At 67.4% G+C, this 55,076-nt stretch carries 56 protein-coding genes (2 of these 56 running past the window's edge); 26 read left to right on the forward strand and 30 right to left on the reverse strand.

What is annotated here, in order from left to right; genetic code table 11:
* Positions 1 to 108, reverse strand: the beginning of a protein-coding gene (locus QMG28_RS14760) for a LysM peptidoglycan-binding domain-containing protein (protein WP_281843084.1). 1,365 nt of this gene lie to the left of the window's left edge; only the first 108 of its 1,473 coding nucleotides appear in the window; the start codon lies at positions 106 to 108; its stop codon lies beyond the left edge, outside the window.
* 105 nt (positions 109 to 213) lie between these two features.
* Between QMG28_RS14760 and QMG28_RS14765 the strand changes: the two genes are divergently transcribed.
* The gene (locus QMG28_RS14765) at positions 214 to 771 is read left to right on the forward strand and encodes an LOG family protein (protein WP_281843085.1); all 558 of its coding nucleotides are present in this window, start codon (positions 214 to 216) and stop codon (positions 769 to 771) included.
* Here QMG28_RS14765 and rarD read toward each other — a convergent pair.
* The gene (rarD, locus tag QMG28_RS14770) at positions 708 to 1,652 is read right to left on the reverse strand and encodes an EamA family transporter RarD (RefSeq protein ID WP_281843086.1); all 945 of its coding nucleotides are present in this window, start codon (positions 1,650 to 1,652) and stop codon (positions 708 to 710) included. The genes QMG28_RS14765 and rarD overlap by 64 nt on opposite strands.
* 188 nt (positions 1,653 to 1,840) lie before the next feature.
* Here rarD and QMG28_RS14775 point away from each other — a divergent pair, with 188 nt between their 5' ends.
* Positions 1,841 to 3,205: a tryptophanase gene (locus QMG28_RS14775; RefSeq protein WP_281843087.1), complete on the forward strand. Its 1,365-nt coding sequence runs from the start codon at positions 1,841 to 1,843 to the stop codon at positions 3,203 to 3,205.
* A gap of 119 nt (positions 3,206 to 3,324) precedes the next feature.
* Here the strand turns inward: QMG28_RS14775 and QMG28_RS14780 are convergent, their stop codons facing one another.
* The 7 genes from QMG28_RS14780 to QMG28_RS14810 form a co-directional block, all read right to left on the reverse strand.
* The gene (locus tag QMG28_RS14780; protein ID WP_281843088.1) at positions 3,325 to 3,924 is read right to left on the reverse strand and encodes a superoxide dismutase; all 600 of its coding nucleotides are present in this window, start codon (positions 3,922 to 3,924) and stop codon (positions 3,325 to 3,327) included.
* 63 nt (positions 3,925 to 3,987) lie between these two features.
* On the reverse strand, positions 3,988 to 4,800 hold the full coding sequence (locus QMG28_RS14785; protein ID WP_281843089.1) for a CPBP family intramembrane glutamic endopeptidase: 813 nt from the start codon (positions 4,798 to 4,800) through the stop codon (positions 3,988 to 3,990).
* Positions 4,793 to 5,332 carry a PadR family transcriptional regulator gene (locus QMG28_RS14790; RefSeq protein ID WP_281843090.1) on the reverse strand — a complete coding sequence of 180 codons (540 nt, stop codon included), beginning with the start codon at positions 5,330 to 5,332 and terminating at the stop codon, positions 4,793 to 4,795. Before QMG28_RS14790 ends, QMG28_RS14785 begins: the two co-directional genes overlap by 8 nt.
* Positions 5,333 to 5,374: 42 nt before the next feature.
* Positions 5,375 to 5,947, reverse strand: coding sequence for a sarcosine oxidase subunit gamma (locus QMG28_RS14795; RefSeq protein WP_281843091.1), 573 nt, complete (start codon positions 5,945 to 5,947; stop codon positions 5,375 to 5,377).
* Positions 5,940 to 8,951 carry a sarcosine oxidase subunit alpha family protein gene (locus QMG28_RS14800; RefSeq protein ID WP_281843092.1) on the reverse strand — a complete coding sequence of 1,004 codons (3,012 nt, stop codon included), beginning with the start codon at positions 8,949 to 8,951 and terminating at the stop codon, positions 5,940 to 5,942. Before QMG28_RS14800 ends, QMG28_RS14795 begins: the two co-directional genes overlap by 8 nt.
* Complete coding sequence (locus QMG28_RS14805) at positions 8,948 to 9,271, reverse strand: sarcosine oxidase subunit delta (RefSeq protein ID WP_281843093.1); 324 nt, start codon at positions 9,269 to 9,271, stop codon at positions 8,948 to 8,950. The genes QMG28_RS14800 and QMG28_RS14805 overlap by 4 nt, the downstream gene beginning before the upstream one ends.
* 154 nt (positions 9,272 to 9,425) lie before the next feature.
* Entirely contained in the window at positions 9,426 to 10,673 is a 1,248-nt protein-coding gene (locus QMG28_RS14810) for a sarcosine oxidase subunit beta family protein (RefSeq protein ID WP_281843094.1), read from the reverse strand.
* A 188-nt stretch (positions 10,674 to 10,861) separates the two neighbouring features.
* On the opposite strand from QMG28_RS14810, the gene ccmI reads away from it, so the two are divergent.
* From ccmI to QMG28_RS14825, 3 genes are read left to right on the forward strand one after another with little or no spacing between them, the layout of a single operon-like run.
* Positions 10,862 to 12,421 (forward strand): c-type cytochrome biogenesis protein CcmI, encoded by a 1,560-nt coding sequence (ccmI, locus tag QMG28_RS14815; protein ID WP_307726353.1) that lies wholly within the window; start codon positions 10,862 to 10,864, stop codon positions 12,419 to 12,421.
* The gene (gene ruvX / locus QMG28_RS14820; RefSeq protein WP_281843095.1) at positions 12,418 to 12,882 is read left to right on the forward strand and encodes a Holliday junction resolvase RuvX; all 465 of its coding nucleotides are present in this window, start codon (positions 12,418 to 12,420) and stop codon (positions 12,880 to 12,882) included. The genes ccmI and ruvX overlap by 4 nt, the downstream gene beginning before the upstream one ends.
* On the forward strand, positions 12,879 to 13,112 hold the full coding sequence (locus QMG28_RS14825) for a DUF1289 domain-containing protein (RefSeq protein ID WP_281843096.1): 234 nt from the start codon (positions 12,879 to 12,881) through the stop codon (positions 13,110 to 13,112). The genes ruvX and QMG28_RS14825 overlap by 4 nt, the downstream gene beginning before the upstream one ends.
* Positions 13,113 to 13,311: 199 nt before the next feature.
* On the opposite strand, the gene QMG28_RS14830 is transcribed toward QMG28_RS14825, so the two are convergent.
* The 3 genes from QMG28_RS14830 to QMG28_RS14840 all read right to left on the reverse strand — a co-directional run bounded on the left by QMG28_RS14830 (position 13,312) and on the right by QMG28_RS14840 (position 16,444).
* On the reverse strand, positions 13,312 to 15,081 hold the full coding sequence (locus QMG28_RS14830; protein ID WP_281843097.1) for a SulP family inorganic anion transporter: 1,770 nt from the start codon (positions 15,079 to 15,081) through the stop codon (positions 13,312 to 13,314).
* Between the two features lie 93 nt (positions 15,082 to 15,174).
* Positions 15,175 to 15,531, reverse strand: coding sequence for a protein tyrosine phosphatase family protein (locus QMG28_RS14835; protein WP_281843098.1), 357 nt, complete (start codon positions 15,529 to 15,531; stop codon positions 15,175 to 15,177).
* Between the two features lie 13 nt (positions 15,532 to 15,544).
* Positions 15,545 to 16,444: an MBL fold metallo-hydrolase gene (locus QMG28_RS14840; protein ID WP_434784446.1), complete on the reverse strand. Its 900-nt coding sequence runs from the start codon at positions 16,442 to 16,444 to the stop codon at positions 15,545 to 15,547.
* A 325-nt stretch (positions 16,445 to 16,769) separates the two neighbouring features.
* Here QMG28_RS14840 and QMG28_RS14845 point away from each other — a divergent pair, with 325 nt between their 5' ends.
* Positions 16,770 to 17,144: an ArsR/SmtB family transcription factor gene (locus QMG28_RS14845; protein WP_281843099.1), complete on the forward strand. Its 375-nt coding sequence runs from the start codon at positions 16,770 to 16,772 to the stop codon at positions 17,142 to 17,144.
* Between the two features lie 67 nt (positions 17,145 to 17,211).
* A complete protein-coding gene (locus tag QMG28_RS14850) occupies positions 17,212 to 17,709 on the forward strand; it encodes a flavin reductase family protein (protein ID WP_281843100.1) in 498 nt (165 codons plus the stop codon).
* Positions 17,710 to 17,717: 8 nt separating this feature from the next.
* Here QMG28_RS14850 and QMG28_RS14855 read toward each other — a convergent pair whose 3' ends face one another.
* A complete protein-coding gene (locus QMG28_RS14855) occupies positions 17,718 to 18,146 on the reverse strand; it encodes a hypothetical protein (protein ID WP_281843101.1) in 429 nt (142 codons plus the stop codon).
* 92 nt (positions 18,147 to 18,238) lie between these two features.
* On the opposite strand from QMG28_RS14855, the gene QMG28_RS14860 reads away from it, so the two are divergent.
* Complete coding sequence (locus QMG28_RS14860) at positions 18,239 to 19,240, forward strand: GT-B fold glycosyltransferase domain-containing protein (protein ID WP_281843102.1); 1,002 nt, start codon at positions 18,239 to 18,241, stop codon at positions 19,238 to 19,240.
* Positions 19,241 to 19,249: 9 nt separating this feature from the next.
* Here QMG28_RS14860 and QMG28_RS14865 read toward each other — a convergent pair whose 3' ends face one another.
* Entirely contained in the window at positions 19,250 to 19,579 is a 330-nt protein-coding gene (locus QMG28_RS14865) for a GIY-YIG nuclease family protein (RefSeq protein ID WP_281843103.1), read from the reverse strand.
* Positions 19,580 to 19,644: 65 nt separating this feature from the next.
* Between QMG28_RS14865 and QMG28_RS14870 the strand changes: the two genes are divergently transcribed.
* Together QMG28_RS14870 and QMG28_RS14875 are read left to right on the forward strand one after the other, a co-directional pair.
* Positions 19,645 to 20,136: a DUF2239 family protein gene (locus QMG28_RS14870; protein WP_281843104.1), complete on the forward strand. Its 492-nt coding sequence runs from the start codon at positions 19,645 to 19,647 to the stop codon at positions 20,134 to 20,136.
* Positions 20,133 to 20,543 carry a DUF1330 domain-containing protein gene (locus QMG28_RS14875; protein WP_281843105.1) on the forward strand — a complete coding sequence of 137 codons (411 nt, stop codon included), beginning with the start codon at positions 20,133 to 20,135 and terminating at the stop codon, positions 20,541 to 20,543. The genes QMG28_RS14870 and QMG28_RS14875 overlap by 4 nt, the downstream gene beginning before the upstream one ends.
* Here QMG28_RS14875 and QMG28_RS14880 read toward each other — a convergent pair whose 3' ends face one another.
* Complete coding sequence (locus QMG28_RS14880; RefSeq protein ID WP_281843106.1) at positions 20,544 to 20,957, reverse strand: hypothetical protein; 414 nt, start codon at positions 20,955 to 20,957, stop codon at positions 20,544 to 20,546.
* A 234-nt stretch (positions 20,958 to 21,191) separates the two neighbouring features.
* Between QMG28_RS14880 and QMG28_RS14885 the strand changes: the two genes are divergently transcribed.
* Complete coding sequence (locus QMG28_RS14885; RefSeq protein ID WP_281843107.1) at positions 21,192 to 22,478, forward strand: O-acetylhomoserine aminocarboxypropyltransferase/cysteine synthase family protein; 1,287 nt, start codon at positions 21,192 to 21,194, stop codon at positions 22,476 to 22,478.
* Positions 22,479 to 22,530: 52 nt separating this feature from the next.
* Here QMG28_RS14885 and QMG28_RS14890 read toward each other — a convergent pair whose 3' ends face one another.
* The 5 genes from QMG28_RS14890 to QMG28_RS14910 all read right to left on the reverse strand — a co-directional run bounded on the left by QMG28_RS14890 (position 22,531) and on the right by QMG28_RS14910 (position 28,890).
* Positions 22,531 to 23,421 (reverse strand): hypothetical protein, encoded by an 891-nt coding sequence (locus tag QMG28_RS14890; RefSeq protein WP_281843108.1) that lies wholly within the window; start codon positions 23,419 to 23,421, stop codon positions 22,531 to 22,533.
* A 1-nt stretch (position 23,422) separates the two neighbouring features.
* Positions 23,423 to 24,580, reverse strand: a complete 1,158-nt coding sequence (locus tag QMG28_RS14895; protein WP_281843109.1) for a hypothetical protein — start codon at positions 24,578 to 24,580, stop codon at positions 23,423 to 23,425.
* Positions 24,581 to 24,733: 153 nt separating this feature from the next.
* Positions 24,734 to 25,996: an NAD(P)/FAD-dependent oxidoreductase gene (locus QMG28_RS14900; RefSeq protein WP_281843110.1), complete on the reverse strand. Its 1,263-nt coding sequence runs from the start codon at positions 25,994 to 25,996 to the stop codon at positions 24,734 to 24,736.
* 31 nt (positions 25,997 to 26,027) lie between these two features.
* Positions 26,028 to 26,708 carry a c-type cytochrome gene (locus QMG28_RS14905; protein WP_281843111.1) on the reverse strand — a complete coding sequence of 227 codons (681 nt, stop codon included), beginning with the start codon at positions 26,706 to 26,708 and terminating at the stop codon, positions 26,028 to 26,030.
* Positions 26,709 to 27,072: 364 nt separating this feature from the next.
* Positions 27,073 to 28,890, reverse strand: a complete 1,818-nt coding sequence (locus QMG28_RS14910) for a divergent polysaccharide deacetylase family protein (protein WP_281843112.1) — start codon at positions 28,888 to 28,890, stop codon at positions 27,073 to 27,075.
* A gap of 108 nt (positions 28,891 to 28,998) precedes the next feature.
* Here QMG28_RS14910 and QMG28_RS14915 point away from each other — a divergent pair, with 108 nt between their 5' ends.
* From QMG28_RS14915 to trpE, 5 genes are all read left to right on the forward strand, one after another.
* Positions 28,999 to 29,592, forward strand: a complete 594-nt coding sequence (locus tag QMG28_RS14915) for an anthranilate synthase component II (protein WP_281843113.1) — start codon at positions 28,999 to 29,001, stop codon at positions 29,590 to 29,592.
* Positions 29,589 to 30,605, forward strand: coding sequence for an anthranilate phosphoribosyltransferase (gene trpD / locus QMG28_RS14920; protein ID WP_281843114.1), 1,017 nt, complete (start codon positions 29,589 to 29,591; stop codon positions 30,603 to 30,605). Before QMG28_RS14915 ends, trpD begins: the two co-directional genes overlap by 4 nt.
* A 68-nt stretch (positions 30,606 to 30,673) precedes the next feature.
* Positions 30,674 to 31,858, forward strand: a complete 1,185-nt coding sequence (locus QMG28_RS14925; protein WP_281843115.1) for an aminotransferase — start codon at positions 30,674 to 30,676, stop codon at positions 31,856 to 31,858.
* A 528-nt stretch (positions 31,859 to 32,386) separates the two neighbouring features.
* Positions 32,387 to 34,237 carry a peptidylprolyl isomerase gene (locus QMG28_RS14930; protein ID WP_281843116.1) on the forward strand — a complete coding sequence of 617 codons (1,851 nt, stop codon included), beginning with the start codon at positions 32,387 to 32,389 and terminating at the stop codon, positions 34,235 to 34,237.
* Positions 34,238 to 34,245: 8 nt separating this feature from the next.
* Positions 34,246 to 35,754 (forward strand): anthranilate synthase component I, encoded by a 1,509-nt coding sequence (gene trpE / locus QMG28_RS14935; RefSeq protein ID WP_281843117.1) that lies wholly within the window; start codon positions 34,246 to 34,248, stop codon positions 35,752 to 35,754.
* A 63-nt stretch (positions 35,755 to 35,817) separates the two neighbouring features.
* Here the strand turns inward: trpE and QMG28_RS14940 are convergent, their stop codons facing one another.
* Complete coding sequence (locus tag QMG28_RS14940) at positions 35,818 to 36,162, reverse strand: DUF2794 domain-containing protein (RefSeq protein ID WP_281843118.1); 345 nt, start codon at positions 36,160 to 36,162, stop codon at positions 35,818 to 35,820.
* Positions 36,163 to 36,484: 322 nt separating this feature from the next.
* Here QMG28_RS14940 and paaI point away from each other — a divergent pair, with 322 nt between their 5' ends.
* Genes paaI through QMG28_RS14955 form a run of 3 tightly spaced genes read left to right on the forward strand, consistent with a single transcriptional unit; the run spans position 36,485 to position 38,828 of the window.
* Positions 36,485 to 36,922: a hydroxyphenylacetyl-CoA thioesterase PaaI gene (gene paaI, locus QMG28_RS14945; RefSeq protein ID WP_281843119.1), complete on the forward strand. Its 438-nt coding sequence runs from the start codon at positions 36,485 to 36,487 to the stop codon at positions 36,920 to 36,922.
* Positions 36,923 to 36,944: 22 nt separating this feature from the next.
* A complete protein-coding gene (gene paaK / locus QMG28_RS14950; protein ID WP_281843120.1) occupies positions 36,945 to 38,249 on the forward strand; it encodes a phenylacetate--CoA ligase PaaK in 1,305 nt (434 codons plus the stop codon).
* Between the two features lie 3 nt (positions 38,250 to 38,252).
* Entirely contained in the window at positions 38,253 to 38,828 is a 576-nt protein-coding gene (locus QMG28_RS14955; RefSeq protein WP_281843121.1) for a TetR/AcrR family transcriptional regulator, read from the forward strand.
* On the opposite strand, the gene amrB is transcribed toward QMG28_RS14955, so the two are convergent.
* Positions 38,825 to 40,288: an AmmeMemoRadiSam system protein B gene (gene amrB, locus QMG28_RS14960; protein ID WP_307726354.1), complete on the reverse strand. Its 1,464-nt coding sequence runs from the start codon at positions 40,286 to 40,288 to the stop codon at positions 38,825 to 38,827. The two genes, QMG28_RS14955 and amrB, sit on opposite strands and share 4 nt — an antisense overlap.
* Here amrB and amrS point away from each other — a divergent pair.
* On the forward strand, positions 40,259 to 41,335 hold the full coding sequence (gene amrS, locus QMG28_RS14965; protein ID WP_281843123.1) for an AmmeMemoRadiSam system radical SAM enzyme: 1,077 nt from the start codon (positions 40,259 to 40,261) through the stop codon (positions 41,333 to 41,335). The genes amrB and amrS overlap by 30 nt on opposite strands.
* A 30-nt stretch (positions 41,336 to 41,365) precedes the next feature.
* Here the strand turns inward: amrS and QMG28_RS14970 are convergent, their stop codons facing one another.
* The 8 genes from QMG28_RS14970 to QMG28_RS15005 form a co-directional block, all read right to left on the reverse strand.
* Complete coding sequence (locus QMG28_RS14970) at positions 41,366 to 42,265, reverse strand: c-type cytochrome domain-containing protein (RefSeq protein WP_281843124.1); 900 nt, start codon at positions 42,263 to 42,265, stop codon at positions 41,366 to 41,368.
* A gap of 56 nt (positions 42,266 to 42,321) precedes the next feature.
* Positions 42,322 to 43,428, reverse strand: coding sequence for a molybdenum ABC transporter ATP-binding protein (gene modC / locus QMG28_RS14975; protein ID WP_281843125.1), 1,107 nt, complete (start codon positions 43,426 to 43,428; stop codon positions 42,322 to 42,324).
* A complete protein-coding gene (modB, locus tag QMG28_RS14980) occupies positions 43,425 to 44,117 on the reverse strand; it encodes a molybdate ABC transporter permease subunit (RefSeq protein WP_281843126.1) in 693 nt (230 codons plus the stop codon). Before modB ends, modC begins: the two co-directional genes overlap by 4 nt.
* Positions 44,118 to 44,120: 3 nt before the next feature.
* Positions 44,121 to 44,891, reverse strand: coding sequence for a molybdate ABC transporter substrate-binding protein (gene modA / locus QMG28_RS14985; protein ID WP_281843127.1), 771 nt, complete (start codon positions 44,889 to 44,891; stop codon positions 44,121 to 44,123).
* Positions 44,892 to 44,952: 61 nt separating this feature from the next.
* Positions 44,953 to 45,324 (reverse strand): winged helix-turn-helix domain-containing protein, encoded by a 372-nt coding sequence (locus QMG28_RS14990; RefSeq protein ID WP_281843128.1) that lies wholly within the window; start codon positions 45,322 to 45,324, stop codon positions 44,953 to 44,955.
* 46 nt (positions 45,325 to 45,370) lie between these two features.
* Positions 45,371 to 45,826 carry a DUF6173 family protein gene (locus QMG28_RS14995; RefSeq protein WP_281843129.1) on the reverse strand — a complete coding sequence of 152 codons (456 nt, stop codon included), beginning with the start codon at positions 45,824 to 45,826 and terminating at the stop codon, positions 45,371 to 45,373.
* On the reverse strand, positions 45,819 to 46,859 hold the full coding sequence (locus QMG28_RS15000) for an MBL fold metallo-hydrolase (RefSeq protein ID WP_281843130.1): 1,041 nt from the start codon (positions 46,857 to 46,859) through the stop codon (positions 45,819 to 45,821). The genes QMG28_RS14995 and QMG28_RS15000 overlap by 8 nt, the downstream gene beginning before the upstream one ends.
* Positions 46,856 to 48,571, reverse strand: coding sequence for an acyl-CoA dehydrogenase (locus QMG28_RS15005; protein WP_281843131.1), 1,716 nt, complete (start codon positions 48,569 to 48,571; stop codon positions 46,856 to 46,858). The genes QMG28_RS15000 and QMG28_RS15005 overlap by 4 nt, the downstream gene beginning before the upstream one ends.
* 101 nt (positions 48,572 to 48,672) lie before the next feature.
* Between QMG28_RS15005 and QMG28_RS15010 the strand changes: the two genes are divergently transcribed.
* The 6 genes from QMG28_RS15010 to fdhF all read left to right on the forward strand — a co-directional run.
* The gene (locus tag QMG28_RS15010; RefSeq protein ID WP_281843132.1) at positions 48,673 to 49,620 is read left to right on the forward strand and encodes an L-threonylcarbamoyladenylate synthase; all 948 of its coding nucleotides are present in this window, start codon (positions 48,673 to 48,675) and stop codon (positions 49,618 to 49,620) included.
* 155 nt (positions 49,621 to 49,775) lie between these two features.
* Complete coding sequence (locus tag QMG28_RS15015; RefSeq protein WP_281843147.1) at positions 49,776 to 50,660, forward strand: LysR family transcriptional regulator; 885 nt, start codon at positions 49,776 to 49,778, stop codon at positions 50,658 to 50,660.
* An 88-nt stretch (positions 50,661 to 50,748) separates the two neighbouring features.
* The gene (locus tag QMG28_RS15020; RefSeq protein WP_281843133.1) at positions 50,749 to 51,210 is read left to right on the forward strand and encodes a formate dehydrogenase subunit gamma; all 462 of its coding nucleotides are present in this window, start codon (positions 50,749 to 50,751) and stop codon (positions 51,208 to 51,210) included.
* A complete protein-coding gene (locus tag QMG28_RS15025) occupies positions 51,207 to 52,718 on the forward strand; it encodes an NADH-ubiquinone oxidoreductase-F iron-sulfur binding region domain-containing protein (RefSeq protein ID WP_281843134.1) in 1,512 nt (503 codons plus the stop codon). Before QMG28_RS15020 ends, QMG28_RS15025 begins: the two co-directional genes overlap by 4 nt.
* Positions 52,715 to 52,927, forward strand: coding sequence for a DUF4287 domain-containing protein (locus QMG28_RS15030; RefSeq protein WP_281843135.1), 213 nt, complete (start codon positions 52,715 to 52,717; stop codon positions 52,925 to 52,927). Before QMG28_RS15025 ends, QMG28_RS15030 begins: the two co-directional genes overlap by 4 nt.
* A 4-nt stretch (positions 52,928 to 52,931) precedes the next feature.
* On the forward strand, positions 52,932 to 55,076 hold the 5' portion of the coding sequence (gene fdhF, locus QMG28_RS15035; protein ID WP_281843136.1) for a formate dehydrogenase subunit alpha. 732 nt of this gene lie beyond the right edge of the window; 2,145 of the gene's 2,877 nt are visible here — the first part of the coding sequence; its start codon is at positions 52,932 to 52,934; the stop codon falls past the right edge of the window.

Genomic DNA, 55,076 nt, shown 5'->3' on the forward strand with positions numbered 1-55,076 from the left:
ATCCTCCTGCGCCGGCGGTGCGAACAGCACCCAGCCCAGCCCTGCGACGATAATCAGGATGAGTGCGCCGACCAATCCGCCGACCCAGCCCGAAAACAATTTGCCCATGTTCATGTCCCGTATCCCCTGCGAGCCCGCTCTTCGGCTGGGTTCTTGTGGCAGCCTATCAACCCGGCTACACCCGGTCAAAAGTCTTTCGCCAAAGGGGATGCCATGAGTTCCGCAACCGCCTCCGTCTGTGTCTATTGCGGCTCACGTTTCGGAGCCGATCCCGCCTATCGCGAAGAGGCGACGGCGCTCGGCGCCGCGCTGGCGGAGGAAGGCTGGCGGCTGGTCTACGGCGCGGGCGATGTCGGGCTGATGGGCGCGGTGGCCAATGCCACGCAAAATGCCGGCGGCGAGACCTTCGGGGTGATCCCCGTGCACCTGCTCAGGCACGAAGTCGGCAAGCGCGATCTGTCGGCCTTCATCGTCACCGAGAACATGCATGAGCGCAAAAAGGTGATGTTCATGAATTCCGACGCCATCGTGGTGCTGCCCGGCGGCGCCGGATCGCTCGACGAATTCTTCGAAGTGCTCACCTGGCGTCAGCTCGGCCTGCATGACAAGCCCGTCTTCCTGCTCAACACCAACGGCTATTGGGAGCCGCTCATCGGCCTTGTCGACCACGTGATCGCGCAGGGCTTCGCGGAAGCCTCGCTCAAGGGCTACATGGCCGTGGTGCCCGACGTGCCGACGCTCGCCGCCAGCCTGCGCGCCGCCCTGTCCTGACGCAGCGTCTCGACCGAATAGACCGCGACCGCCCCCCAGATCAGCGGAAAGGCGATCCAGTGCCAGCGCGTCACAGGTTCTAGAAAAATAGTAGATGCGATAACGAATTGCAGCGTGGGATTGATGTATTGCATCACCCCCACCGTGCCCATCGGCAAGCTGCGCGAGGCGGTGGTGAACAGCATCAGCGGCATCGCCGTCAGCACGCCGGAAAACATCAGAAGCAGGCTGTCATGCCAGGACTGGCCGAAGGCGCCGAGATTGCGCCCGACAACCCCGGTCCAGCCCTGCATATGCACACCCCAGAGCCAGATCAGCGCCAACGGCGCCAGCACCACCACTTCGGCGGTGACGGAAACGGTCGGCCCCGCCACCTGCAATTTCTTCACCACACCATAGATACCGAAGGTGAAGGCGAGGCCCAGCGAGATCCAGGGCGCGACACCGAGTCCGAGGGTGAGCACTCCCACCGCCAGCACCGCCAGCAACACCGCGAGCCATTTGAGCCGGGTCAGCCGCTCGCCAAACACCACCATCCCCAGCAGCACCGCCACCAGCGGGAAGATGTAATAGCCAAGGCTCGCCTCGACGGCATGGCCCGTCTGGATCGAGTAGATGAACATGAACCAGTTCACGGAAATCGCCAGTGCCGCCAGGGTGACGAGCGCCAGGCTGCGCGGGCGGGCGAGCAGCCGGACAAGCTCGCCCAGCCTGCCCCGCAGGCCCAGCACAACGCCGAAAAAGACCAGCGACCAGAGCGTGCGATGCGCCAGCACTTCGAGCGGCGGCACATGGGCCAGAAGCTTGTAATAAAGCGACGAGAGGCCCCAGATCACCGTGGCCCCGATCATCGCCGCCATGCCTCTGGACGTGTCGCTCATCCCCGCCTTGGGCCAGTTTCGCCCCTGCCTGTCAAGGCTTGACGGCACGGCCCGGAGGATGAGACAACCGGGGCGCAACCCAATGGGCGCTGAGCGCGGTCCGGACGCATCCGGGCAACCGCGGCGCTTCGGCCCCATCGTGCAAAGGTTGCCACGAATCCCCGGGGCCGGAATTCAGGAGCCCCGCGATGAAAACCATCATCGAACCCTTCCGCATCAAATCCGTCGAACCGATCCGCATGACCACCCGCGAGGAGCGCGCGCGGCTGATCCGCGAGGCGGGATACAACGTCTTCGCGCTGCATTCCGACGATGTGCTGATCGACCTGCTGACCGACTCGGGCACCGGCGCGATGAGCGCGGCGCAATGGGCCGCCGTGATGCGCGGCGACGAGAGCTATGCCGGATCGCCCAGCTACTACCGCTTCCGCGATGCGGTGCAGGCGCTGATGCCGTTCAAACATGTGATCCCCACCCACCAGGGCCGCGCCGCCGAGGCGATCCTGTTCGACGTGTTCGGCGGTGCCGGCAAGCGGATCCCGTCCAACACCCATTTCGACACCACCCGCGGCAATATCGAATCCACCGGCGCCGGGGCGGACGATCTGGTGATCGCCGAGGGGCGCGATCCGGCGAACCTGCATCCGTTCAAGGGCAATATGGATCTGGACCGGCTCGATGCCTATCTCGGCGAGCACGGCGCGTCGGTGCCCTGCGTGATGCTCACCATCACCAACAATGCCGGCGGCGGCCAGCCGGTGAGCCTTGAGAATATCCGCGCCACCGCCGCCATCGCCCGCGCCCATGGCAAGCCCTTCTTCATCGACGGCTGCCGCTTCGCCGAGAACGCCTGGTTCATCAAGAGCCGCGAACCAGGCCAGCAGGACCGCACGATCCCCGATATCGTGCGCGATTGCTTCGCCGAGGCCGACGGGATGACGATGAGCGCCAAGAAGGACGCCTTCGGCAATATCGGCGGCTGGCTGGCGCTGAACGACGATGCGCTGGCCGAGGAGGCGCGCAACCACCTGATCCGCACCGAGGGCTTTCCCACCTATGGCGGGCTGGCCGGGCGCGATCTGGAGGCGCTGGCGCAGGGGTTGAGCGAGATCGTCGACGAGGATTACCTGCGCTACCGCATCCGCACCAACGAATACATCATCGAAAAGCTCGACGCGCTCGGCGTGCCGGTGGTGAAGCCGGCGGGCGGCCATGCGGTGTTTGTCGATGCGCGGGCCTGGCTCAGCCACATCCCGCCGCTGGAATATCCCGGCCAGGCGCTGGCCGTGGCGCTCTACGAGATTGCCGGGGTGCGCTCGGTGGAGATCGGCACGGTGATGTTCGGCCGCCACCCGGACGGGTCGGAAACCCCCGCCGCGATGGACCTCGTGCGCCTCGCCTTCCCGCGCCGCACCTATACCCAGAGCCATGCCGATTACATCGTCGAGGCCTTCGGTGAGCTGGCGGAGGTGAAAGACAGCCTCACCGGCTACCGCATCGTGAAGGAGCCGAAGCTGATGCGCCACTTCACCTGCCTGTTCGAGAGGCTGTGAGGCCGGGCCGGGGGTTTCACACCCCCGGACCCCCGTGGGATATTTTGAGCAAGATGAAGGACCAGACACAAAACCGGCCCCGCGATGGGGCCGGTTGTGGTGTGTCGCTGTAGCGCGGATCACATCCGCGAGGCGACGTTTTCCCAGTTGACCAGCTTGTCGAGGAAGTTGGTGAGGTAGGCCGGGCGCTTGTTGCGGAAGTCGATGTAGTAGGAATGCTCCCACACGTCGCAGCCGAGCAGCGCGGTCTGGCCGAAGCAGAGCGGGTTCACGCCGTTCTCGGTCTTGGTGACTTTCAGCGACCCGTCGGCATCCTTCACCAGCCAGGCCCAGCCCGAGCCGAACTGGCCGGCACCGGCGGCGGCGAAGTCTTCCTTGAACTTGTCGACCGAGCCGAAGGTCTCGACCAGCGCCTTTTCCAGCTCGCCCGGCATTTTCGTCTCGCCTGGCCCCATCATTTCCCAGAACTGGGTGTGGTTCCAGTGCTGCGAGGCGTTGTTGAAGATACCGTTCTGCGCCACGGCGCCGGCCTGGTAGGTGCCTTTGACGATGTCTTCGAGCGATTTGCCCTCCCACTCGGTGCCCGCGATCAGCTTCGAGCCGTTATCGACATAGGCTTTGTGGTGCAGGTCGTGGTGGTATTCCATCGTCTCCGCCGACATGCCGAGATCGGCGAGCGCGTCATGGGCATAGGGAAGGTCGGGAAGGGTGAAGGTCATGGGGGGTCTCCCTGTTCTGATCGTTTCTCTCAGGTACTAGATGGTCCACCCGGGGGGGAAAGGTCAAGGACTCCCGCGCAAACTTTCCCGCGAGACCGGCAATCTCCAGGCGACGAGAGCGGCAAGGCAGAGGCCGGCCAGCACCACCAGCGCCTCCGGCCGCGCGGCGAAGGCGAGCGAATTGTCGATCGTCACGATCCCCGGCGTGAGCAATGGCCAGGCGAGCGTATTGGCGACGCCATGGGCGATCACCGCCGGCCAGAACGAGCCGGTGCGCCTCCGCCAGACACCGTAGAGCAGCGCCATCGCCACCATCGCCACGAAGAACAGCAGGAAGAACAGCGGCAGCGGCAGGGTGGTGTAGCCCGGCTGCGACAGCACGTAGCCGACATGCCAGGCCCACCAGATCACCGCCACGAGCAGGTGGCGCGGCAGCGCCGGCAGGCCGAGGCTTTCGAGCCGCGGTTCGAGATAGCCCCGCCAGCTGAATTCCTCGGAGAAGGCATAGATCAGCACCACCGGCGCGCCGGTGAGCACCGCCATGGCCAGCGCCCTGCCCCAGCCCGGCTGGAACTGGACCACGCTCAGCGCCGCGCCGATACCGAGACCGAGGGCAAAGAGCACCGGGAACAGCAGGAGCGCTGTGAGATAGACGCCCGGATGCGCCCGCAGCCCCGGGCGGAAGCCGGCATCGCCCCAGCCATCGCCCGCAAACAGCCGCATCCCCAGCGTGACCAGCAGCGGCGACAGGATGAACAACAGCCCGCCAAGGCCCTGAACCGCGAAATAGTTGAGCCCGGCGATATTGCCGATGCCGAGCACCAGAAGCGTGAAAATCACGATATTGCGCCAGCGCGCCGGTGAGGTCTTAGCCATCCTGTTCTCCAATTTCATTGAGCAGCGCCGCCGCCCAGTCGCGCTCGGCCCTGGCATGGGCGGCGCCGTTTTCCTGCGTTGCGAGCCGCAGCCGGCCCTCAAGCCCGGTCTCTGCCGCCTGTTGCGCCTCGGCGCGCACCTCGTCGAGCGCCGACAGCAGCGCCTCGGCCTCGGCGATCCGGGCGGCAAGAAGCGCGCGCACACCCCCTGCCCCGAGCCGGCCGACGAAGAACAGCCGCATCAGGAAGGGTTCGCGCGATGGGGTGATGCCGATCGGTTCGGCCAGCCAGCGGTCAAGCTCGGCCAGCCCTTCGGGGCGGATCGAATGCACCTGACGGTTCGGCTTGGCGGTTTGTTCCTCGGTCTCGACCGCGACCAGCCCGTCCGCCACCAACCCCGACAAGGTGCGGTAGATCTGCGCCTGGTCGGCGGGCCAGAAATGGCTGACCGAGCGGGCCATGTGCCGTTTCAGATCATAGCCCGTCATCGGGCAATGGGCGAGGAATCCGAGAATCGCGTGACGTAGAGACATGCCGCCCTTATAGGACATATCTCATATATGACAAGTCCTATATCAGCCGTCGAACAGACCCACCTCGCCGCCCGGCCGCGCCGCGTTGGAGAGCAGCGTGAACACGTAGTCGGCCACCGAGCGGAAGGCGATCACCTCGAAGCTCGTCTCGTCGGGCATATGGAACCCGGCGGCGACCTGTTGCAGCCGCGTGCGGCGCATCTGGCCGGGGCCGAACGCGCCGGGGCTTACATCCGCCGGGGTGAGCTTGGCGATCACCTCGCGCGCCTGTGTGCCGGTGACGCGCAGCACCACGCGGGCATCGGAGACATTCGCCACCAGCGCGTGCTGGCCCGCCAGCGCCTCGGTGAGCGCGGCGGTCAGCCCCGGCGCCTCGTCATAGCCGCAGAACAGCAGGAGTTCATCGGGCGACATCCAGGCGAGCTTGCGGCCCTTGGCGGCCACGATCGCCCCCTGCCCCGGCAGCGCCACCCCGGTGGCTTTCTTCACAGCCGCCTTCACCTTCGCCGCGCCCAGATCGCCGCGGATCGTCACCATGCCGGTGAGCCCCGCATCCGACACCTGGCAATAGCCCTCATATGCTGCGCCCGCGAGCGCCGATACCGCGTCAGACATCCTGCTTGGCCCCCTCTTTGTCGTAGAACACCGGATCGACGATCTTCGCTTTGATCGCCGGCCCGCCGATGGTGGGGATCGTCACCACCTCGCCCATCCGCTCCGGCCCATGCGCGACGAGCCCCATGGCGATGCCGCGTTTCAGGGTCGGCGAATAATACGTGGACGTCACCCGCCCCTGCATGTTGCGCTGACCATTGGCGTTGCGCCCCTCGGCGACCACGTAAGCGCCATCGGGGATCACGCTGCCATCGAGGGTTTCGAGGCCAACCAGCCGCCAGCGATCCTCGCTCGCCATGAAGCTGCGGCTCTGCGCCCGCTTGCCGAGATAATCGTCCTTCTTCTTCGAGATCGCCCAGTTCAGCCCGAGATCCTGCGGGATCACCGTGCCGTCGGTCTCGTCGCCGATCATGATGAAGCCCTTTTCGGCGCGCAGCACGTGCAGCGTCTCGGTGCCATAGGGCATTATCCCGCGCGTCTGCCCGGCCTGCCAGAGCCTGTCCCACAGTGCCTGCCCCATCGAGGCCGGCACGGCGATTTCGTAGCTGAGTTCGCCCGAGAACGAGATGCGGAACAGGCGCACCGGGAAACCGCCCAGCTCGCCCTCGGCCCATGTCATGAAGGGCAGCGCCTCGCGCGACACATCCATCCCCCCAAGCGCCTCCAGCACCGCGCGCGCCTTCGGGCCGACCACGGCGATCTGGGCGTATTGCTCGGTCAGGTTGGCGGTGTAGACCCGCCAGTCCCACCATTCGGTTTGCAGCCATTCCTCCATATGGGCATGGATGCGGTCGGCCCCGCCGGTGGTGGTGTGGCAAAGCCAGGTGTCGTCATCGAGCCGGGCGACCACGCCATCGTCGATCAGGAAGCCGTTTTCGTTGCACATGAGGCCATAGCGGCATTTGCCCACCGGCAGGGTCGACATCATGCCCGTATAGAGCATGTCGAGGAAGCGGCCCGCATCGGGGCCTTTCACCACGATCTTGCCCAGCGTCGAGGCGTCGAGCAGGCCGACATTTTCGCGGGTATTGACCACCTCGCGCGTGACCGCATCCGCAGGCGTTTCGGTGCCGCGCAGATAGGCGTAGGGCCTGCGCCAATGGCCGACAGGCTCCCAATGCGCATGATGCGCCTCGTGCCAGGCGTGGATCGGCGTCTGGCGCACCGGCTGGAACAGCTCGCCCGCCGCCTCGCCGGCAATCGCGCCGAAGCTGACCGGGGTATAGGGCGGGCGGAAGGTGGTGGTGCCAGTCGCCGGGATCGGCTGGCTCAGGGCCTGAGACAAAACCGCGAGGCCGTTGATATTGCTCAGCTTCCCCTGATCCGTGGCCATGCCCAGCGTGGTATAGCGCTTGGTGTGCTCGACGCTCTGATAGCCCTCACGCGCGGCAAGCTGCACATCGGACACTTTCACATCGTTCTGGAAATCGAGCCACATCTTGGCGCGTTTCGCCGGGCCTGCGCCCTCGGGCATGATCCAGACCGGCGCGATCGGCTGGCTGGCTTCCGCCCCGGCTTTGGGCGCGGCTTTGCGGCTGGCCTTGCCGCCCATGGCCCGGCCCGCCGCCTTGCCCGCCGCGTGGGCATCGGCCAGCCCCCCGGCCAGCGTGAGCGCTCCCGAGGCGCTGCCGGCGGTGAGGACGAAGCCCGCGCCATCGGCCCCGCTGGGCGCGCGGGCGGGATCGGGGCGGAACATCGCGTCCGCCTCGTCCCACAGGAGCTTGCCGCCGCAATGCGACCACAGATGCACCACCGGCGACCAGCCGCCCGACATCGCCACCGCGTCGCAGGCGATCTCTTCACCCGCGCCGCCATCGCCTTGCTGGCGCACGGCCAGCACGCCGCTCACCCGGTTGCGCCCTTTCACCGCACCGATGCCCCGGCCTTCGAGCACCGAAATGCCCGCCTCGCGCGCCGCCTGCGCCAGCGGGCTTATCACACTCGCCCGCGCATCGAGCACGGCGGCCACGTCGAGCCCGGCGGATTTGAAGGCCAGCGCGGTGCGGTAGGCATCGTCGTTATTGGTCACCACCACCACCCGGCGGCCAATGGCGACGCCCCAGTTGACGAGGTAGTCGCGCATGGCGCTGGCCAGCATCACGCCGGGCACATCGTTGCCCGCAAAGGCCAGGGGCCGCTCCAGCGCGCCGGTGGCGGTCACGATCCGCCCGGCCCGGATGCGCCAGAGCCGGTGGCGCGGAGCAGCCTCGCCCGGCGCGTGATCGCCCACCCGCTCATGGGCGATGAGATAGCCGTGATCGTAGACGCCGAAGCCCTGCATGCGCAGGCGCATCGTCACGTTCGGCGCGGCCTCAAGCTCGGCCACGCTGGCCGAAACCCAGTCTTCCGCCGCCATACCGTCGATCTCGCCGCCATCCACCGGGGCACGCCCGCCCCAATGGGCCGATTGCTCCAGCAACAGCACCTTCACCCCGGTCGCCGCCGCCGCTTTCGCCGCCGCGAGGCCGGCAACGCCGCCGCCGACCACCGCCACATCGGCATGATGGTACAGGTGCTCGTACCGGTCCGCATCCGGCTCTTCCGGCACCGCGCCAAGGCCCGCCGATTGCCGGATGAACGGCTCGAACACCGTTTTCCACGCCGCTGGCGGGGCCATGAAGGTCTTGTAATAAAAGCCTGCCGGCAGGAAGCGGGCGAAGAGCGAATTGACCGCGCCGATATCGTATTCCAGCGAGGGCCAGTGGTTCTGGCTCTTCGCCACGAGGCCGGGAAAGATCTCGGTGGTGGTGGCGCGCTGATCGGGCTCGAACCGCCCGCCCTGCCCCAGCCCGACAAGCGCGTTCGGCTCCTCCGCCCCGGAAGCCACCGCGCCGCGCGGGCGGTGATACTTGAAGCTGCGGCCCAGCATCATCTGATCGGCCCCGAGCAGGGCCGAGGCCAGCGTATCGCCGGCATAGCCCTTGAAGCTGCGGCCATTGAAGGTGAAGGTCATCGGCTGGCTGCGGTCGATCAGCCGGCCGAGGGATTCGAGGCGGGTGCTCATTGCCAGCCCTCCCAGCCGGGACATTTCTTTTTGATCTTGGCCACCAGTTCCTTCGGCGGCTCGGAAACCTGCGCGGCATAGGTGCCGTAGACTTCCAGCGTGGTCGTGGAACGCGCGGCATGGAACCACTTGCCGCAGCCGGCGCTGTGGCGCCAGCGCTCGAAATGCACGCCCTTGGGGTTCTTGCGGTCGAACAGGTAGGATTCGAAAGCGTCGTCGGTGCTGCCGACCGTCGCGCGCTTGAGATGCGCCTCGCCGCCGGGGGTGAGTTCGGTTTCATCGGCCATGATACCGCAATAGGGGCATTCAAGGATCAGCATGGCTTTGCCTCCGTCATCGTCCCGCCGGTCGCGCCGGAAACCTGGCAGGTTTCCGGGCCGTTTTCTTTCAAAGAAAACCGCCGCTGCCGGTTTCCTTCCCGCGATGCCGGGGACATTCGAATGTCCCCGGCAAATGTCTTCGAAGACATTTGCATCAATGCGCCACCCCCGCCGCCACGCTTTCGTCGATGAACCGGCCCTCGCGGAAGCGATCCAGCCCGAACGCCGCCGCCAGCGGCCCCGGCGCATCCTTCGCCACCAGTTCGGCCATCGCCCAGCCGGAACCGGGGATCGACTTGAAGCCGCCGGTACCCCAGCCTGCGTTGACGTAGATGCCGCCGACCGGGGTTTTCGACAGGATCGGCGAGCGGTCGCCGGTCATGTCGACGATCCCGCCCCATTGCCGCATCATCTTCAGCCGCGACAGCATCGGGAAGGTTTCGACCAGCGCGCGCACCGTCTCCTCGACATGGTGGAAGCTGCCCCGCTGGGTGTAGTTGTTGAACCCGTCGGTGCCGCCGCCGATCACCATCTCGCCCTTGTCGGACTGGCTCATGTAGCCATGCACGGTGTTGGCCATCACCACCACGTCCATCGCCGGCTTGATCGGCTCGGACACGAGCGCCTGCAGCGCCACGCTTTCGATCGGCAGGCGGAACCCGGCCATCCCGGCCAGTTCCGACGAATGCCCGGCCACCACCAGCGCCAGCTTGGCCGTCTCGATCCGGCCCTTGGTGGTATTCACCGCCTTCACCGCGCCGTCCTCGGTCTCGATCCCCGTCACGGCGCAGTTCTGGATGATGTCCATCCCCATCGCGCTGCAGGCCCGGGCATAGGCCCAGGCCACGGCATCGTGGCGCGCGGTGCCGCCGCGCGGCTGCCAGAGCCCGCCCAGCACCGGGTAGCGGGGGCCGTCGAGCCTGATGATCGGCACCAGCTCCTTCACCCGCTGCGGGCCGATCCACTCGGTCGCCACGCCCTGCAGCGCATTGGCATGCGCCGTGCGCTGGTAGCCGCGCACCTCGTGATGGGTCTGGGCCAGCATGATCACGCCGCGCGGGCTGAACATCACGTTCATGTTCAGATCCTGGCTCATCGTCTCGTAGAGCGAGCGGGCCTTTTCATAGATCGCCGCCGAGGGGTCTTGCAGGTAATTGGACCGGATGATCGTGGTGTTGCGCCCGGTATTGCCGCCACCGAGCCAGCCCTTTTCGATCACCGCGACGTTTTTGATCCCGTGGTTCTTGCCCAGATAATAGGCCGTGGCGAGACCATGGCCGCCCGCGCCGACCACGATCGCGTCGTAGCGCTTTTTCGGCTCGGGGCTGGCCCAGGCGCGTTCCCAGCCGGTGTGATAGCGCAGGCCCTCGCGGGCGATGGCAAAGGCGGAATAGCGTCTCATGAGACAGACCCCGTGCAAGCTTTCGTGCCGCGACCATAGCGCGTTCGCGCGCCGTGCCAATGCGACGAGCGGCCATCGGCCTTCCAGAAGCGACATCAACTTTGCGCGTGTCCCCGAGACCGGGCGTCGCAGGGGCTTTTGCCCGGCCCCCGGCTTCTATAGATGGGGGGCAGTACACAGGAGTAGACATGATCGGTTTCTGGATCCTGGCGGGGCTCGCCATCGTGGTCACCATCGCCGTGCTCGGCTACGCGCTCGTCGCGGGCAAGGAAAACGCCGAGGCGACGGCGGCCTATGATGTGCGCGTCTACCGCGACCAGCTTAAAGAGCTGGAGCGCGACGTGGCGCGCGGGGTGATCGGGGCGGAGGAAGCCCAGCGCGCGAAGGTGGAAATCTCGCGCCGCCTGCTGGACGCCGACCGCAAGGCGCAGGCTGGCAGCAGCGCGGGCAAGGCCCCGACAGGGCTGACCTGGAGCGCGCTTGCGCTGTCGGTGGCAGTGATCCTTGGCGGCGGGCTGTGGCTCTATGCCGATATGGGCGCGCCGGGCTATCCCGACATGCCGCTCGAAGGGCGCAAGGCCACCGCCGAGGAACTGCGCGAGACCCGGCCAGGCCAGGCCGAGGCCGAGGCCGACATGCCCGAATGGGCCGGGCCGCCGCCCGAGGCGCCGGCGGATTATCTCGACCTGGTCGACCGTCTGCGCGCCGCCGTGGCCGAGCACCCCGAGGATCTGCAGGGCCAGACGCTGCTGGCCCAGCACGAGGGCGCGATCGGCAATTTCAGCGCCGCGCGGGCGGCGATGGCGCAGGTGATCGCGCTGAAGGGCGAGACCGCCGCGCCGGACGAGTACTCGAAATACGCCGATCTGATGGTGCTGGCGGCGGGCGGCTATGTGTCGCCCGAAGCCGAAGCCGCGATCACCACCGCGCTGGCGGGCAACCCGCAAGACCCGGTGGCGCTCTACTATGCCGGTCTGATGAACGCCCAGATCGGCCGGCCCGATATCGCCTTCCCGATCTGGCGCGACCTGCTGGAGCGCTCCGACCCGTCGGAGCCCTGGGTGGCGCCGATCCTGTCGGAAATCGGCCAGCTCGCCGCGCTGGCCGGGGTCGATTACACGCCGCCGCAACTGCAATCGACGATGTCCGGCCCCTCCGCCGCCGATATCGCCGCCTCCGAGGATATGTCGCCCGAAGAGCGTGACGAGATGATCGCGGGCATGGTCGACCGGCTGATGGAGCGTCTGGCCACCCAGGGCGGCCCGGCGACGGACTGGGCCCGGCTGATCGGCGCGCTCGGCGTGACGGGCGACACCGAACGCGCCGCCGCGATCTGGGGCGAGGCGCGCAACGTCTTCGCAGGCCGGGCCGACGATCTCGCTGCCATCGACGCCGCCGCCGCCGAGGCGGGGCTCACCGAGGCCACCCCGTTCGACGCGCCGCAGGGCGATGCGGGCGCCCCCGCCCTGTCCGGCCCGTCGCAGGACGACATGGAGGCCGCCGCCGAGATGACGCCCGAGGAACGCACCGAGATGATCGAGGGCATGGTAACCCGGCTCGAAGACGAGCTGTTGACCGATGGCGGCCCGCCCGAGCGCTGGGTCCAGCTTTTCAACGTGCTGGGCGTGCTGGGCGACAGCGCGCGCGCCAAAGCCGCCTGGGAGGCCGCCGAGGCGGCCTATGCCGACGATACGGCGGCGCTGGCGCAGATCCACGCCGCCGCCCGCGCCGTGGGGGCGGTGGAGTGATCCACGAGGAGATCGCCGATTTCACCGCCGCGCTCGCGCCCGGCGCGGCGCTGGCCGGGCTCGATTACGGCGAAAAGACCATCGGCGTCGCCGTGTCCGACGGGATGCGGCAGGTGGCGACGCCGCTGGAGACGATCCGGCGCAAGAAGTTCACCGCCGATGCCGAGCGGCTGCGCGAGATCGTGGCCGACCGGCGCATCGGCGGGCTGGTGCTCGGCCTGCCGCGCAACATGGACGGCTCGGAGGGCCCGCGCTGCCAGTCCACCCGCGCCTTCGCCCGCAATCTCGACCGGGTGCTCGGCCTGCCGATCACCTTCTGGGACGAACGCCTGTCCACCGTCGCCGCCGAACGGGCGCTGCTCGAAGCCGACACCTCGCGCGCGCGCCGGGCGGAAGTGATCGACCACGTCGCCGCCGGCGTCATCCTGCAGGGCGCGCTCGACCGGATGCGGCACCTGTGAGCGAAGCGCCCCTCACCCCCTGCGTGCAGATCTGCGTGATCCACAGCGAGACCGGGCTGTGCACCGGCTGCCTGCGCACGCGCGACGAGATCGCGCGCTGGAGCGGGATGTCGAACGCCGAACGGCGGCAGGTGATGAACGAGCTGCCCAGCCGCGCCGGCGCCCACCGGCAGCGCCGGGGCGGCCGCGCCGGGCGGCTGCAGCGGCGCGAAAACCACGGCGGAAGCTGAGGGGCTGACCGGAAACGGTCAAGGCTCCGGAAATCCGGATTTCCGGATAACCACTTTTCCAGATAACCGGTTTTCCAGATCTCCACTTATCCGGATTTCCGGAGTTTCCCATCTCCACTTATCCGGATTTCCGGAGGCCGGTTAACGCGCCCGAACCCGCTGGCGCCGCTCCGGGCGTCCGGGCCTTGCCCCGCTGCCGCTACTCCGCCGCCACCGGCGCGCGGCCCTCTTCCACCGGCGCCAGCGCCCGCATCGCACCGTATTGGCACAGAAACACCTCGCCCGAGAGCTCTTCGAGGAAATGCGAGCGTTTCAGCCGGTCCATCACCGGCCCCTTCACCTCGCTCAGATGCAGCTTGATGCCCATATCGTCGAGCCGCCGGTTGATCTCTTCGAGGCTTTCCAGCGCCGACAGGTCGATCACGTTCACCGCCGAGCACATCAGCACCACATGTTTCACCGGGCAGCCCTTTTCGAGCCGGGCCAGCACGTAATCCTCGATGTAGCGGGCATTGGCGAAATAGAGGTTCTCGTCGAGCCGCAGCGTCATCATCTCCGGATGGGTCAGCACCTCGTGGCGCTTCACGTTGCGGAAATGCTCGGTGCCGGGCACCAGGCCCACCTCGGCGATATGCGGCCGCGAGGTCTTGTAGAGAAACAGCACCACCGACAGCACCACACCCGCCGAAACACCCAGTTCCACACCGAAGCCCAGCGTAAGCAGGATCGTCGCGGCGACGGCGGCGAAATCGGCCCTGGAATAGGCCCAGGTGCGCTTCAGGATCGAGAAATCGACAAGGCTCAGCACCGCCACGATGATCGTCGCCGCCAGCGTGGCTTTCGGCAGGAAAAACAGAAGCGGCGTGAGGAACAGCGCGGCCAGCGTGATGCCCAGGGCGGTGAAGGCGCCGGCGGCCGGGGTTTCGGCGCCGGCGTCGAAGTTCACCACCGAGCGCGAGAAGCCGCCCGTCACCGGGAAGCCGCCGGACAGGGCCGAGGCGATGTTGGAGGTGCCGAGGCCCACCAGTTCCTGATCCGGCTCGATGCGCTGGCGCTTCTTGGCGGCCAGCGTCTGGGCAACCGAGATCGACTCGACGAAGCCGATGATCGAGATGATGAAGGCCGAGCCCGCGAGCGAGGTCCAGAGCGAGAGGTCGAAGCTTGGCACGGTCAGCGGCGGCAGGCCCGAAGGCACGTCGCCCACGATCTTCACCCCCTTGTCGGCCAGGCCGAAGCCCCAGGCGATGAGCGTGGTCGCCACCACGGCGGCCACCGGCCCGGCCTTGGCCAGCACATCCGCCGGCCCCTTGCCGATGCCGAGGCGGATCAGGAGCGGCTTCAGCCCCTTGCGCACCCAGAACAGGAAGGCTGTCGCCCCTGCCCCGATGGCGAGGGTCAGATAATTGGTCTCGCCGAGATTGTGCCACAGGCTCAGGACGATCTCGACGAGGCTATGCCCCTCGGCGGAAATGCCGAGGATATGCTTGAGCTGCGAAACCGCGATGATGAGGCCCGAGGCGGTGATGAAGCCCGCGATCACCGGATGCGAGAGGAAATTGGCCAGAAAGCCAAGGCGGAACACCCCCATCGCCACCAGCATCAGCCCCGACAGGAAGGCCAGCACGATGGCGGCGGCGATGTATTCTGCGGTGCCGGGCAGCGCGAGGTTGCCCACCGCCGCCGCCGTCAGCAGCGAGACCACAGCCACCGGCCCCACCGCCAGTGCCCGCGAGGTGCCAAACACCGCATAGGCCACCAGCGGCAGGATCGAGGCGTAAAGCCCCATCTCCGCCGGCAGACCCGCCAGCAGCGCATAGGCCAGCGATTGCGGGATCAGCATGATGGTGACGATGGCCGCGGCCATCAGATCGGCGCTGAACGCGCCTTTGTCGTAGCGCCGCCCCCAGTCGAGGATCGGGAAAAAGCGGCGGATCGCGCCCAGACCGGCGCGGCTCGGGTTGGCAGCCATCGGCGGCCCCTTTCCTGTGTCATAGCGTGGAAACGGCGCCGCCCCCCGGCTGGCGGGGGGCGGGCATGTCTCTCTGGCCCTGTCCGGGCGGCGCTAGAGCGCCCCGGCGGCCTGGCGGGATTTCACCGCATTCCAGATCGCCTGGCAGCGCGCGCCCGACCGGCAATAGGCAAACACCTTGCCCTCGGTCTCGCGCATCACCGCGCCGAAGCTGTTCACGGCGTAGTCGGTCGGGCTGCGGTCGGCCAGCGGCACGTATTTCGGCGTCACGCCGTTATGCCGGCAGGCCGTCGCAATCTCGTCCCAGTCCGGCTGGCCGGCTTCTTCGCCATCGGGGCGGTTGCACACGATCACCCTGTAGCCCGCCGCCGCGATATGCGGCACGTCTTCGGGGCGAATCTGGCCCGACACCGTGACCTGCTGGTCCAGTTCTTTCCAATCCGGATTCATCGCGCGTCTCGCCTCAGAGCTTGTTGACCGGCACCTTGAAGAAGACGTCGCCCTGCTCATCGGCGGGCGGCATCTCGCCGGCGCGCATGTTGACCTGCAACGACGGGATGATCAAGCGCGGCATGGCGAGCTGGGCATCGCGTTCGGTGCGGAACTTCACGAAGTCTTCCTTCGTCTTGCCGCCGCCGACATGGATGTTGTGCTCCTTCTCGTCGCCGACGCTGGTTTCCCACTGGATGTCGCGCCCGTTGGGGCCGTAATCGTGGCACATGAACAGCCGGGTCTCATCCGGCAGCGCCAGCACTTTCTGGATCGAATCGTAGAGCACGCCGGCATCGCCGCCCGGGAAGTCGGCCCGCGCCGAGCCGCCATCGGGCATGAACAGCGTGTCGCCGACAAAACCGGCATTGCCGACCACATGCGTCATGCAGGCCGGGGTGTGGCCGGGCGTGTGCATGGCGAAGGCGGTCATGTTGCCGATCTTGTAGGTGTCGCCTTCCTTGAAGAGCTGGTCGAACTGCGAGCCGTCACGCTGGAACTCGGTGCCTTCGTTGAAGATCTTGCCGAACACGTCCTGCACCACGGTGATGTTCTCGCCGATGCCGATCTTGCCGCCCAGCTTTTGCTGGATATAGGGCGCGGCCGAGAGGTGGTCGGCATGCACATGGGTCTCGATCAGCCATTCGAGCCTGAGGCCGTTATCCTCGATGTATTTGATGATCTCGTCGGCATGCTCATAGGAGATGCGGCCGGCGGCATAGTCGATGTCCATCACCGAGTCGATCACCGCGCAGGCGGTGGAGGTCGGGTCTTTCACCACGTAGGAAATGGTGTTGGAATCGGGGTCGAAGAAAGCTTTGACTTCGGGTTTCACGGAGGTGTCGACGGGGTAATCGGTGGCCATGTCTTTCATCTGTCTGGTCCCTGGTTGCCGGGGCGTGGCCCGGTGGGCGTTTGAAATGCCGGTCTCCCGGCGGTTCCGGTGTCGCCGCCCGGTGCCGGGCCGCGTGCTTGAAACCCACTTAGGTATCGCGGCGGCAGCCGTAAAGGCTTCATATGCATATTTTTGAATACTTAGCCGATTTTCGCCGCAAAACGCAACTCACAAAGGCGTTTTGCCATGAAATCCGTGACTAAACACCAAAAGATCACATTCGAATTCGAGCAACCGAATTGATCCAGCGGTTCCGATCGCGTATGTGAGTTAAATGGTCGCAGTCTTTGAGCGAGAGAAATTGATGAACACGCCCGTAATCACCGAGGACATGTCAACCGAAGACATGGACAAGATGATGGCGAGCGCCTGCGATGCCTCGGCGCTGCTCAAGGCGATCAGCCATGAGGGGCGGCTGATGATCCTCTGCGCGCTGGTGACGGGCGAAAAATCCGTCACCGAGCTTGAGGAACTGCTGCATGCGCGTCAGGCCGCCGTTTCCCAGCAACTCGCACGGCTCAGGATGGAGGGGCTGGTGACGCCCCGCCGCGAGGGCAAGGCGATCTTCTATTCGCTGGCCGACGACCGCCCCCGCCGCATCCTCGAAGTGATCTACGAGATGTTCTGCTCGATGCCCGCCGAGGGGATCGACGGCGGCGCCACGGCCGAAACCGCCTGACCCCCTTTCGCCCGCCGCGCCGCTGGCCTACCTATGCCCTGGGCGGCGGACAAAAGGCAGGATACCGATGGCAGACACATTCATCCCCGGCCCCGACAGGGCCCGCGCGTTGCGCGGCGCGTTCGGGCGGTTCGCCACCGGCGTGACGGTGGTGACGACCACGACCGAGCGCGGGCCGATCGGAATCACCGCCAACAGCTTCACCTCCGTCTCGCTCGATCCGCCGCTGCTGCTGTGGTGCCCGGCCAAGACCTCGCAGCGCCATGACGCCTTCGTCGGCACGGCGCATTTCGCGCTGCATGTGATGGGCACCGAACAGGATGCGATCACCTGGGCCTTCGCCAATACCGCCGAAGCCTTCGAACATTGCGATTGCAGCCTGTCGGAACATGGCGTGCCGCTGATCGCCGGCTGCCCCGTGCGCTTCGAATGCACGATCCGCGACAGGATCGACGCGGGCGATCACACGGTGATCATCGCCCATATCGACCGGGTCACCACCGAAGACGGCCCCGAAGCGCGGGTGTTTCTCGGCGGGGATTACGGGCATTTTTCGGCGCTGTAGCGCCGGCGTTACTGGGTGAGGATATCGCGGCGGGCATAGCTCGCGGTATCGCTGCCGCCATCGTCATAGGTGATGCGCACCGCAACCGTTTCGACCGAGCCGAGCGGGAAACTGACGAAGGGCAGCTTCGAGGAATCCTTCTGCGCGTTCGGCACCGCGTCGCCTTCATAGCACCGCTCGCCATCCCACAGCCTCTCGGCCCCGCCATTGACGCTGTAATGGATCGCATCCAGCCCGCAGCGCCAGACCAGCAGATTGGTGAAATAGAGCAGATCCTTGCCATCGTATTCGCGCACGGCAACCCAGCCCGCCTTGGTCGCATCCAGCATAGGGCGCACCTCGGCGGCGGTGGTGAATTGCTGCGCCATGCCCGGCACAGGCGCACCGAACGCAAGAATCGCGGCGAGCCCGTATTGGGCCGTCTTCCTGAAATTCATAACAGAACCTGCACAATTTCTCCGGGCGCGTCTTTTTGCTCGCACCGCTTCAGCCTATACTGGCAGAAATTACGAGGACAGGCAAAGCGCCGATGGTTAGACGGGCGAAAAAGCAGGCACAATTCAACGTGATGGTGGTCGCGCAGGCCGGGCGGCTGCAATATGAGGCGCTGCTGTTCGCGGCGTCGCTCCGGCTGTCCGATCCGGGCTTTTCCGGCCGCCTGATCGTGGCGGAACCGCAGCCGGGCGGGGCCTGGCCGGGCGATCCGCGCATCTCCCCCGATGCGCGCGCGGCGTTTGAAGATCTCGGCGCCGAGATTACCCCGTTCGAGGCGCGCCATTTCGGCGCCAGCTACCCCAATGGCAACAAGATCGAGGCGCTCGCCACCCTGCCCGCCGGCGAACCCTTCGTCTTCTTCGACAGCGATACGGTCATCACCGGCCCGCTCTCCGAAGTCGCCTTCGACTTCTCGCGCCCCGCCGCCTCGATGCGGCGCGAGGGCACCTGGCCGGTGATCGAGCTTTATGGCCCCGGCTACACCGAAATCTGGACATCGCTCTACGACAAGTTCGGGCTGGACTTCGCCAGCAGCCTCGACCTGAGCGAACCCGACGAATACTGGGGCCGCTACCTCTATTTCAACGCCGGCTGGTTCTTCGGCGCCGATCCGGCGGCCTTCGGCCAGCGCTTCCTCGACTACGCGCTCGCGATCCGCGAGGACCGGCCCGACGCGCTGGTCTTGCAGGAGCTCAACCCCTGGCTCGATCAGGTTGCCCTGCCGCTGGTGATCCATTCGTTCGGCGGCGGGCGGCCCGGACCTGAGCTTGACGGGCTGGACGGCGATATTTCCTGCCACTGGCGGGTGCTGCCGATGGCCTATGCCCGCGAGAGCGACCGGGTGATCGGGGTGATCGAGGCCGCTACCGCCCCGAACAGGATCAAGAAGGTGCTGAAGGCGCATGATCCGATGCTGAAGATGATCTTCCACGGCCGCGGGCAGAAGGTGCGCGCGTTGTTTGCCGAGGAGGGCCTGCCGCGCACCGAGAAGATGCTGCGCAACCGGCTGAAGCGTGAGGGGTTCTGGATGCGGTGAAGCGCGCGCCTACCAGCGCCGCGCCCCAAGCGCCGCCTGCCAATGCGCCAGCCGCGCCTCCCCCACCCGCTCGCGGGCAAGGTCCGACAGATCGGCATCGAGCCGCTCCAGCACCTCGAAGTTGACCTCGCCATGTGCCTTGCACGCCGCCACCATCCCCGGCGCCAGCCCTGCCCCGCCCTGTTTCAGCATGAAGCGCAGCCGGTTCTCCAGCGCCACCGGGTCCGGCGTGAGCTTGACCCAGACGCTGTCACCGATGCGCATGGACGTCACCGCCCAATCCGCCTTGCGCTCGCGCCATGCCGCCTTGGCCGCGCGCCTGTCCAGTTTCCCGCCCATCCCGCTTGCCTTTCTTTTCATCCGGGTATAAATACCGCCTACCGACTTTTTACCCGGGTGTAAATATGGCAGACGAAACCTTTACCGCCTTTATCGGCCCGGAGCGGGTCACCCAGGGCAGCCGTGCGGAGCTGGAAGCCGCGCTTGCCCCGCGCGGGGCGCATCCCGAGGGGCTATTGGTATTTTCCGACCTGACCGGGCGCGAAACCGATCTCGACCTGTCGGGCGCCGCGCCAGCGCGCGGACGGCCCAAGCTGGGGGTGCGGGCGCGCGAGGTCACCCTCCTGCCCCGGCATTGGGACTGGCTCGCGCGCCAGCGCGGCGGCGCCTCGGCAGCCCTGCGCCGGCTCGTCGAGGAAGCAATGCGCGCCGAAGCACCCGGCCCCACGCCGGACGCGGCCTATCGCTTCCTCACCGCCATCGCAGGCAATCTGCCGGGCTACGAAGCCGCCATTCGCGCCCTCTATGCCGGCGAGGCCGGCGCCTTCGCCACCGCCATGACCAGCTGGCCGGACGATATCCGCAACCACGCCCTCAGCCTTGCGCGGCTCGCATGACCCATATCGCCCCGACCGAAAGCAGCGCCGCCGCGCTCATCGCACGCGGGATGGACAGCCCCGCCACCATGCTCAACCTGTTGAAGTTTCGCGATATTGCCGATTACAGCCATGCGCCGGACCTGGCCCCGGCCAGGCCGATCAGCGGCGCTGCCGCCTATGGGATCTACGAAGCCGCCATCGCCCCGCTCCTCAAGGCCAGCGGCGGCGAGGTGCTGTTTGCCGGTGAGGGCGGCGCGTGGTTCATCGGCCCCGAAGCCGAGCGCTGGGACCGGGTGCTGCTGGTGCGGCAGACGAGCATCGCCAGCTTCCTCGCCTTCGCGCAGGACAGCCGGGCGCAGGCGGCGGGCCATCACCGCACCGCGGCGCTGGAGGATTCCCGCCTGCTCCCGCTCACCGCGGCCTGATTACTGGATCGACAGATCGAGGTTGTAGCTCACCGTCTTGCCGCTGTCCTCGTCATTGCCCATCAGGTAGACGCGAATGGTATATTGACCATCTTCCGGCAGGGTGATGCGGGCGTAATTCTCCGTTTCCATCGAACCGATGAAGATCGCCTCGCCGTCGCTGCCGGGCGGCAGGATGTTGAAGTAGATCACGCCGTCGCCATTGGTTTCGGCCACGGTGATCTCGGCAAACATCTCCTGCCCCGCCCCGGCCCCCAACAGATAATCGTAATATTCATTGCCGGTGATCGTACCGCTGACCAGCGTGCCGTAATTGCCCGCCTCGAAGTGAACCTCCTGGGTCATCTGCGCTTGCGCGCCACTGGCAAAAACACTCAACGCAAAGGCCATACCGATCTGAACGAGCCGTTTCATGCCGTCTCTCCTTTCGCACGTTTCGCGCCCGCAAGTGTGCCTGAGAACCCGCCGGACCCGAAACGGAATCGACCTGGCCCCGGACCGCATTGTCGTTCCGCCGCCAACCGGCGGCGCAGGACGGGCGTCCGCCCCGGCCCGGCGGCCCGGAACAGAAGACTTTTGTCATCAAGCCGATTGCCCCCGCAGCGCCCCTGCCTTAGCCTCGCGCGCGAACCGTCAGGGAGAGAGACAATGACCAAAGACCTCGGCTTCGATACCCTTCAAGTCCATGCCGGCACCGAACCCGATCCGGCCACCGGCGCGCGCCAGGTGCCGATCTATCAGACCACGGCTTACGTGTTCCGCGATGCCGATCACGCGGCGGCGCTCTTCAACCTTCAGGAAGTGGGCTATATCTATTCGCGGCTGACCAACCCCACGGTCGGGGCGCTGGCCAACCGGATCGCCGCGCTCGAAGGCGGCGCCGGGGCGGTCTGCACCTCGTCGGGCCATGCCGCGCAGATCATGGCGCTCTATCCGCTGATGGGGCCGGGGCTGAATATCATTGCGTCCACAAGGCTTTACGGCGGGACTTACACGCAGTTCACGCAAGTGTTCAAACGCTTCGGCTGGTCGGCGAAGTTCGTCGATTTCGACGATCCGCAAGCGGTGGCCGACGCGATCGACGATAACACCCGCGCGATCTTCTGCGAATCCATCGCCAATCCCGCCGGCGTGCCCACCGATATCGACGCCATCGCCAAGGTGGCCAACGATGCCGGGCTGCCGCTGGTGGTCGACAACACCTCCGCCACCCCCTACCTGTGCAAGCCCATCGAGCACGGCGCGACGCTGGTGATCCATTCGACCACCAAGTATCTCACCGGCAACGGCACCGTGACCGGCGGCGCCATCGTCGACAGCGGCACCTTCGACTGGTCGGCGAGCGGCAAGTTCCCCTCGCTCTCCGAACCCGAACCCGCCTATCACGGCATCAACTTCCACGAAGCGCTCGGGGGCATGGCCTATACCTTCTACTCCATCGCCGTGGGCCTGCGCGATCTGGGCATGACGATGAACCCGCAGGGCGCGCATTACACGCTGATGGGGATCGAGACGCTCAGCCTGCGGATGCAGAAGCACGTCGAGAACGCGCAGAAGATCGCCGAATGGCTGGAAGCCGACCCGCGCATCGAGGCGGTGAGCTATGCCGGGCTCGCCTCCTCGCCCTATAACGAACGGGCCAAGCGGGTTTATCCCAAAGGCGCCGGTGCGCTGTTCACCGTCACGCTCAAGGGCGGCTACGATGCCTGTGTCGGGGTGGTGAACAACCTCGAATTGTTCAGCCATGTCGCCAATCTGGGCGATACCCGCTCGCTGATCATCCATTCGGCCTCGACCACCCACCGCCAGCTCTCGTCCGAGCAGCGCGCGGCGGCGGGCGCGGGCGACAATGTGGTGCGGCTCTCCATCGGCATCGAGGATGCCGACGACCTGATCGCCGATCTCGACCAGGCGCTGAGCAAGGCGACGGGCTGAGCCGGACCGGCAGGGGCGCGACCGCGCGCCTGCCTTTTTGGGGCGGCGGACCCTACTCCACCGCCCCGACAGGCATATCGGCAGGGTCCGCGCCGGTTTCAGCCGTGGTGCCAGTATCGCCATAGACCGGCGAGAACCACGCCAGCGTGAACGACCGGCGCACCTCTCCCGGTTCGCGGCCACTCAGCGCCATGCGGGCGCTGCGCAGCATGCAATTGCCGTAGACCCCCCGGATATCGGCGCAGGCCGCCTCGGCGGCCTCGTAAAGTTCGGCGAGCTTCGGCTCGTATGCGGCAGCCCATGGCCCGGGCATGATCCATGGGTCGAGGTCGAACTCGCGGTTGTTCAGCATCACCGTCGCCGTTTCGGGATAGCTGCCCACCGGCGCCTTCGGGACGAAGACCATCGTCGTGGAGACGACATAGATATCGGCAAACATGGCCGCGCGCGCCGGGTTCATGCGGTCGCGGCCACCGACGCCGCCCTCAACCCCGAACCCCGACACGCCGCAGCGCCCGGCCAGGCTGCCCAGCAGGCGCTCGCAGGCGGCGTCGGCCAGGGCGGCGCTGCGGGCCTCGACCATCAGCCGGCGCAGGTCGCCTTCCGGCATCGCCTCGCCGGGCCTGAGCAGGCTGGCGGGCGATACCGGCACCTCGACGGTAACCGTCCTCTTGCGGTCGAACCGGGCGGGATCGAGCAGATATGACACGGCCTGCCGGGAGACGGACCGCCCGCCCTCGTTGACGATGTTCTTGTCGAACGGATCGGGTTCGGGCCCTTCCTCCGCCGCACGCTCACGGGGGGCCTCCGGCTCCACCGTCTGCGCCTGCATGTTCCGCGCCACGACCGCGCCGATATCGCGCGACATGTTCGACTGCGCCACCATCACGTAGAACCCGACACCGATCGCCAGGATCACCCCGATCAAACTCGTTGCGTTCATGTCAGAACTCCCTCGCGAAATACCGTGGCAACAGAACGTCGGCCGGGTTGCCGCCCGCCATCCGCGCGCCAAGGCGGCGCACCTCGTCGTTGAAGGCGGCGGGCCAGTCATGCAGGCCCGTCACCGCGAAATGCGCCTCGGTCTGCGCCACCAGATGGGCGCCCGCGAAGGGCCTGTAAGGCACACCCGTCAGCTCGCCCTCGCGCCATACCGGCCCGATCAGCGACACCTCGGCATAGCTGAGCCCGATCCGGGTCGTGTCCGACCCCACGCCGAACTGGCGGACGAACCAATCCTCGAAGGTCTGCACCTTGAGGCGCCATTCGTCGCGGATCGCCTGTTCGTCTTCCTCCGAAAGATGGCCGTTGTTCCGGCGGTGTGTGAGCTGGATTTCAACCCGGCCGGGATCGGTCACGCCGGTGCCGCAGGCCTCCAGCGTTGCCCGGTCCATCACCTCGACAGGCACCGTCTCGGGCAGGTTGGCCACCGCATTCGCGTCGCCGCCCAGCATCGAGACGCCGGCGATCTCGACGCCGGGCGCGAGGTGAAAATTATAGACGTAATTGCCGGGTCCGGGGTTCTGCAACACCATGTGCAGCGGCGTGCGCGTGTCGGTCACCGCGATATCGTGCAGATGGAATTCGTGGCTGTAGCGCATCGGCAATGCGTCGCCCGGGGCCCGGTTGCCGTATTTGATGTCGCGAAACCAGTCATCCACCGCCTGCTGCACCTCCTGGTCGGTGAAGCTGTAAAGCCCCACCAGCGTATCGGAATGTTCGACCATGAGATTGACCAGCCGCGCCCCTTCGGCGGGGGCGCTCAGGGTGCAACCGGTCCGGTTGAGCAAAAGCTGCACCTGGCCGACAACCTCGCGCTTGTTGGCCGGGCGCCAGTCGCGGATCGCCTCGTCGATGAAGACGGCGGGGCTTGAATCATGCGTCGCGATCGGGCCACCGGCCTGATCGTTCAGGGCGCGCGCGACAACATATTCCTCCGCCCGGCCCGCCGCGCGCGTCTGCAACCCTGCCGGACGCCCGGCCAGCGCAATCGGTGCGCCGTGCAGCACCGGCAGCCTTGCCTCCGCGTCGCGCAGCGCGGTCAGGCCGACGAAACCGCCAACCAGCACCGCGCCGATCATCAAAAGCCCTCTTGGATCCATGCCTGACTGCCCTCGTTTCGACCGGCTCTAGCAGGCAATCGGGACGAAATTTGGGAGGAATGATGCCACATGCCACACGCAATGCGTGTATCGGATGACAAAAAAACGGCGGCAGGTCTCCCCGCCGCCGCCTTTGCGTCTGCCCTGCGCGGATCAGCCGAACATGTCGGCGGTGATGCCCGCATACCAGCCGAGGCTTTCCTCGTAGTTCTGCTTGCGCATCTCGGCATCCTCGCCGGTCTGGCTGACGAAGCTCGACACGCTGGCGATCTTCTCGTCATTCGCCTCGTAGCTCGCGCCCACCTTCACACCGTCATCGGCGTCGATCAGCGACCAGCAGGTGTTGGTGAACTTCGCCGGGAAGAGCTGCGAGCCGGTCAGCTCGGAGCGGATCGCCATCGCCGCCACCTTTGCCTGGCTGTTGGCCGAGAAGCCCGATTTGGGCATATCGCCCTGATTGGTGGCATCGCCCAGTACATAGACGTTGGCGTCGATGCGGCTTTGCATTGTGTGGCCCGAGACCGGCGCCCAGTTGCCATCGTTCACGCCGGCGATTTCGCAGATCCGCCCCGCCTTCATCGCCGGAATGACGTTGCAGACATCCACCTTGGTGACTTCGCCGTCGACGGTGACCGTCATCGCCCCGGGATCGACGCTCACATCGGCGCCGCCGAAGCCGGGGCCGATCCGGTCGATCATCCCGGAATAATGCTTCGACCATCCCTCCTCGAACACACCCTGCTTGGAAAAGCTTTCCTTCGGGTCGAGCAGAAGGATCTTGGCGGTCGGGTTTTCGGCCCGGAGCTTATGCGCCACCATCGAAATCCGCTCATAGGGCCCGGGCGGGCAGCGATAGGGGTTGGGCGGCGCGACCATCGCAAACAGCCCGCCTTCCGGCATCGCCTCGATCTGGGCCTTGAGCAACTCGCTCTGCGACCCCGCCTTATAGGCATGCGGCATGGCGTTTTGCGCCGTCACATCCCATCCCGGCACCGCGCCGTCGACGAAGTCGATGCCGGGGCTCAGCACCAGCCGGTCATAGCTCAGCGTGGCCCCGCCGGCGAGGCTCACGGTGCGCGCGTCGCGGTCGACGCCGACCGCCCAGTCGTGGATCACGTTGATGCCGTAATCCGCGGCCAGCTTGCCATAGGTATGCGCGATGCTCTCCAGCGTGCGGAAGCCGGCAAGATAGAGGTTGGAAAAGAAGCAGGTGTAATAGGTGCGGGTCGGCTCGATCAGCGTGACGTCGAGCGCGCCGTCGCTGTCCTTGGCGAGATAGCGCGCCACCGTGGCGCCGCCTGCGCCGCCGCCGATCACCACCACTTTCGGCCTGCCGCCCTGGGCGTGCAGCGCGGGCGCATACAGCGATGCGGCAGCCAGCCCGGCGCCGACAAAACCTCGTCTCGTCAATGTCATTGTAACGTCCTCCCTGGAAAACGGCCCGGCGCTATTCTGCGCCGAGGCCGGCGTAATACGCGGCCAGCGCCGCGATCTCTTCATCCGTCAGACGGCCCGCCATCATCTGCATCACGGGATGCGGGCGCGCCTTGACCTTGTAGGCATGCATGGCGACGACGAAATCCTCGTCCGGCCAGCCGGTGATCGAGGGGATGCCCTCGTCTTCGCCATCGGCCTGATGGCAGGTGTTGCATTCGGCGGAGAGATATTCGCCATATTCCGGGTCGCCGACGATGGCGAGCACCTCGGGCGACAGCGCCACCTCATGCGGCAGCGCCGTGGGCGCGGCCTCGGGGATGTTTTGCGGGCTGGCCGAGAAGGTGCGCAGATAGGCGATCACATCGGCCCGCTCCTGCGGATCTTTCAGCCCCCTGAACGACATCCGCGTGCCCGAAACGAGCGATTTGGGGTTTTCGAGATAGGTATCGAGATGCTCGATATCCCAATGCAGGCCATCGACCCCCATCCGCACGATGCCTTTCGAGTACCGGGTAAAATCCTCCACCGTGCCGGCCTGCCGCCCGAACACGTCATTGAGCACCGGGCCGACCCGGTTGACGGCGTCCGGCCCCACCTGGTGGCACTTCGCGCATTCCTTGAAAACCTTTTCGCCCGCCACCGGATCGCCGATTTCCTCGGCACTTGCGGCCTGGGTGACACACCCAGCCACTATGGCTGCGACAATTCGCGTCTTGATCACCGCGTTCCTCCCTCACGTGATAATCGCCGACCCCGATACTAGGCAAGGAACCCGTTGACCTGCAAAACTTTTTTTATCTCGATATGTCGATACATCCGCGCCGCCGCCCTGCCGCGACGCGGCAAATCCGCCGCCCGGACCCGACCGCCGGCAGGAATTTCAACGCCATATCAGACGTGTAAGATTGACGCATCCGGACGCTGCAACGCGACATGGCGCGGCCGGCATGGACCTGTGCAAAACCCCGCCCCGGGCGGGGTTGGGTCAGGCAATCTGTCTCAAATGCAACGATCCCGGATGGCGGCGGACGCCCGGCGCCGCCCGGCGGGGTGAATCACTCGCGCGCCAGAACCGCCGAAAGCGGCGCCAGCGCCACCGATTGCGCCCGGGTGCCAAGCGACCATTCCAGCAGCGCCTGAAGCGTCTCTGGCCGGGTGCGGGCGACCACGATCACGCCGTCCTCGTTGCCGGCACGGAACGCGGCATTGTCGAGGAACCGGCGGATCACCGGCCCCTCCTGCCCGTTGCCGTCGAGGTCGCGGAACACCAGACCGGCCTTCACCCCCTCCTTCACCGCCGCCTTGTGGCCGGTATTGAGGCCCGAGGGGAAGGAGACGAGCCCGTGCCCGGTTTCGGCCAGGCTGGCCGCCATCTGCACCGCGCCCTCGCCGAGCGACTGGTAGCCAAGGTCTTCCTCCGCCACCACCGCCACGGCGTTTTCGAGCAGCGGGCCATAGGCTTCCATCGTCACCGCCACATCGGTCGGCGTGGCCCCGGTAGGCAGCGGCACGACCAGCGCCACCTCGGCGCCATGGTCACGGTAAAAGGCCATCGCCTGCGCCGCATCGGGCGCGCTGGCATCGACCGCGACAGTCACCGCGAAGGGCAGCAGATCGAGATCGCCCAACTCGGTGCGCGCGCCGCCAGTGTCGAGCAGCAGGAACGACAGGAGCGGCTGATCCCCCACGGGCGCGAACGGCAATGCGTTGCGGACCAGCGCGGGTTCGGCTGCGGCGGCCGGTTCGGGCGCCGCCTCGTCTTCCACGGTGTCGCCGATCCGGGGCAGACGCCCGGTGACCACCGCCGCGGCCGCCTCCTGCGCCGGCGTTAGCTCCGGCTCGGGGGTCACCTCGATTGCGGCCTCCGCCGTCGCGCCCGGCTCCGGCTCGACCACGATGAGCGGCAGGCTCCCGGCCTCCGGCGCCGGGGCCGGTTCGGGTTCGGGTTCGGGCGCGGGGTCCGGTTGCGGAGCAGGTTCGGGCTCCGGCTGCGGCGCAGGCTCCGGCTCCGCAGCAGGCTCCGGCGCGGGCGCCGGTTCGGGCTGTGGCTCGGCCTCGGGGGCCGGTGCGGGGGTCTCGGTGGGCATCGGAGCCGGTTCCGGCGCGGGTTCCTGCACAGGGGCCGGCTGCGGCTCGGGCGCCGGGTCCGGTTGCGGCTCGGGCACTGGCGCCGGTTGTGGCGCGGGCGTCGGGTCCGGCACGGCGTCGATCACGGCCAGCACATCGGCGAGCGTATCGTCCTGCGGGGCCGCCGGCGCCTCTCCGGCTGCGGGAGCCTGAGCCATCTCGGCAGCCTCGTCCTCAGCGGGCACCGCTTCCGGCTCCACCGCCGCCGCGTCTTCCTCTGCCGGCGCGGGTTCGGGCATGGCCGGTTCCGGCGCCGCAACCTCCGGCATGTCGTCGGCTTCCCGCGGCGCGCTGACCTCGGCATCGGCGGCGGGTGTCTCGTCCATATCCCCGACCGCAGGCAGATCGGCATCGACAGGCGCGGCCTCTTCGGCAGCATCCGCTTGCGGCATCGGTTCAATGACGGGCTCCGGCTCGTCCGCCGCCTCCACTTCGGGCGCGGCCTCCGGCGGCGCGGGCGCGACAGGCGCGGCCTCCGGGGCAGGCGCGACCTCGGGAATTGGCGCGGCCTCAGGTGTCGGCTCGGCTTCAGCAACCGGCTCTACCTCGGGGGCCGGCTCGGCTTCCGCCACCGGCTCGGTCTCCGCAACCGGCGGCTCCACCGGCTCCGGCGTCTCGGCGGCGGGCATCGCCTCTTGCGGCGCTGGCACCGGGGCGACCGGCCCCATCACCAGCGAAACCACGCCAAGGCCCAGAGCCGAAACCACCGCTCCGGCCAATACTCCCGCGATCACGCCTCGTGCCACGCTCGATCCCCTTATGCCTGCTCGTGCCGCCGGTTCACACTTGGCAGCGGCTGAGAACATGTATACCCCTTGGGCTCAACCAGAAAACCCCCTTTGCCGGACGCGGACATGATCCTGCTGATAGATAATTACGACAGCTTCACCTATAATCTCGTCCACTACCTGGGCGAGCTCGGGGCGGATGTGGTCGTTCATCGCAACGACGCGCTCGACGTGCAGCAGGCGATGGCGCTGCGCCCGGATGGCATCGTGCTGTCGCCGGGGCCGTGCGATCCGGATCAGGCCGGGATCTGTCTGCCGCTCTCGCTTGCCGCCGGCGAGCTGTCCGTGCCGCTGCTCGGCGTCTGCCTCGGCCATCAGTCCATCGGCCAGGCTTTCGGCGGCAAGGTGGTGCGCGCAAAGGACATCGTCCACGGCAAGATGGGCACAATTCACCATGCCGGCAAAGGCGTGTTCGCCGGTCTGCCCTCGCCGCTGCAGGGCACGCGCTATCACTCGCTGGTGGTCGAGCGCGAAAGCCTGCCCGATTGCCTCGAAGTCACCGCCTGGCTCGAAGACGGCACGATCATGGGGCTGCGCCACAAGGAGCGGCCCATCGAGGGCGTGCAGTTCCACCCCGAAAGCATCCGCTCCGAACATGGCCATGCGCTCTTGAAAAACTTTCTCGCCCAGGTCGACAGCCACAAAAAGGTGCCCGCATGAGCGACGCGATCAAGCCCCTCATCGCCGCCGCCGTCGACAGGCCGCTCAGCCGCGCCGAGGCCGAACAGGCCTTCGGGATCCTGTTTGCCGGCGAGGCGACGCCCAGCCAGATCGGCGGGCTTCTGATGACGCTGCGCACACGCGGCGAAACGGTGGACGAATACGCCGCCGCCGCCTCGGTGATGCGCGACAAGTGCAAGCGCGTCCACGCCCCGGCGGGCGCGATCGACATCGTCGGAACCGGGGGCGACGGCAAGGGCACGCTCAACATCTCGACCGCCACCGCCTTCGTGGTGGCCGGCGCCGGCGTGCCGGTAGCCAAGCACGGCAACCGCAACCTGTCGTCCAAATCCGGCTCGGCCGATGCGCTGAGCGTGATGGGGATCGACGTGATGGTCGGCCCCGAAGTGGTGGAGCGCGCACTGGATGAGGTGGGCATCGCCTTCATGATGGCGCCGATGCACCACCCGGCAATGGCCCATGTCGGCCCGACCCGGGCCGAGCTCGGCACCCGCACGATCTTCAACATCCTCGGGCCGCTCACCAATCCCGCCCATGTCAAACGCCAGCTCACCGGCGCGTTTTCGCGCGCAATGATCCGGCCCATGGCCGAAACGCTCCGCGCGCTCGGCACCGAAAAAGCCTGGCTCGTCCATGGCGGCGACGGCACCGATGAATTGTCGATCGCCGGGGTGAGCTGGGTGGCCGCGCTGGAGGATGGCGCGATCACCGAAAGCGAGCTGCACCCGGAAGAGGCGGGCCTGCCCGTCCACCCGTTCGAAGACATTCTCGGCGGCACGCCCGAAGAAAACGGCAAGGCCTTCGCGGCGCTGCTCGCGGGAGAAGCCAGCGCCTACCGCGACGCGGTGCTGCTCAACGCAGCCGCCGCGCTGGTGGTGGCCGACAAGGCGGGCAGCCTGACGGACGGCGTCGACATCGCCCGCCACAGCATCGACAGCGGCGCGGCCAGAGCCAAGATCGAGGCGCTGGCGAAGATCACCCAAACCGCCTGACCCCTTCATCCTTGCGGAAATACTCCGGGGGTGCGGGGGCAGCGCCCCCGCCTCGGAGCGGCAGACCCATGCCATATACCAATCCAAACCTCGCCCGCACCCGCGCCTCTGCCGTTGTCGAGGCGAAGAAATGGCTCGAAGGCGTCACCTTTCCGCCGGACAGGCCGCTGGTGAACGTGAGCCAGGCGGCCCCCGCCGCGCCGCCGCCGCGCGCCCTGCGCGAAGCCATCGCCGAGGCCGCGCTGCATGACGATGCCGCCCATCTCTACGGCCCGGTGCTCGGCCTGCCGGAGCTGCGCGCCGCCCTCGCCGCTCAGATCGCGGAGATCTATGGCGGCGCGGTCACGCCGGGCCAGATCGCCATCACGTCCGGCTGCAACGAAGCCTTCGCCGCCGCCATCGCCACGCTGGCCGGCCCCGGCGACGAGGTGATCCTGCCCTGCCCGTGGTACTTCAATCACCAGATGTGGCTGGACATGTCGGGCATCGCCACCGTGCCGCTCGCCACCGGGCCGGAGCTTCTGCCCGCGCCCGCTGCCGCCGAACGGCTCATCACCGCCCGCACCCGCGCCATCGTGCTGGTCACCCCCAACAATCCCGGCGGCGTCGAATACCCCGCCGATCTGGTGATGGCCTTCTACCGTCTGGCCAAGGCGCACGGCATCGCCCTGATCGTCGACGAAACCTACCGCGATTTCGACAGCCGCCCGGCCCCGGCGCATGCGCTGTTTCAGCAACAGGAGTGGGACGAGACCTTTATCCATCTCTACTCCTTTTCAAAGGCTTACCGGCTGACGGGCCATCGGGTGGGCGCGTTGGCCACTTCGCCCGCGCGGATGCTGGAGGTGGAAAAATACCTCGACACGGTCACCATCTGCCCAAGCCAGATCGGCCAGCGCGCCGCGCTCTGGGGGATGGAAAACCTCGGCCAGTGGCTCGCCGGCGAGCGCGCCGAAATCCTCGCCCGGCGCGGGCTGATCGAAGAAGGCTTTGCCGACCTGCCGGGCTGGCGCCTGCGCGGGGCGGGCGCCTATTTCGCCTATGTCGAGCATCCTTTTGCCGGTGAAGACGCCGCCGCGCTCTGCCGGCGGATGGTGCGCGAGATCGGGGTGCTGGCGCTGCCGGGCACGATGTTCATGCCCGAAGGCGATCCGCAGGCGGCCCGCCAGATCCGCATCGCCTTCGCCAATATCGACGCCGGCGGCATCGCCACGCTGTTTGAGCGGCTGCGCCGCCTCGGCCCGGCGCGCTGAGCCGCCCTGCCTTACCGCCCGCCGCTGCCTCGTCGCCCGGCGGGACAGGTTAACCCGATATGAACGCCCACTTGGCGCAGGGACAAAACCTGTTTGATTTCATATGCTTGCTTGGCATCTCGATCTTCACTTATCCGGATTTCTAAATTCGGGGCCTGAAGCTCGTATCATCCATCCCATTGTCCAGCACACTGAGCCAGCGCCGCGGCGCCCACCCGCCGAACCGAAGGCCCCGCCCCGGCTGAGCAGCACTTTCCCCGCGCGCAGGCCCGGCGAAAAGGTTAACCGGAGATGAACGGGCATAGCCCATTATAGAAAAATATGTTTGTTTTTAGTAGCTTGCGGCGAACAGCGCTCTCCACTTATCCGGATTTCCAAAGTCCGCCCCACGACGCCCCCCGCGCCGCAAGCCCACACCCCCACGCCCCCGCCGGACTTTCGCGTCCCTCTCCGGGCATCGCCCTTTCCCTGTTGGCAATCCGCCGGCATTTGCCTAGAACCCGGTAGACTGAAACGGGAGTGCGCTGCATGTCGATGGCCAGGAACAAGATCAGCCAGTTTTTCGTCTGGATCATCATGGCATTGGTCCTTGTCGGGCTGGTCGGCTTCGGCTCGTTCAATTTCGGTGGCGGGGTGAGCGCGATCGGCAAGGTCGGCGATACCGACATCTCCGCCGACCGCTACTTCCGCGAGGTGAACGCCCAGCTCAATGCCGTTCAGGCCCAGACCGGGCAGCACCTGCCCTTCGCCCAGGCCCAGGCCTTCGGGCTCGACCGGGCGGCGCTGGAAACGGTGATCGACCAGGTGGCGCTGGAAAACGAAACCGCGCGGCTTGGCGTCTCGGTCGGCGATGAAGAGCTGGCCGCCCGGATTCGCGATATTTCGGCCTTCACCGGGGTAAACGGCAGTTTCGACCGGCAGACCTACCAGTTCGTGCTCGAACAATCCGGCATGACGCCGGGCGACTTCGAAGAGAGCCTGCGCTCGGAAGTGGCGCGGATGATCCTGCAGACCGCGGTCACCAACGGCATCGCGATGCCCGCCGCCTATACCGACACGCTCTATGCCTGGGTCCGCGAAGAGCGCGATTTCACCTGGGCCCGGCTCGACGCCTCGACGCTGGACGAACCCGTGGGCCTGCCGGACGAGGCCGAGCTCACCGCCTGGTACGAAGCCCATCCCGACGATTTCACCCTGCCCCAGACCCGCAAGCTCACCTATGTCTGGCTGAAGCCCGAAGACGTGCTCGACCGGATCGAGGTGACCGACGAAGAGCTGCGCAAGCTCTACGACGACCGCATCGACGAGTTCCAGAGCCCCGAGCGGCGGCTGGTGGAGCGGCTGGTCTTCGGCACCGCCGACGAGGCGGCGGCGGCGGCGCAGCGCCTTGCCGACGGCAGCGCCAGTTTCGAAGACCTCGTGGCCGAGCGCGGGCTGAATCTGACCGATATCGACCTCGGCGACATGACCCGGGCCGATCTCGGCGCCGCGGGCGATGCCGTCTTCGCGCTCGACGCCCCCGGCGTGGCCGGGCCGGTCGACACCGAGCTGGGTCCGGCGCTGTTCCGGATGAACGCCATCCTGAACGCGCATGAGGTCAGCTTCGACGAGGCCGTTGCGGGGCTCAAAGCCGATTACGCCGCCGATGCCGCGCGCCGCTATCTCTCCGATATGGTGACCGACCTCGACGATGCGCTGGCCGGCGGCGCGACGCTGGAAGACCTCGCCGCCGATCATGGCATGACGCTGGCCACGCTCGACTGGACCGGCGCGCAGAACGACGGCATCGCCGCCTACGATGCCTTCCGCGAAGCCGCGACGCTGGTGGAAGACGGCGATTATCCGCAGATCGAAGACCTGTCGGATGGCGGGCTGTTCGCGCTGCGGCTCGACGAAGTGATCGCGCCCCGCCTGCAAACGCTCGACGAGGTGCGCGAGGCGGCCGTCGCTGGCTGGCAGGCGCAGGAAACCGTGGCGCGGGTGATGGCGCGCGCGGATGAGATGATCGGCGCATTCGCCACCGGCGAGAGCCCGGCCAGCCTCGGCCTCACCGAAGTGGCCGAGACCGATCACAGCCGCGACGCCTATATCGAAGGCACACCGCCGGCGATGATCGAGCGGGTGTTCGCGCTCGACGCGCCCGGCGACTGGGCGGTGGTCGAAGATGCCACCGGCGCGGTGCTCCTGCGCCTCGACGCCGTGCACGAGGCCGACCAGACCACGCCCGAGGCGCTGGATTTGAAGACGGGCTTTGCCCAGAGCACCGCGCAGGCGCTGGCGCTCGACGTGCAATCGGCCTTCTCCGCCGCGCTCGAAGCGCAGGCCGGGATCGTTCTCGATCAGGCGATGATCAACGCCGTCAACGCATCGTTCCAGTGAGGTGACCCGTGGCGCTGACCCCCAGTTTCGAAGAGTTTGAAAAAGGCTGGGAGGCCGGGCGGAACCAGGTGGTCTATACCCGCCTCGCCGCCGATCTCGACACGCCCGTCTCGCTGATGCTGAAGCTCGCCGAGGCGAAGAAGGACAGCTTCATCCTCGAAAGCGTCACCGGCGGCGAGGTGCGCGGGCGATATTCGATGATCGGCATGAAACCGGATCTGATCTGGGAATGCCGGGGCACGACATCGCGGGTGAACCGTCAGGCGCGCTTCGATCCCGAGGCCTGGGAAGAGATGGAGGCCGATCCCCTCACCGCCCTGCGCGCCGTGCTGGCCGAGAGCCGCATCGAGTTGCCCGACGATCTGCCGGCCTCATCCGCCGGCCTCTACGGCTATCTCGGCTATGACATGATCCGGCTTGTCGAGCACCTGCCGGACGTGAACCCCGATCCGCTCGCCCTGCCCGATGCGCTGATGATGCGTCCCTCGGTGGTGGCGGTGCTCGACGGGGTGAAGGGCGAGGTCATCCTCGTCTCCCCCGCCTTCCAGTCGTCCGGGCTGTCGGCGCGCGCCGCCTATGCTCAGGCCGCCGAACGGGTGATGGATGCGCTGCGCGATCTCGAACGCCAGCCGCCCACCACCCACGATCTCGGCGAGGTGACGGAAACCGCCGAGCCGGTCTCGAACTTCGCCAAAGCCGATTACCTCGCGGCGGTCGAGAAGGCGAAGGAATATATCGTCGCCGGTGATATCTTCCAGGTGGTGCCCTCGCAGCGCTGGACGCAGGATTTTCCCCTGCCGCCTTTCGCGCTCTACCGCTCCTTGCGGCGCACCAACCCCTCGCCCTTTCTGTTCTACTTCAATTTCGGCGGCTTCCAGGTGGTCGGCGCCAGCCCCGAGATCCTCGTGCGGGTCTTCGGCAGCGAAGTGACCATCCGCCCGATCGCCGGCACCCGCCCGCGCGGCAAGACGCCGGACGAGGACAAGGCGCTGGAGGAAGACCTGCTGGCCGACCAGAAGGAACTGGCCGAACACCTGATGCTGCTCGATCTCGGGCGCAACGATGTGGGCCGGGTGGCGAAGATCGGCACGGTCAAGCCCACCGAGGAATTCATCATCGAGCGTTACAGCCACGTGATGCACATCGTCTCCAACGTGGTGGGCGAGCTTAGCGAGGATCACGACGCCCTCTCGGCCCTGCTGGCCGGGCTGCCGGCGGGCACCGTCTCGGGCGCGCCGAAAGTGCGGGCGATGGAGATCATCGACGAGCTGGAACCGGAAAAGCGGGGTGTCTATGGCGGTGGCGTGGGCTATTTCGCCGCCAATGGCGATATGGATATGTGCATCGCCCTGCGCACCGCCATCGTCAAAGACCGCAAGCTCTACATGCAGGCGGGCGGCGGCGTGGTCTATGACAGCGATCCCGAAGCGGAATTCCAGGAAACCGTGAACAAATCCAAGGCGATCCGCATGGCCGCCGAGACGGCGGGGATCTTCGCCAAGTCCTCCGGCAACTGAACCGGCGACGGGCGCATATCCGGGCGCTCGGAGCGCGTGGCATCCTTGCCGGGATGCTTTGCCTCACTCCACCGGGCGGATCAGCTTGCGTTCCAGCACATGCAGCACCGTTTTCAGATCCTGCCCGCGTTTGAGGATGCGCCCGTCCATCCCGATCACTGAATATTGCCCCTGCCGGCCACGCAGCCTGGGGTGTTTCTCGATCCGGTAGAGCGGGTGTTCTGCGGTATGGCGAAATACTGCGAAAACCGCATGGTCCCGCAAAAAGCTCATCGCGTAGTCGCGCCATTCGCCGGCGGCGACCATGCGCCCGTATAGCCCGAGTATGACCCCGAGCTCCTGTCGGTCGAAGGCGACCTTGTCGTTTATCTCGGGGCGCGGAAAGGGCGTGGGCGTTTGCAGGTTCATATGCCGAGGATGGGGGCAGCCCGGGCGCAAATCAACACCAAGCTTTGCCCGGACCGCCCCAATAGCCCGATTCCAACCACGAAATGACCGCCCGCACGCCACAAACGCCCCGCAATAGCGCCGGAATCTGCGGGCAATACTTCTGTGTAGCGAGCGAGAAGCTCACCCCGGTGCCGCATGCAACAGCCCCCACCCAGTTCGCGGCACCGGGGGCTACACCTGCCCCGCCTTCCGGCGGGGCTTTTTATTGCCCGCTTCCCCGAACACTATTGACCGCTCGGTCGGCTTTGTGCCACCATTCCCGACAGGAGAAGGAGGAGCCATGACCCCGGAGGAACGCGCGCGCCGGTCGGCCGATGCGATGTGGGCGGAGGACCGCGCCAGCCAGGCGCTCGGCATGAAGATTGTCGAGATCGCGCCGGGCAAGGCGGTGCTGACCATGCCGGTGCGCGCCGACATGGCGAACGGCCACGGCATCGCGCATGGCGGCTATATCTTCACCCTCGCCGACAGCGCCTTCGCTTTCGCCTGCAACAGCTACAACACCCTCGTCGTGGCCCAGCACAACACGATCAGCTACCTCACGCCGGGGCGGGTGGGCGAATTGCTCACCGCCACCTGCACCGAGGCGCACCGGGCCGGGCGTTCGGGGCTGTATGACGTGGTGGTGACGGGCGGCGACGGTCGCCGGATCGCGCTGTTTCGCGGCGCGTCGCGCCAGGTTCAGGGCACGCATTTCGAGGAGGAGGCCGGCGCATGAATGCCGGCTCAGGGAGGACAGAATGAAGGATCTCACCCCGCGCCGGGACGAGCTTGAACATATCGAAACCGCCTCGCGCGACGAGATCGCGGCGGTGCAGCTTGAGCGGATGAAATGGTCGCTGCGCCACGCCTATGACAAGGTGCCTCACTACAAGGCGTCGTTCGAGGCCGCGGGCATGCACCCCGACGACCTGCACAGCCTCGAAGACCTCGCGAAATTTCCCTTCACCACCAAGCAGGATCTGCGCGACAATTACCCGTTCGGCCTGTTTGCCGTGCCGCGTGGCGAGGTGGCGCGTATCCATGCCTCGTCGGGCACCACCGGCCAGCCCACCGTGGTGGGCTACACCAAGGCCGACCTCGATATGTGGGCCACCGTCGTCGCGCGCTCCCTGCGCGCCTCGGGCCTGCGCCCCGGCGACGTCCTGCACAACGCCTATGGCTACGGGCTGTTCACCGGCGGGCTCGGCATTCACGGCGGCGCGGAAAAGCTCGGCCTGACCGTGGTGCCGGTCTCGGGCGGAATGACCCAGCGGCAGGTGCGGCTGATCGAGGATTTCAGCGCGCGCGGCATCACGGTCACGCCCTCCTACGCGCTCTCGATCCTCGACGAATATCAGGCGCAGGGGCTCGACCCGCGCAAATCGCCGCTTGAGGTGGGCATTTTCGGCGCCGAACCCTGGACCAACGCGATGCGCCGCGAGATCGAAGACGCCTTCGACATGCACGCCGTCGATATTTACGGCCTCAGCGAAGTGATCGGCCCCGGCGTGGCGAATGAATGTGTGGAAACCAAGGATGGGCTGCATATCTGGGAAGATCATTTCTACCCCGAAGTGATCGACCCGGAGACCGGCGAGGTTCTGCCCGATGGCGAATTGGGCGAGCTGGTTTTCACCTCGCTCACCAAGGAAGCCTTTCCGATCATCCGTTACCGCACCCGCGACCTCACCCGGCTCATGCCCGGCACCGCGCGCTCGATGCGGCGGATGGAAAAGGTGACTGGCCGCACCGATGACATGATCATCCTGCGCGGCGTCAATGTCTTTCCGACCCAGATCGAGGAGCAGCTGATGGCGGTGCCGGAACTGGCGCCGCATTTCCAGATCGAACTCACCCGGCCCGACCGGATGGACGAGATGCATATCCATGTGGAACTGGCCGAAGGGGTCGAGGCCAGCGCGGTTCATGTGAGCCATGTGTTCAAGGGGCTGGTGAAATCGAATGTCGGCGTCACCGTGAAGGTGCATGTGGCCGAGACCGGCGGCGTGGCGCGCTCCGAAGGCAAGGCCGTGCGCATCGTCGACAACCGGCCGAAGGGCTGATCCATGCCGAGAGGAATTGCACGCGACCACGACCAGAAGCGGGAAGCGATCCGTAAGGGGGCGGCGGAATATTTCGCCCGCCACGGCTTCGACCGCGCCTCGATGACCGGGGCAGCGAAGCATTGCGGCGTATCCAAGGCCCTGATCTACCACTATTATTCCGCCAAGGAAGCGCTGCTATACGATATCCTCGACTGGCATCTGACCGACCTTGTCGAGACCGCCCGCGAGGTCAGCCCCGAAGGTGGGCTGGGCGCGCTGATCTGCGCGATCCTTGAGGCTTATGAAGACGCCGACGCCGAGCACAAATTGCAGATCGACGCGCTGTCGGTGCTGCCCGACGCGCAGCAGGCGCCGCTGATCGCCCTGCAGCGCGAGCTGGTCGAGATGATGAGCGCCGCCCTGTTGCACGAGGCCCCGGCGCTGGACGGCACCGACAAGCTGCGCCCCGTCACCATGTCGGTCTTCGGCATTCTCAACTGGTTTTACATGTGGCACCGCCCCGGCAAGGGGATGGACCGGAAAGCCTATGCCCGGCTCGCCACCGATATGGTGCTGAACGGCATTCGCGGCGTCTAGCCTTCGGCGAAGCTCTCCGCCCGGTAGCGCTGCACCTCCAGCGTGTCGCTCCAGTGATCCTCCGCCAGCTCCGCCTTGCGCTTGAGCTGGCGCCAGAACGCGGCAGGCTCGGGCAGGCTCTCCCAGACCATCGGCAGGAAGGTGCCGCGCCGGCCGCGATCGGACAGGATCAGCCCGTCCTCGCCGGGGCGCAATTGCGCGAGCAGATCCTCTTCCGAGGCAAAGGCCATCGGCGCGGGCGGGCCGAGCACCGCGATCTTGAGGTGGATCTCCGCCAGTTCCCCCGCCGTGACGGCGGCAAAACGCGGATCGGCGTGGCCCGCGCAGATCGCGTTCTGCGCCACGTCCTGCACCAGCGGGCGGTGGGCTGTGAGCGAGCCGATGCAGCCGCGCAACCGGCCCGCGCGGGTGAGCGTCACAAAGGCCGCGCCATGGCTGCGCAACCTTGGGTGAAAGCTGGCCGGGTCGATCTTCGGGTCGCGGCCCGTGGCGGTGCGCCCGGCCAGCGCCTCACGCGCCACCCGCAGCAGCGCCGCGCGGTCATCGCGCCGGATCGCATCGCCCTCCGGCCCATACAGCGCCCAGGCGCCGTAGCCGACGACGCGGGATGTATCATGCGTCACCTCCGCCGAGGTCGCCCGCGCCAGCCGGACCGCGCGCGCGCCCTGCCCCGTGCGCGAGGCAAGGTAGCCGCGAATGCCCCGCGCGCCACAGGCATGGGCCCCGCTGAGGCTCTGCCATGCGCCGGTTTCGATCAGCCGCGATGCCGCGTCGTCATGGGCGATGGCGGCGCCTTCGGTAAGGAAATGGCTGAGATCGCTGGACAGCACAAACAAGGGATGGCCGAGCAGCCCGTCGAGCAGGTCCAAAGCTGCCGCGACCTGCGCATCCTCCACCTGCCCCAGCACGAGCGGCAGCACATCCGCCTGCGGATGCAGCGCATGGAGGAAGGGAAATTGCGTCTCCGCCCCATGCTCGCGGTCATGCGCCGCGTCCTCGATATGGGCCAGCCCCGCTTCCATCAGCGCCGTTCGGGCAGCGGTGTTGATCGCAAGGTCGAACCCCGGCATGGCATAGGCCCCGCCGGAGGGCAGCGCGATCCCGGCAAAGGCGTGGCGGTGCGAGGGCGAAAGCACCACCGCATGGCGAATATCGGCCCCCGCAGTGCTCTGCCACGCCGCCCCGGCAAGCCAGCCGGAATAGGCATAGCCCGCATGGGGCGAGATGATCGCGCGCGGCGGTTGAGGCCCTTCTGCCCCGGCCCCACGGGCAAGGCACGCCTCCACCGCGCGGGCAAGCTCCGCCGCATCGGCCGGGTAAAACATGCCGGCAACCGCTGGAGGGCGTCTTGTATTTTCGCGCAGGTCTCTCATGTGAGTTGCATATAACTCCGAAACGCCTCCAGTGTAGGGGCAGAAGGCAAGAAAATCATGACCGAAGCCCGCCATATTGCGCGCCATTGGAGCCGCCAGCCCGATGGGCGGCTGCGCTGCGAGCTATGCCCGCGGTTCTGCGCCCTGCGCGACGGCCAGCGCGGCATGTGCTTCGTGCGGATGCGCGAGGGCGACGAGATCGTGCTCGACACCTATGGCCGCTCCTCCGGCTTCTGCATCGACCCGATCGAGAAGAAGCCGCTCAACCATTTCCTGCCGGGCACCTCGGTTCTCAGCTTCGGCACGGCGGGCTGTAACCTCGCCTGCAAATTCTGCCAGAACTACGACATTTCCACCGCGAAAACGGTCGACCGGCTGGCCGACAGCGCCTCGCCCGAAGCGCTCGCCCAGGCGGCCAAGCGCCACGGCTGCGCCTCGGTCGCCTATACCTACAACGATCCGGTGATCTTCCTCGAATACGCGCTCGACACGGCGGCGGCCTGCCGCGATCTCGGTGTGCGCTCGGTGGCGGTGACGGCGGGCTATATCGAGCCGGAGCCACGCGCCGAGTTCTTCGCCGCGATGGATGCGGCGAATATCGACCTCAAGGGCTTCACCCCTGAATTCTACCGCAAACTCACCGGCGCGCATATCGAACCGGTGCTCGACACCATCGCCTATGTCGCGCAGGAAACCGAATGCTGGCTGGAGCTGACCACGCTCCTCATCCCCGGCGAGAACGACAGCGACGCCGAGATCGAGGCGCTTTCGGGCTGGGTGCTGGACAATTGCGGCGCAGACACGCCGCTCCACTTCACCGCCTTCACGCCGCAGCACCGGATGCCGGATCACGCCGCCACGCCGCTGGAAACGGTGCTGCGCGCCCGCGAGATCGCCCGCCGCGTCGGGCTTCATCACGTCTATGCCGGCAATGTCCATGACGAGGCGGCGCAATCGAGCTATTGCACCGGCTGCGGCCAGAAGGTGATCGGGCGCGACTGGCACCAGCTCACCGGTTGGCACCTCGACGAGACCGGCCATTGCCTGAGCTGCGGCACAAGGTTTGCCGGCGTGATCGAAGGCGCGCCCGGCAGATGGGGCCGCAAGCGCCAGCCGATCCGCATCGGCGCGTGACGGCCCGCCGCCGGTGGCCCCTCGCCGGTGCTACCGGGCGCGCAGCCGCTCGGCGACGATCGCGCCGTCCGGCGCCACGCGCGCGCGCAACTCCGCCTGTTGACCGATACCCGGCCTTTCGTCGATCCGCGTGCCGCCGGTGACGATGAAGCGAACGCCGTCGATCTCGTCCTCCCCGGTCATCGTCCCGCGATACCGCAGTTCGGCCCCGGTCGGCATCGGGGCCGGGACGCCCTCCGCGCTCAACGCCCCGCCCGCGATCCAATCGCGCAGAAGCCCGATCTGATCGGGCGTCAGCCATGGCGGCCCGTCCATCGGCATACGGGGATCGGCAAGGCCCTCGACCCGGCGGATGATTTCCGAGGCTTGCGGATTGCCCGGGATCAGCACCGCGCGCTCGCCGCCCGCCAGAATCGCGGCATAGGACGAAAGGCGCAATCCCTCCGGCGGGGCGCCCAGCGTCGAATTGTCGGAATGGCACTCGATGCAGCGTTGCAGGAAGATCCGCTCGACCTCCGGGAAGGTAATCACGCCATCCGCGTAGGGATCGGCCTCGGCGGCCGGTTCGACGGAGTTCGCCCCCGCCTCCGGCCCCGGCGCACCAGCCTCGATCCAGCCGAGCAAGGCCGCAATCTCGGTTGCCTCCAGAAACGGCGGCCCGTCGAGCGGCATCTGCGGCATCAGCGCGCCGGTGATCCGGCCATAAAGCGGGCTCTCCTGCGGGCTTTGCGGCAGCACGACCGGGCCGTTCTGCGAGCCCGCCATCACCCCGGCATGGCTGTCGAGCGAAAGACCGAGCGGGGCATCTTCGCCCGCGTGGCAGAATATGCAGCGCTCTTCGAAGATCGCGGTAACGGTCGCCCAATCCGCCGCCGGCGCAGGCAGAGCGGCGCATATCGCAGTCAGGGCAAGGGGCACGGCGCGGATCATTCTTTTTTGTGAGGGCTTTGGCGCGCCGGATCAAGCCTTGTGTCGTCGCCCCGCGATCACCCGGCGCGGACCGGCCCGGCCTGCACACCCACATCTTCCGCTGCGATGGACACCGTTTTCAGGATCGCATGGCAGGCGATGCCCGGCGCAAGGCCCAGCCGGGCAACCGAACGGCGCGTCACCCGCGACAGCACCCGCCCCGCCGCCGTTTCAACCGCGACGATCGCGCCGGGGCCATCGCCGATATGAATCTCGGCCACCGTGCCCGGCAGGCTGTTGAGCGCCGAAAGCCCCTCCGGCGGGCCGAGCGACAGGATCACGTCATGCGCCGCGATCCGCACCCGCAACTCAGCGCCAGGCGCGCTGGCGACACGGGGCAGGAACAGCCTGACGCCGCCCGCGTCGAGCTCTGAAAGCCCGTCATCGTGATGCGCCACCACCCGGGCGATAAGCAGCGCCCCCACCGCGCGCGGTCCGGTCGGGGTCAGCGCCGGGTCGGACAGCACCGCCGCGGTGGGGCCGGCGCGCAGCACCCGGCCCGCTTCGAGCACCACCACGGTGGTGGCCAGCCGCGCCACCTCCGCCGCCGCGTGGCTCACATGCAGCATCGGCACGCCGGCCTCGTCGCGGATCCGTTCGAGATAGGGCAGGATTTCGGCCTTGCGCCCTTCGTCGAGCGCCGCCAGCGGCTCGTCGAGCAGCAGCATCCGGGGGGCGGCCAGCAGCGCCCGGCCGATGGCCACCCGCTGCTTTTCGCCCCCCGACAGCGCGCCCGGGCGCCGGGCCAGCAGCGCGCCGATGCCAAGCATCTCCACCACCCGGGCAAAGGCTTTGTCATCCACCGCGCGGCCTGTCACCCGCAGCCCGTAGACGAGGTTGCGCCGTACATCGAGATGCGGAAACAGCCGCCCCTCCTGAAACACGTAACCGATCCGGCGTTTGTGGGCGGGCAACCAGATGCCGCGCCCGGTATCGGCCAGCACCTCGCCTTCCAGCACGATCCGCGCCCGGTCGGGGCGCAGCAGCCCGGCAACGGCATTGACCACGCTCGTCTTGCCCGCGCCGGAGCGGCCAAACAGCGAGGTCACCCCGGCCGGCGCGTCGAAGGCGACATCGAGCGTCAGCCCCGGCAGGGCATGGTGCAGGGCGACCGAAAGCGTCATGCCCCGCCCCCCCGCCGCCCGGCCCGGCGCGCGAACCATTCGGAGGCGATCAGCGCCAGCATGGCGATGGCGATGGAGACCGCCACCAGCCGCAGCGCCGCGCTTTCGCCGCCCGGCACCTGCAGGAAGGCATAGATCGCCGAGGGCAGCGTTTGCGTCTGGCCGGGGATGTTGGAGACGAAGGTGATCGTCGCGCCGAACTCACCCATCGCCTTGGCGAAGGCCAGCACCGCGCCCGCGATCACGCCGGGCAGGATCAGCGGCAGGGTGACGGTGACGAAGACCCTGATCCGCGAGGCGCCGAGCGTGGCCGCCGCCTCTTCCAGCTTCGGGTCCACCGCCTCGATCGACAGCCGGATCGCCCGCACCATGAGCGGAAAGGCCATGATCGCCGCCGCCAGCGCCGCGCCGGTCCAGCGAAAGGCGAAAACGATGCCGATCTCGGCCAGCAGGCTGCCCAGCGGCCCCTTGGTGCCGAAGGTGAGCAACAGAAGATATCCGGTGACGACCGGGGGCAGGATCAGTGGCAGGTGCACGAGGCCGTTCAGCAGTGCGTGGCCGGGAAAGCGCCCGCGCGCCAGCACCAGCGCCACGAGGATGCCGGGCGGAAGACTGAAGATGGTGGCCGTCAGCGCCACGCGCAGCGACAGCGCCACCGCCTGCCATTCTTCCGGCCCGAGCCATCCCATCCGTTACTCTTCTCCCAGCACCACAAACCCCTGCGCTTCGAAGCTGGCACGGGCGGTTGCGCCCGACAGATAGGCAAGGAAAGCCTCCGCCGCCGCGCCCTCGTGCCCGGCGAGGATGGCGGCAGGGTAGATGATCGGCGGGTGGCTGTCTGCCGGGAAGGTGCCAACCACCTGCACCCCCGGCTCGGCCACCGCATCGGTGGCGTAGACGATGCCATAGGGCGCCTCGCCGGTGGCCACCAGCGCCAGCGCCGCGCGCACATTGTCCGATTGCGCCACCTGCGGCGCGACGGCCTGCCAGATGCCGAGGCCTTCGAGCGCGGCCTTGCCATAGATGCCCGCAGGCACCGCGTCGACCAGCGCCATGGCGAGATGGCCGCCGCCGAGAAGCCCGGCAAGATCGACGCCCGGCGACAGCTCGACAGGCTCGGCCTGCGGATCGGCGGCGATCAGCACCAGCGCATTCGCCAGCAGATCGGCGCGCGTGCCGGGCGCGATCAGCCCGTCCTCTTCCAGCGTGTCCATCCAGCCGACATTGGCGGAGATGAACAGATCGGCTGGCGCGCCGCTCTGGATCTGGCGCGCCAGCGCCGACGACCCGGCGAGCGACACGGTCACGTTATGGCCCGTCTCGCCGTTAAACGTGCCGACGATCTCTTCGATGGCGTTTTTCAGGCTCGCCGCGGCGAAGACGAGCACATCGTCGGCCATCGCCGGCACGGGCGACAGCAGGAGCGCGGCGGCAAGGCCGCGCGAGAGAAGTGAATTGAGCATGGTAGGTCTCCGGTTCGATATGTTTATCGAAACATATCGAACCGCGCGCTTCTGGCAACCGTTATTTCCCATCGGGCATATCGGCCAGAAGATCGACCATCGCCGCCGCATGGCCTGCCCCCGCCTGCCGCGCCGCCGCCTCGATGCCGTTATAAGCAGCCAGCACGGCCCGCCCGGTCTCGGTCACCTCGGCGCCACCGCCCTTCGCCCCGCCACGCGAACTCAGGACGACCGGCTCGCGGTACATCGCGTTCATCGCCTCGACAAGCTGCCAGGCCCGTTTGTAGCTCATCCCCATCTCGCGCCCCGCCGCGGCGATCGACCCCGTACGGGCGATCCGCTCCAGCAGTTCGGCCTTGCCCGGCCCCATGAAGACACCATCGGCAAAGACGAGGCGGATGCGATAGCGCGGTATGTCAGCGGGCTGGGTCATGGCGGCATCCTGCGCCGGGCGGACCGGCGCGGCAAGGGGCGAAGGCTCAGCCCTCGTCCACCTCGGCGCCGGAATGCTTTCCGAGATCGGCGGCGAGCCGGAAGCCGATCCGGTTCGGCGGCTCGGAGGTTTCCTCGCGCGGCTCGGCGCGCAGCATCACGTTGAGCTGGCTCACATGCTGGATGAGCTGGGTCTTGGTGCCCTCGTCATCGGTGCCGTAGAAGGTGACGAGATCGGGATCGAAATAGCCGATCCCCTCGATCCGCAGAATGCCGACCTCGCCCCCGGCGAAGCCCATCGCCACCTCGTGCTCGTTATCGAGCTGTTCCTCGAAATTCTGGATGTAGAGGATAAGCCGCTCATAGGCCCATTCGGCCGGGCTCTTGTCTTCATAGGGCCGCTCGGTCACCACCTCGGGCAGCGGCTTCTGCTCGGCGGTCAGCGGCGTGTCGTCGTCGCATTTGGATACACGCGCGCGCGGGCTTGTCTTGGTATCAGCCATCTTGCCTCCGTTGCCACAGCCAGGCGCCATCGTCGCGCCTTGTGCGCGTGACCTTGCCCAGACGGTAGAGATGATTGAGGTGCCCCATCGCCTCGACCAGGGCAAGCCCGTATTCGCCGGCGCCGATCCGCCGCCGGTAGAGCGCGGGAAAGCATTCGACGGCGGTGCGGGGCGCGTCGAGATGCGCCAGCAGCCGGTCGAGCGCGGTGTGATGGTTGGTGATCAACTGGCGCATCCGCGTCGGCAGGCCCCGGAACGGCAGCTTGTGGCCGGGCAGCACGAGCTGGCCATCCTCCGCGAAGGGCATCAGCGCCTCGCAGCTTTCCAGCCAGTCGCCCACCGGATCGGCTTCCGGTTCGGTCGCATGAACGCCCAGATTGGGGCTGATCGTGGCCAGGAGCTGGTCGCCCCCGATCACCAGATCGCAATCGCGGCTCCAGAAGGTGGCGTGTTCGGGGGCATGGCCGTTGCCGATCCGCACATCCCAGTCGCGCCCGCCGAAGCGGATCACATCGCCCTGCTTGACCCGTTTGAAGCCCAGCGGCATGTCGGCGACGATATCGACGTAGTTGAACGGCCGCTCGGCCTTGCGGGCCTCGAAAATCTCGTCTTCCATCCCCGCCGAGCGCCAATAGGCAAGCGTTTCGTCCACCGGCACCATCTGCTCGTCGAGCAGCAGCATCCGGGCGAAGAGCCAGGCGGTGCGGGTGGTGATCAGCTCGGCCCCGTGCTCGCGCTGGAACCAGCCGGCAAGCCCCACATGATCGGGATGATGATGGGTGACGATGACCCGCGCCACCCTCTCGCCGCCAAGCGGCCCGGCGATGAGCTGCGCCCAGAGCTTGCGCGTGCGGCTGGTGTCGAAGCCGGTATCGACCACGGTCCAGCCATCGTCGTCGCGGAAGGCGAAAACGTTCACATGGTCGAGCTTCATCGGCAGCGGCACACGCATCCACAGCGCATTCGCGGCCAGTTCGACGGCCTCGCCTTCGGCGGGCGGCTCGGCCCAGGGGAAGGTGATCGGCGCGCTCACGAGGCGAGGTCTTCCGCCGAGAGGGCGTAGAGCCCCGCCGCACCCGCCTTCGCCTGGGTGATGAAGGCCTCGTATTCGGGCAGCAGCCGCTCGATGTAGTAGCGCGCAAGCGCCGTGCGCGGCCCGGCCCCGCCCTCGGCATGCGCGGCCTTGAGGTGGTAGAAGGCGCCCAGCACCCGCGCCGAGGCCGACTGGAACGGCACCGCCCCGGCGAAGCGCTCCTGCATATCCTGTTCGACCAGCCATTCGACGCATTCGCGCAGGGTTTCCGCCGCGCCCCAGACCGCCTCGGCCAGATCGGGCACCGTGCGCCGGGCGATCTCGGCCACCTGCTCGCCCTCGTCGAACATCCGGTAGGCCGCCTCGCCGCCATCCATCATCTTGCGGCCGACAAGGTCCATCGCCTGAATGCCGTTGGTGCCCTCGTAGATCGTAAGCACGCGGGCGTCGCGGGCAAATTGCGCCGCGCCGGTTTCCTCGATGTAGCCCATGCCGCCATGCACCTGAATGCCGATCCCGGCCACCTTCTGGGCTACATCGGTGCCGAAGCTCTTGGCCACCGGCGTCAGCAACGCCGCGCGCGCGGCCCAGTCGGGATCGCCCGTGGCCTTTTCCATGTCGAGCGCCACACCGCAGGCCAGCGCAATGGCGCGGGCGGCGAAGATCTCGGCCTTCGCCTCGATCAGCATCCGGCGCACATCGGCATGGTCGATGATCGCGCCGCCCCCCTCGCCCAGCGGCGTGCGGCCCTGCCGGCGCTCCTGCGCATAGGCCAGCGCGTGCTGATAGGCCCCCTCGGCCACGCCGATCCCCTGCACGCCGACCTGAAGCCGGGCATTGTTCATCATCGTGAACATCGCCGCCATGCCCCGGTTCTCGCCGCCCACGAGCCAGCCCGTCGCCCCTTCGAAGGACATCACGCAGGTCGGGCTCGCATGCAGGCCCATCTTGTGCTCAAGGCTCACCACCCTGAGCGCGTTGCGCGCGCCCGGCTCGCCTTGCGTATCGGGGATGAACTTGGGCACCATGAACAGGCTGATCCCGCGCGTGCCCGGCGCGGCATCGGGCAGACGCGCCAGCACGAGGTGGCAGACATTGCCGCCAAAATCGTGATCGCCCCAGGAGATGAAGATCTTCTGGCCGGTGATCGCATAGGTGCCATCGCCGTTCGGCACCGCCCGGGTGGTGAGGGCGCCCACATCCGAACCGGCCTGCGGCTCGGTCAGGTTCATCGTGCCGGTCCAGTCGCCGCTGTTGAGCCTGGGCAGATAAAGCGCCTTGAGCTCATCGGAGGCGTGGGTTTCCAGTGCCTCGATCTGGCCCTGGCTGAGCAGCGGGTTCAGCCCCAGCGCCAGAGCCGCGCCCGAGATCATATCGTTGAACGCCACGTTGAGGGTGAAGGGCAGGCCCATCCCGCCATGCGCGGGATCGCCGGCGATACCGACCCAGCCGCCCCCGGCAATCGCCGCGTATCCATCGCGAAACCCGGCCGCCGTGCGCACCACGCCGTTCTCCAGCACCGCGCCCTCGGTATCGCCCACCCGGTTCAGCGGCGCGAGCTTCTCGTCGTTGAGCCTGGCCGCCTCGTCGAGAATCGCCGCGACCGTGTCATGCCCGGCATCGGCGAACCGCTCCGTCGCCACCACCTGATCATAGGCAACGACATGCTCCAGCATGAAACGAAAGTCGCGAACGGGGGCACGATAAGGCATGGGTCCTCCACGGATATCTTGGCAAGCGCCTGTGCGCCTTGTAGGCAGTCGCGCGGGAAGGGTAAACCGCCCCCAGCAACGCGCAAGGAAAACCCAGCGTCATGACCGGCACCGAAATTCTCGCGCCCGACGATACCGGCATCGCCCGGGCCGCCGCGCTGTTGCGGGCCGGAGAGCTGGTCAGTTTTCCCACCGAAACGGTTTATGGCCTCGGTGCGGACGCCACGAACGGCGCGGCGGTGGCGCGGATCTTCGACGCCAAGGGGCGGCCCCGGTTCAACCCGCTGATCGTGCATCTGCCGAGCCTCGACGCGGTGGCGGACTATGCCGTTCTGGAGGGCGATGCGCTGCGGCTGGCGCAGGCGTTCTGGCCCGGCCCGCTGACGCTGGTGCTGCCGGTGCGCGCGGGCAGCGGGCTTTCGCCGCTGGTCTCCGCCGGGTTGCCGACGGTGGCGCTGCGCGTGCCGGATCATCCGCTGGCCCGCCGCCTGCTGGCCGAGACCGGGCGGCCCGTCGCCGCGCCCTCGGCCAACCCGTCGGGCCGGATCTCGCCCACCGAGGCGGCCCATGTGCTGGCCGGGCTGGACGGCAGGATCGCCGCCGTGCTCGATGGCGGCCCCTGCCCCGTGGGGGTGGAAAGCACCATTGTCGGCCTCGCGCCCGCGCCGGTGCTGCTGCGCCCCGGCGGGCTGCCGGCGGAGGCGATCGAAGCCTGCCTCGGCGCGCCGCTCGCCCTGCATGGGCCGGACGAGGCGATCAATGCGCCGGGCCAGCTCCTGTCGCATTACGCGCCAAGGGCGGCGATACGGCTCGACGCCGAGACCGCCCGGCCCGGCGAGCGGCTGCTGGGCTTCGGCCCGGTCGCGGGCGCGGCGCTGAACCTCTCGCCCTCGGGCGATCTGGTGGAGGCGGCGGCCAATCTGTTTCACCACCTGCACAGGCTCGATGCCGAAGGCGATATGCCCATCGCCGTCTCGCCGGTCCCCGAGATCGGGCTGGGCCGCGCGATCAACGACCGGCTGCGGCGCGCGGCGGCCCCGCGCGGCTGACTTTCGCATCGCTGACGCGATCCGACCCGGCGAGGGGCGCTGCCCCTCGCGCTCCCCGGAGTATTTGTGCAAGGATGAAGGGAGATCGGAGCAGGATTGCCCGCATGATATGAATTTTGTATCGTTTTGAGAAATATCCATAGAGGATGCCGATCATGCTCGCGAAGCTCGAAATGTTCATCGCCCTGGCCAGGGAGCAGCATTTCGGCCGGGCGGCGGAGAGCCTCGGGATCACCCAGCCGACGCTCTCGACCGGGATCAAGCAGCTCGAAGATCAGCTCGGCGTGCAGCTCGTGCGGCGCGGCTCGCGCTTTGGCGGGCTGACGCCGGAGGGGCAGCGGGCGCTGAACTGGGCGCGCCAGATCGTCGGCGATGCGCGGCGGCTGCGCGAGGAGATGCGGTTTTCGCGCGAGGGGCTGGCGGGGCAGCTGCGGCTGGCGGTGATCCCCACCGCGCTGACCTGGGCGTCGCGGCTGGCCGCCGGCTTCTCGAAGCGGCACCCGAATGTGTCCTTCACCGTCCTGTCGCGCAATTCCATCGACATTCTGACGATGCTCGACAATCTGGAGATCGACGCCGGCCTGTCCTACCTCGACAACGAGCCGCTGGGGCGGGTCTCGACGGTGGAACTCTACCGCGAGAGCTACACGCTGGTCTGCACCCCCGATCACCCGCTGGCGGACCGGACCGCGATCGGCTGGCGCGATCTGGCGGGCAGCCGCCTTTGCCTGCTCACGCCCGATATGCAGAACCGCCGGATCATCAACACCGCCTTTCGCGCCGCGGGCTGCGATCCGGCGGCGCAGATGGAATCGAATTCCACCGTGGTGCTGGTGAGCCATGTCGCCACCGGCGACTGGGTCACCGTGCTGCCGGGCGATCTGGCCACCTTCCTCGCGGCGGGCAAGGGCCTGAAGATCGTGCCGATCCGGGCCGAGACGCCGGGCCATGCGGTGGGCCTCGTGGCCCCCTGGCAGGAGCCGCATACGCCGGTGTTGCAGGCGCTGCTCGACGAGGCCGGAGAGCTTGCCGTTCGATAGATATTTTCTATCATCCAACGGAATAACGATATTGATTTCAAATTTTCGATCTGCTGTCTGCAGGGCCTGAGACAGCCCCGGAGGCCCCATGCCCGACACCGCCCCGTCCGCCGCAGCCATCTCTGCCGAGATCGCCGCCGAACTGCACCGCGAAGGCCCGCTGCTGCCGATCCTGCACCGGCTGCAAAAGCGCTTCGGCCATGTGCCCGAAACCGCCGTGCCGCTGATCGCCGAGGCGCTCAATATCGGCCGGGCCGAGGTGCATGGCGTGATGAGCTTCTACCACGATTTCCGCGCCGTGCCCGCCGGCCGCCATGTGGTGAAGATCTGCCGCGCCGAGGCCTGTCAGGCGGTTGGCGGCGTTGCGCTGGCGGAGGCGGCGCTGGCGGCGCTCGGCACCGAATGGCACGGCACCACGGCGGGGGGCGCGGTGACGGTCGAGCCGGTCTATTGCCTCGGCCTTTGCGCCAACGGCCCCGCCGCGATGGTCGACGGGCGGCCAATGGCGGCGGCGACGGCGGAGAAACTGGTGGCGGAGGTTTCGGCATGAAGCTGTTTCTGTCCGCCGATGCGGTTGCGAAGGCGCTTGGCGTAGAGGACGTGGCCGCCGCGCTGGAGGCAGAGGCCAGGGCGCGCGGGATGGCTCTGGAGCTGATCCGCGTCGGCTCGCGCGGCATGGCCTGGCTGGAGCCGCTGGCGGAAGTGGAACGCGATGGTGTGCGCCATGCCTTTGGGCCGATCACAGTGGCGGATGTGCCGGCGCTGCTTGACGGCGCGCTTGCGGGCCATGGACCGACGGAGGACATCCCGTTTCTCGCCAGCCAGACCCGCCTGACCTTTGCCCGCGTCGGCGTGATCGACCCGCTCTCGCTCGCCGATTACGAGGCGCATGGCGGGCTTGTCGGGCTGCGCAAGGCGCTGGCCGATCCCGCCGCCATCGTGCAGACGGTGATCGACAGCGGCTTGCGCGGGCGCGGTGGCGCGGGCTTTCCAACCGGCATCAAGTGGCAGACCGTGGCGGCGGCCGGGGCTGGCCGGAAATATATCGTCTGCAACGCCGATGAAGGCGACAGTGGCACCTTCGCCGACCGGATGCTGATCGAGGGCGATCCGTTTTCGCTGATCGAGGGCATGGCGATTGCCGGGCTCGGCGTGGGGGCGGAGACGGGCTTTATCTATATCCGCTCGGAGTATCCCGACGCCATTGCCACCCTGACCCGGGCGGTGGAGATCGCGCGCGAAGCGGGGCTGCTGGGCGGCGATGTGCTTGGCTCGGGGCGCGGCTTCGACATCGAGATCCGCGAGGGCGCGGGCGCTTACGTCTGCGGCGAGGAGACGAGCCTGCTCAATTCGCTCGAAGGCAAGCGCGGCGTGGTGCGCGCCAAGCCGCCGCTGCCGGCGCTGGAGGGTCTGTTCGGCAAGCCCACCGTGGTGAACAACGTGATCAGCCTCGCCACCGTGCCGGTGATCTTCGAGAAGGGGCCGGAGCATTACGCGAGCTTCGGGCTGGGGCGTTCCAAAGGCACGATGCCGCTGCAGATCGCGGGCAATGTGCGCTTCGGCGGGCTTTACGAGACGGCCTTCGGCCTGCCGCTGGGCGAGATCGTCGAGCGGATCGCCGGCGGCACGCGCACCGGGCGCGCGGTGAAGGCGGTGCAGGTGGGCGGGCCGCTTGGCGCCTATTTCGCGCCGCAACAGTTCGACACGCCCTTTGGCTATGAGGAATTCGACGGCGCCGGCGGGCTGATCGGCCATGCCGGGATCGTCGTATTCGACGACAGCACCGACATGCTGGCCCAGGCGCGCTTCGCCTTCGAATTCTGCGCCGTGGAGAGCTGTGGCAAGTGCACGCCCTGCCGGGTCGGCGCGGTGCGCGGGGTGGAGGTCATCGACCGGATGGCGGCGGGCGAGGATATGCGCGATCTGGTGGAAGACCTCTGCGAGACGATGCGCGACGGGTCGCTCTGTGCGCTCGGCGGCTTCACCCCCTACCCGGTATTGTCCGCTCTCACCCGGTTTCCCGACGATTTTGCCCCGCACAAGGAGGCCGCCGAATGAACGACGACAAGATCAAGGGGCCTGCCTCCTATTTCCCGTCGATCGAAAAGACATACGGCCAGCCGATCGAACATTGGCTCGGGATCGTGCGGGCGATGCCGGACGCCAGACATATGGAACAGGTGGCGGCGCTGAAATCCGGGCACGGGCTCGGACATGGCCACGCCAATGCCATCGTCGCCTTTGTGCGCGCAGAACAGCAGGGATAGACATATGAAAGACTTCATCATCCCCTGGGACGAGACCGACAAGGGCACGCCGGCGAAAACCGGCGCGCCGGTGACGCTCACCATCGACGGCTTTGCCGTGACCGTGCCCGAGGGCACCAGCGTCATGCGCGCGGCGAGCGAGGCGGGCATTCAGGTGCCCAAGCTCTGCGCCACCGACAGTATCGAAGCCTTCGGCTCCTGCCGGCTCTGCGTGGTCGAGATCGAGGGGCGGCGCGGCACGCCGTCGTCCTGCACCACGCCGGTGGCCGATGGCATGGTGGTGCATACCCAGTCGGAGCGGGTCCGCAGGATCCGGCGCGGGGTGATGGAGCTTTACATCTCCGACCACCCGCTCGATTGCCTCACCTGTGCGGCCAACGGCGATTGCGAATTGCAGGATATGGCCGGCGTGGTGGGCCTGCGCGATGTGCGTTATGCGCCGGGCGAAAACCACTTTGACGTGCGCCAGAACGGCGAGGCCAATCCGCGCTACACGCCCAAGGACGAAAGCAATCCCTATTTTGCCTATGACCCGTCGAAATGCATCGTCTGCTCGCGCTGCGTGCGGGCCTGCGAAGAGGTGCAGGGCACCTTCGCGCTCACCATCGAAGGGCGCGGGTTTGACAGCCGGGTCTCGCCCGGAGCGGGGTTTGACGATTTTCTCTCCTCCGATTGCGTGAGCTGCGGCGCCTGCGTGCAGGCCTGCCCGACCGGCACCTTGCAGGAGAAATCGGTGATCGAGCTGGGCACGCCCACGCGCTCGGTGGTGACCACCTGCGCCTATTGCGGCGTGGGCTGCTCGTTCCGGGCCGAGATGAACGGCGATACGCTGGTGCGCATGGTGCCGGCCAAGGGCGGCAAGGCCAACCGGGGGCATTCCTGCGTGAAGGGCCGCTTCGCCTGGGGCTATGCCAACCACCGCGACCGGATCCTGAACCCGATGATCCGCGATCATGTCGACGAGCCGTGGCGCGAGGTGAGCTGGGACGAGGCGCTGAGCTTCGCCGCCCGGCGGCTCAGCGCCATTCAGGCCGAGCATGGGCGCCGCTCGATCGGCGTCATCACGTCAAGCCGCTGCACCAACGAGGAAACCTTCCTCGTCCAGAAACTCGCCCGCGCGGTGTTCATGAACAACAACACCGATACCTGCGCGCGCGTCTGCCATTCGCCGACCGGCTACGGGCTGGGGCAGACCTTCGGCACCTCCGCCGGCACGCAGGATTTCGACTCGGTCGAACAGACCGACGTGGTGATCGTGATGGGCGCGAACCCGACCGATGCGCACCCGGTCTTTGCCTCGCGGCTGAAAAAGCGGCTGCGCGCGGGGGCGAAGCTGATCGTGATCGACCCGCGCAAGATCGACCTTGTGAAATCGAACCATATCGAGGCCGCCCATCACCTTGCCCTGCGCCCCGGCACCAATGTGGCCGTGGTCAGCGCGCTTGCCCATGTGATCGTGACCGAAGGGCTGGCCGATGAGGCGTTCATTGCCGAGCGCTGCGACGATGAGAGCTTTGCCGATTACGTGGCCTTCATCCGCGATCCGCGCCACAGCCCCGAAGCGGTGGAGGCGCTGACCGGCGTGCCGGCGCAAGAGCTGCGCGCCGCCGCGCGCACCTTCGCCACCGGCGGCAACGGTGCGATCTATTACGGTCTTGGCGTGACCGAGCACAGCCAGGGCTCGACCACGGTGATGGGCATCGCCAACCTCGCCATGCTCACCGGCAATATCGGCCGCCCCGGCGTGGGGGTGAACCCGCTGCGCGGGCAGAACAACGTGCAGGGCTCCTGCGACATGGGCTCGTTCCCGCATGAATTGCCGGGCTACCGCCATGTGAAAAACGGCGATGTGCGCGAGATTTTCGAGCGCCATTGGGGCGTGGAGATCGACCCCGAGCCGGGCCTGCGCATCACCAACATGCTCGACGCCGCCGTCGATGGCAGCTTCAGGGGCATCTACATCCAGGGCGAGGACATCCTGCAATCGGATCCCGATACCCGCCACGTCGCCGCCGGGCTTGCCGCGATGGATTGCGTGATCGTCCATGATCTCTTCCTGAACGAGACGGCGAATTACGCCCATGTCTTCCTGCCCGGCTCGACCTTCCTTGAAAAAGACGGCACCTTCACCAATGCCGAACGGCGCATC

Source organism: Sinisalibacter aestuarii, from assembly GCF_027923545.1.
GTDB lineage: Bacteria > Pseudomonadota > Alphaproteobacteria > Rhodobacterales > Rhodobacteraceae > Sinisalibacter > Sinisalibacter aestuarii.

Bases quoted from the DNA above. Each gene is read 5' to 3' on its own strand.
- QMG28_RS14925 (WP_281843115.1), top strand. From the start codon at position 30,674: ATGCCATATACCAATCCAAACCTCGCCCGCACCCGCGCCTCTGCCGTT.
- ccmI (WP_307726353.1), top strand. From the start codon at position 10,862: ATGATCGGTTTCTGGATCCTGGCGGGGCTCGCCATCGTGGTCACCATC.
- QMG28_RS15010 (WP_281843132.1), top strand. From the start codon at position 48,673: ATGACCGGCACCGAAATTCTCGCGCCCGACGATACCGGCATCGCCCGG.
- QMG28_RS14895 (WP_281843109.1), bottom strand. From the start codon at position 24,580: ATGGATCCAAGAGGGCTTTTGATGATCGGCGCGGTGCTGGTTGGCGGT.
- QMG28_RS15015 (WP_281843147.1), top strand. From the start codon at position 49,776: ATGCTCGCGAAGCTCGAAATGTTCATCGCCCTGGCCAGGGAGCAGCAT.
- QMG28_RS14840 (WP_434784446.1), bottom strand. From the start codon at position 16,444: ATGAAAGACATGGCCACCGATTACCCCGTCGACACCTCCGTGAAACCC.
- QMG28_RS14855 (WP_281843101.1), bottom strand. From the start codon at position 18,146: ATGAATTTCAGGAAGACGGCCCAATACGGGCTCGCCGCGATTCTTGCG.
- QMG28_RS15025 (WP_281843134.1), top strand. From the start codon at position 51,207: ATGAAGCTGTTTCTGTCCGCCGATGCGGTTGCGAAGGCGCTTGGCGTA.
- QMG28_RS14930 (WP_281843116.1), top strand. From the start codon at position 32,387: ATGTCGATGGCCAGGAACAAGATCAGCCAGTTTTTCGTCTGGATCATC.
- QMG28_RS14870 (WP_281843104.1), top strand. From the start codon at position 19,645: ATGGCAGACGAAACCTTTACCGCCTTTATCGGCCCGGAGCGGGTCACC.
- modC (WP_281843125.1), bottom strand. From the start codon at position 43,428: ATGACGCTTTCGGTCGCCCTGCACCATGCCCTGCCGGGGCTGACGCTC.
- QMG28_RS14900 (WP_281843110.1), bottom strand. From the start codon at position 25,996: ATGACATTGACGAGACGAGGTTTTGTCGGCGCCGGGCTGGCTGCCGCA.
- QMG28_RS14990 (WP_281843128.1), bottom strand. From the start codon at position 45,324: ATGACCCAGCCCGCTGACATACCGCGCTATCGCATCCGCCTCGTCTTT.
- QMG28_RS14955 (WP_281843121.1), top strand. From the start codon at position 38,253: ATGCCGAGAGGAATTGCACGCGACCACGACCAGAAGCGGGAAGCGATC.
- QMG28_RS15030 (WP_281843135.1), top strand. From the start codon at position 52,715: ATGAACGACGACAAGATCAAGGGGCCTGCCTCCTATTTCCCGTCGATC.
- QMG28_RS14915 (WP_281843113.1), top strand. From the start codon at position 28,999: ATGATCCTGCTGATAGATAATTACGACAGCTTCACCTATAATCTCGTC.
- paaI (WP_281843119.1), top strand. From the start codon at position 36,485: ATGACCCCGGAGGAACGCGCGCGCCGGTCGGCCGATGCGATGTGGGCG.
- QMG28_RS14860 (WP_281843102.1), top strand. From the start codon at position 18,239: ATGGTTAGACGGGCGAAAAAGCAGGCACAATTCAACGTGATGGTGGTC.
- QMG28_RS14850 (WP_281843100.1), top strand. From the start codon at position 17,212: ATGGCAGACACATTCATCCCCGGCCCCGACAGGGCCCGCGCGTTGCGC.
- QMG28_RS14795 (WP_281843091.1), bottom strand. From the start codon at position 5,947: ATGTCTGACGCGGTATCGGCGCTCGCGGGCGCAGCATATGAGGGCTAT.
- QMG28_RS14865 (WP_281843103.1), bottom strand. From the start codon at position 19,579: ATGGGCGGGAAACTGGACAGGCGCGCGGCCAAGGCGGCATGGCGCGAG.
- QMG28_RS14880 (WP_281843106.1), bottom strand. From the start codon at position 20,957: ATGAAACGGCTCGTTCAGATCGGTATGGCCTTTGCGTTGAGTGTTTTT.
- QMG28_RS14790 (WP_281843090.1), bottom strand. From the start codon at position 5,332: ATGTCTCTACGTCACGCGATTCTCGGATTCCTCGCCCATTGCCCGATG.
- QMG28_RS14775 (WP_281843087.1), top strand. From the start codon at position 1,841: ATGAAAACCATCATCGAACCCTTCCGCATCAAATCCGTCGAACCGATC.
- QMG28_RS14805 (WP_281843093.1), bottom strand. From the start codon at position 9,271: ATGCTGATCCTTGAATGCCCCTATTGCGGTATCATGGCCGATGAAACC.
- trpD (WP_281843114.1), top strand. From the start codon at position 29,589: ATGAGCGACGCGATCAAGCCCCTCATCGCCGCCGCCGTCGACAGGCCG.
- QMG28_RS14765 (WP_281843085.1), top strand. From the start codon at position 214: ATGAGTTCCGCAACCGCCTCCGTCTGTGTCTATTGCGGCTCACGTTTC.
- QMG28_RS14835 (WP_281843098.1), bottom strand. From the start codon at position 15,531: ATGAATCCGGATTGGAAAGAACTGGACCAGCAGGTCACGGTGTCGGGC.
- QMG28_RS14800 (WP_281843092.1), bottom strand. From the start codon at position 8,951: ATGAGCACCCGCCTCGAATCCCTCGGCCGGCTGATCGACCGCAGCCAG.
- QMG28_RS15020 (WP_281843133.1), top strand. From the start codon at position 50,749: ATGCCCGACACCGCCCCGTCCGCCGCAGCCATCTCTGCCGAGATCGCC.
- amrB (WP_307726354.1), bottom strand. From the start codon at position 40,288: ATGGCGCGCAATATGGCGGGCTTCGGTCATGATTTTCTTGCCTTCTGC.
- amrS (WP_281843123.1), top strand. From the start codon at position 40,259: ATGACCGAAGCCCGCCATATTGCGCGCCATTGGAGCCGCCAGCCCGAT.
- QMG28_RS14780 (WP_281843088.1), bottom strand. From the start codon at position 3,924: ATGACCTTCACCCTTCCCGACCTTCCCTATGCCCATGACGCGCTCGCC.
- QMG28_RS14830 (WP_281843097.1), bottom strand. From the start codon at position 15,081: ATGGCTGCCAACCCGAGCCGCGCCGGTCTGGGCGCGATCCGCCGCTTT.
- QMG28_RS14885 (WP_281843107.1), top strand. From the start codon at position 21,192: ATGACCAAAGACCTCGGCTTCGATACCCTTCAAGTCCATGCCGGCACC.
- QMG28_RS14810 (WP_281843094.1), bottom strand. From the start codon at position 10,673: ATGAGACGCTATTCCGCCTTTGCCATCGCCCGCGAGGGCCTGCGCTAT.
- QMG28_RS14890 (WP_281843108.1), bottom strand. From the start codon at position 23,421: ATGAACGCAACGAGTTTGATCGGGGTGATCCTGGCGATCGGTGTCGGG.
- QMG28_RS14940 (WP_281843118.1), bottom strand. From the start codon at position 36,162: ATGAACCTGCAAACGCCCACGCCCTTTCCGCGCCCCGAGATAAACGAC.
- QMG28_RS14785 (WP_281843089.1), bottom strand. From the start codon at position 4,800: ATGGCTAAGACCTCACCGGCGCGCTGGCGCAATATCGTGATTTTCACG.
- rarD (WP_281843086.1), bottom strand. From the start codon at position 1,652: ATGAGCGACACGTCCAGAGGCATGGCGGCGATGATCGGGGCCACGGTG.
- QMG28_RS14845 (WP_281843099.1), top strand. From the start codon at position 16,770: ATGAACACGCCCGTAATCACCGAGGACATGTCAACCGAAGACATGGAC.
- QMG28_RS15005 (WP_281843131.1), bottom strand. From the start codon at position 48,571: ATGCCTTATCGTGCCCCCGTTCGCGACTTTCGTTTCATGCTGGAGCAT.
- modB (WP_281843126.1), bottom strand. From the start codon at position 44,117: ATGGGATGGCTCGGGCCGGAAGAATGGCAGGCGGTGGCGCTGTCGCTG.
- QMG28_RS14970 (WP_281843124.1), bottom strand. From the start codon at position 42,265: ATGATCCGCGCCGTGCCCCTTGCCCTGACTGCGATATGCGCCGCTCTG.
- QMG28_RS14875 (WP_281843105.1), top strand. From the start codon at position 20,133: ATGACCCATATCGCCCCGACCGAAAGCAGCGCCGCCGCGCTCATCGCA.
- modA (WP_281843127.1), bottom strand. From the start codon at position 44,891: ATGCTCAATTCACTTCTCTCGCGCGGCCTTGCCGCCGCGCTCCTGCTG.
- paaK (WP_281843120.1), top strand. From the start codon at position 36,945: ATGAAGGATCTCACCCCGCGCCGGGACGAGCTTGAACATATCGAAACC.
- QMG28_RS14995 (WP_281843129.1), bottom strand. From the start codon at position 45,826: ATGGCTGATACCAAGACAAGCCCGCGCGCGCGTGTATCCAAATGCGAC.